Genomic DNA, 55,214 nt, shown 5'->3' on the forward strand with positions numbered 1-55,214 from the left:
CGAGGCGCTCTACGAGGCGGCGCTCGGGCCGATTGTATTCGTTGATCCGGGCCTGATATTCGGCGCGCAGGTCTTCTTCGTCCACGGCAATCGTGTCGATCAGGTCATCGGGTAGCAAAACGGTGAAGGTTATGCGCTTTGTCTCGGGCAGCTCATAGTCGCCAAGGTTCGCTTCGTAGTAGGCGCGCAATACCTCATCGGAGGAAGGTTCCAGCGGTTCCGCCAGATCAGAGGTTCCAAGACGGCTCCACGTGAAATCGCGGGTCTCGCCGAGGAAAGACACCAGCGTTTCGGCATAGGTGTCGGGCATTGTGGTGCCGGACATGATGGCCGCCTGCAAGAGAGAGCGGGCAACCTCCTCGCGCAACTGGGTTTCAAACTCGGCCTCAGATGTGCCCGCTTGATCCAGTGCAAAGCTATAGGCGTCGCGGTCGAAACTGCCATCGACACCCTGGAAAGATGGGATGTTCAATATCTCGTCACGCAAGGCTTCGTCACCGACGCTCAGGCCCATTTGTTCCGCCTCGTGATCCAAGGCGCGGGCGCGCACGATCCGCGCTAAAACCGCTTGATCAAGCCCAATGGCGCGTGCTTGGGCGAAGGTCAGCGGGTTGCCGGTTTCGGCGCTGACCGCCTGAATTTCCTGGCTAAGGGTGCGGGCATAGAGGTTGATGTCGATATATTTGTCACCGACCTGGCCCACGGTGCGCAGGGTGCCGGTGAGGCTGGTGGCCCCAAAGCCGCCCAGGCCCAGGATCAAAAGACCCATCAGAATCCACACGGCGGTTTTCGAAAGTGTATTTGAGCCCTTGGCCATGCTTGCCCTCGCTTGGGATTTCTGCGCGTTTCACGCTGTCTATCCGGGGGCTGGCCCGCCGGCAAGGGCGTTTGGGTCAGAGGTCGAAAGCTGACAGCCTTGTGTACAATTCCGCGATGCCGCCTGCGTCCAGATTGGCAAAGGCGATGCGCAATTGTGCCGCCCCGTCAGGTGCGTTTTCGGGCCAGAACATAGTACCGGGCAGGCACAGGATCCCTGCCTCTTTGACCAACAAAGGCGCCAGATCCGCCGAGGACATGGCGAATGGGTGTTGGACATAAGCGAAATAAGCGCCGAGGCCCAAAAGCTGCCAACCCTTGACCGCAAGCTTTGGGAAACCATCGGTGATGGCGGCGCGCCGTGCCAGGATTTCTTCGCGCTCTCCGGCCACCCACTGGCCAAGGTTTTCAAGACCCCACAGGGCGGCGTGTTGCCCAATCTGACCGGGGCAGATGGCAACGGTGTCGAGAAACTTTTCCGCCTCGGCAAGGCGGGCCGGGGACGCGATCAAAGCGCCCACGCGGTGGCCTGTCAGCCTATACGCTTTTGAAAAGGAATAGAGGTGAATGAACGTGTCCTGCCAATCCGGTTGCTGGAACAGCGCGTGAGGTGGGCCGGACCGGCTGTCAAAATCGCGGTAGGTTTCGTCGACGATCAGAGCAAGCCCGTGGTCGCGAGCCAGTGTGTAAAAGGCCAAGAGCAAATCGGCTGGATATTCGACACCAGCGGGGTTGTTGGGGCTGACCAGCGCGATGGCACGGGTGCGATCAGTGATCAGGGCGCGGGCCGCGTCCACACTGGGCAGCATTCCCTCGCCTACGGGCAGAGGAACAGACCGAACCCCGGCCATGTCCAACCACATTTTGTGATTGAAATACCAAGGGGTGGGCAGGATCACCTCGTCACTCTCATCACATAGCGTGGCAATGGCGGCGGCAAAGGCTTGATTGCAACCCGACGTGATGGCCACGTGTTCAGGGCCAGTGGTTGCCTTGTAATGCGTGTTGATCTGAGCGCTGAGACCTGCGCGTAGGTCTTCATTGCCCAAGACTGGGCCATAAAGATGCGCGTCATCCCGTGTCAGCGCCGCATCGGCCATGGCCTGACGCAGTGCCTGTGGCGGTGGGTCCACGGGAGCCGCTTGGCTGACATTCATCAGCGGACGATCCGCAGGGAACGTCACGCCGTCCAACCAGCGGCGCGCCTCCATAACGGGGGGGGCGAATGTGGCGGCGGTGCGAGACAGGGGCATGGCGCGGCTCCGGTGGCTGGTGTCGGAGCCTCCGGCGGGGGTATTTTGAGCCAGCAGAGCTATCGTCTCTTACTTCAATTGGTCCAAAATATCCTTGCCGAAGGCAGGAATTCTCGTGTCGTGGTTCAGTCGGTGCCGCGATAAGGCTCAACATATTGAAGCGCCATATCCCAAGGGAAAAAGATCCATGTGTCTTGGCTCACGCCAGTGATAAACGTATCCACCTGGGGCTCGCCCGAGGGTTTGGCATAGACGGTAGCGAAATGGGCGTTGGGATAAAGGCTGCGCACCAGCTCCAGGGTTTTGCCGCTGTCCACCAGATCGTCCACGATCAGGATGCCCGTGCCGTCCCCCATCATGTCGCGGTCAGGGGATTTGAGCACTTCGGCGTCGCGACGCTGATCGGCTTTGCCGCCGCCCGAATGGTAGGATTTGACGCTGATCGTGTCGACGGTGCGGATATCAAGCTCGCGGGCCACGATCATGGCAGGCGCCATGCCGCCGCGTGTAATGGCGACAACCGCGCGCCAGCTGCCGTCATCGGGGCCTTTGCCATCCAACCGCCAGGCCAGTGCGCGGCTGTCGCGGTGCATCTGATCCCAGCTGACGTGGAACCCTTTTTCATGGGGGAGGCGATCTGCCATGGTTTATTTCTCCAGGATCAGGCGCAGGCCAAGCGCGCCCAAGAGCGTCGCGGCGATGCGGTCAAAGATGGGTTTGAGGCTCAGGTAGCCACGGCGCACCTGCGGGGTGCTGAGCGCAAGCGCGAGACCGGTGTAAAAGATCAACTCGAGTGCGAGGTGGTTCAGAACGATGAAGCCGATATCGATAGCCGCGAGGCCTTTTGGAAAGATCACGACAATCACGGCGGCGGCAAAGAGCATGGATTTCGGGTTACCGAAATTCAGCAACATACCCGACAGTACGGCTCGACCTCGTGGCAGGGGCGCGTTGCCCATCGGCGCGTTGGCATGGCGCCACGTCTGGATGGCAATCCAGATCAGATAAAGCGCGCCGCCGACTTTCAGGGCCGTGTAGGCCCATGGAAAGAGAGAAAAAACCACATCAAGCCCCAGCAGCGCCGCGAGCGTCCAGACCGCCGCGGCCATTCCGAGGCCGATACCTGTTGCAATCCCGGCGGTCCGCCCACCTGTCACCGTCGCGCGCGTGATGAACAGCATCGCGGCCCCCGGCGACAGGAGTGCCGCCAAAAGCACGGTGTTGAAGGCCACAAGCTCCGCCAGGGTCAGCGTCATGGATTAGCCCTTTGAAATATCGGGGGCGTCGACGGCCTTCATCCCAACAACATGATAGCCTGCGTCGACGTGCAGGTTTTCACCCGTGGTGCCCGAACCGAGATCAGAGAGCAGGTAGAGCGCCGATTTGCCAACGTCTTCGATAGTCACGTTGCGGCGCAGGGGCGAGTTATACTCGTTCCACTTCATGATATAGCGGAAATCACCGATGCCGGATGCGGCCAGCGTCTTGATCGGACCCGCCGAGATGGCGTTGACGCGGATGTTGTCCTTGCCCAGGTCCTCGGCGAGGTATTTGACCGACGCCTCAAGAGCGGCCTTGGCCACGCCCATCACGTTGTAATGGGGCATGACCTGTTCGGCTCCGTAATAGGTGAGTGTCACGGCGCTGCCGCCGTTCTTCATCATCTTTTCGGCTCGCTGCATCACTGCGGTAAAGGAATAGACCGAGATGTCCATCGTCAGGTTGAAGTTTGGCCGGCTGGTGTCGACATAGCGACCGCGCAACTCGTTCTTGTCGGAAAAACCGATGGCGTGGACGATGAAATCCAGGTTGTCCCAACGTTCTTTGAGGTCCGAGAACAATGCATCAATCGACGCCTCGTCGCCCACATCGCAGGGCAGAACGATATCGCTACCCAATTGGGCAGCCAGCGGATCAACCCGTTTCTTCAGCGCATCACCCTGATAGGAAAAGGCCAGTTCTGCCCCTGCATCGCGCAACATCTTGGCGATGCCCCACGCAATGGATTTGTCATTGGCCAGGCCCATGATCAGACCCCGCTTGCCTGTCATAAGTTCGTTTGCCATTGCACTGCCCATCCCGTCGCCGTTTCTGGCGCTCAGCTTTAGGCTATAGACCTGAGCGCATCAAGAGAGCGAAAGCGTGGTTGATCCGGGTTGGTCGCAGCGCTAGCTCTGATGGGAGCAGGAATGGAGACGAAAATGGCAGACCGTGATGGCAAATTTGCAGGGGACGACCCGTTCGAGATTGCTCGCACTTGGTTGGCTGAGGCGCAGGCGGCCGAGGTCAACGATCCCAACGCCATTGCCCTGAGCACGGTGGATGCAGGCGGTATGCCCAATGTTCGGATGGTTCTGCTCAAGGACATCGAGGATGACGCTTTTGTCTTTTACACCAACTACACCAGCGCAAAGGCAGGGGAATTGGATCAGGCAGGCAAGGCGGCGTTCGTGATGCATTGGAAATCCCTGCACCGTCAAATAAGGGTGCGCGGTGTTGTCACCAAGGAAGACGGGCCAAAGGCGGATGCCTATTATGCGTCCCGTTCTCTGAAATCCCGGTTGGGGGCTTGGGCCTCCGATCAAAGCAAGCCGCTTGATGGGCGTGCGAGCCTCATGGCCAAGGTTGCCAAAGTGACAGCGCAACACGGAACAAACCCGTCGCGGCCACCCTTTTGGGGGGGGTACCGGATTACACCGACCGAGATTGAATTCTGGGCGGATGGGGCGTTTCGCCTACATGACAGGTTCCGCTGGCGGCGCGAAAATCCCGGCTCTGCATGGGAGATTTGCCGCCTCAACCCATGAATTTCACGTGACGTGAAATGCAAGATAATGAAAATAAAAGCTTTTTTACTGCTTGAAAAGGGAGTGCAAAATATCGCAAGTCTTGGAGGCGACACAACACTCAAGAAAGACCCCACGTGTCAGAACACTCAACAGATACCGACCTTGTCACTGGCACAGTGAAATGGTTCGACCCCGTGAAGGGCTTTGGCTTTGTCGTCGCGGATACCGGCGGCCCGGATATCCTTTTGCACGTCAATGTGTTGCGCAATTTCGGGCAGTCGTCGATCGCGGATGGCGCGGCCCTGGAGATTCGTATTCAAAAAACGGATCGTGGCGTTCAAGCCGTCGAAGTGATGCATGTCGTGCCGCCTGTGCAGGACGCCCCACACTCCTTGACGGATATCGCTGAACTGGATGACGCCGACGTCGCCCAAGCGCCGCTGCAACCGGGGCGCGTCAAGTGGTTTGACAAGGGCAAGGGTTTTGGTTTTGCCAATGTGTTCGGCCATGCAGCGGATGTGTTTTTGCATGTCGAAGTGCTGCGCCGGTCGGGCTTGTCCGATTTGCAGCCGGGCGAGGCGCTGGCGATGCGGGTGATTGATGGCAAACGGGGGCAGATGGCGGCCGAAGTGCTGGCCTGGGAGGCCGCCTTGCCTCGTGAGAATGAATAACCTACCGTACCGTATGTGCGCCCGTGGCGCTTTTGCCATGCTGCTTTGGCCGGGATTGGCGGCAGTTGCATTCGCTGCGTGTCGGGACGACACAGTTTGGATCCGCGGCGAATTTGGCCAAGCCCGTTTCGCCGTTGAAATTGCAGATGATGGTGAAGAACGGGCTCTGGGCCTGATGCACCGCACCGAGATGGCCAGCTCTGCGGGCATGCTTTTCGTCTACCCCAAACCCGGTGCGTTGTCTTTCTGGATGCGTAACACCTTGATCGAACTTGATATGCTCTTTGTCGGCCCGACGGGTGTGGTCAAACACATCCACCACCGGGCCGTTCCACTGAGCGAAGAGCCGATAAATGGCGGGGATGGTTTGACCCACGTCCTTGAGATCAACGGCGGTATGTCGCGCCTGCTCGGATTGGATGTTGGCGACCAGTTGCGACACCCGAGCTTTGACCAATCCATTGCTGCTTGGCCTTGTTGAGTGGGCGCATCGGCGCTGACCTATGCTCGAATTGGTGTATCGCTCGGTATCTGGCAGTGACAAAGCGCAATTCTGACCCATTTCTGCTCGCGATAGGGCTTTTCAATTCGTCAAAGCATGTCTAAGAGGGGCGCACGGTCGGAGCGTGGCGCAGCCTGGTAGCGCACCTGTTTTGGGTACAGGGGGTCGGAGGTTCGAATCCTCTCGCTCCGACCATTTCCCCATATAACTGTTCTTTTGGATTTGCTCAGTCGTTGGCGGCGATGCCACCGGTGGCTTGCAAAAGTTCGTCCATCAACCGATCCAGCGACCTTTGCTTGAAATAGATGCGGCGCGGGTTTCCGGATTTTTGGATAACCTCGGCAAAATAGGACATCTCGACGAGAAAACGGTCGTCAATCGCATCGGTTTCTTTTTGAACAACAAGGGCGGGTGCTTCGAGTGCGCCGTCATATTGGAGCACAAGAAACGCAGCCATATCAGGCGGTGGCAGGATCCGGCATTGCACCACGGTGCGCGAGACCTGCATGATTTGGTCACCGGGCGAGTCGCAATTTGCCCGAAACGCATCATCCAGCGGTTCCGGCATTTGCTCAAAAAACGCGCGTCTCACGGGCAGGTCTTGTTCCGAAGTCACAATTGTCTCTACATATTGTGGTGCACAACCCGACACTGCGACGGCGATAAGGGCGAAAGCGGGTCGCAAAAGGGGCCTGAAAACGGACATGTTGCAAGATCAACATATTTTCCGCAGCGCGGCAAAACCTTTCTCGGTCGGCGGGCATGTTCTGTGGATAAGTTCAGCCAAAGCTTGCAGATGAACCTCTAAGTCCCATCATTTTCAGCAAAATCCAGATCGCGGCATGGGGACGAATTTTCGGCCCCTTCGTGCGTTGCGTGCAAATGAATCGGATGGCGTTTTGCCGCCCGAAAACGGCCCAATGGGTCAAGACAAAAGTTGTCAAAAAACTTTTAAAATTCCGTTGACGCAGACCCCGCATATACGTCACCTTGTGTGGGCTAGGTCCGATGCCACAACATTTAGTGATCAACGCTAAGGGCACGGGCCAAGCACGAGGGACAGAACATTCGCATTCTGAACGGTAGTCGGACCGTCTTGGGCATCAAGCCTGTGACGGTGCAGTGCAGTTTTGTACCGACGTGCAAGCAAGACAATTTGGGCCCCCGCAACGTCGGGTCAGCCTGGCAAGGTAACATGCTGGATAACGAGGCAGCGCGATGAAAATTGAAAGACAGTTCACCAAAGCCGGTCAGGACGCATACTCTGACCTCGATTTCGTCACCACCGTGTCTGAGATCCGCAACCCGGATGGCACAATCGTGTTCCGTCTGGACGAAGTGGAAGTGCCTGCAAAGTGGAGCCAGGTCGCAAGTGATGTGATCGCCCAAAAATACTTCCGCAAAGCTGGTGTGCCGTCCAAGCTGCAAAAGATCGAAGAAGCAAACGTGCCCGAGTTCCTGTGGCGCTCTGAAGCGGCCCCCGGCGCCGAGATGGGCGGCGAGACGTCCTCCAAGCAAGTGTTTGACCGCCTGGCAGGGGCCTGGGCCTATTGGGGATGGAAAGGTGGGTACTTTACCACCGAAGAAGATGCGCGCGCCTACTATGACGAAATGCGCCACATGCTGGCGACCCAGCGTGCCGCGCCGAATTCGCCTCAGTGGTTCAACACCGGTCTGCATTGGGCGTACGGCATCGACGGTCCGGCCCAAGGGCACCACTATGTCGACTACAAGACCGGCAAGCTGACCAAGTCCAAGTCGTCTTACGAGCATCCGCAGCCCCACGCCTGCTTTATCCAGTCCGTGTCTGACGATCTGGTCAATGACGGCGGTATCATGGATTTGTGGGTGCGTGAGGCGCGCTTGTTCAAGTACGGCTCCGGCACCGGCACCAACTTTTCGTCCTTGCGCGGTGAAGGCGAAAGCCTGTCGGGTGGCGGCAAATCCTCGGGCCTCATGGGTTTTCTCAAAATCGGCGACCGCGCGGCGGGCGCAATCAAGTCGGGCGGCACAACGCGTCGTGCGGCCAAGATGGTCATCGTGGATGCCGATCATCCCGACATTGAGGACTTCATCAACTGGAAGGTCATCGAAGAGCAAAAAGTGGCGAGCATCGTCGCTGGCTCCAAGATGCACGAAGAAAAGCTGAACGGCCTTTTCGCGGCTATCAAGGCGTGGGACGGCGCCGAAGCGGACGCTTACGATCCTAAGAAAAACAACGCGTTGAAGGATGCGGTTAAAGCGGCCAAGAAAGTTGCGATCCCCGAAACCTACGTCAAGCGGGTGCTGGACTATGCCAAGCAAGGCCACACCAGCATTGAGTTTCCGACATACGACACCGACTGGGACTCTGAAGCCTACAACTCGGTTTCCGGCCAAAACTCCAACAATTCGATCCGGGTTACCAACGCGTTCTTGACGGCTGTAGAGAAAGACGCGGATTGGGAGTTGATCAACCGCGTGAACGGCAAGGTCACCAAGACCGTCAAAGCCCGTGATTTGTGGGAGCAGGTGGGCCACGCGGCTTGGGCCTGTGCCGATCCCGGCATTCAGTACCACGATACGGTCAACGACTGGCACACATGCCCTGAAGATGGCGCAATCCGCGGTTCCAACCCATGCTCTGAATACATGTTCCTGGACGACACGGCTTGTAACCTGGCGTCCATGAATCTGCTGACATTCCTCAAGGACGGCGTGTTTCAGGTCGAAGATTACATGCATGCGGCCCGCCTCTGGACCGTGACGCTGGAAGTCAGCGTTATGATGGCGCAGTTCCCCTCCAAGGAGATTGCACAGCGGTCCTATGACTTCCGCACACTGGGCCTTGGCTATGCCAATATCGGCGGTCTGCTGATGAACATGGGCTTTGGCTATGACAGTGACGAGGGGCGCGCACTTTGTGGGGCGCTGACCGCGATCATGACCGGCGTGTCCTACGCCACATCCGCCGAAATGGCGGGCGAGCTGGGGCCGTTCCCGGGCTACAAGAAGAATGCCGACCACATGCTGCGCGTGATGCGCAACCACCGGACGGCGGCCTATGGCTCCACCGAGGGGTACGAAAAGCTGGCGGTGAAACCTGTTGCCTTGGACCATGCCAACTGCCCCGACGCACGTTTGATTGATTTGGCAATGTCGACGTGGGACGAAGCGCTGAAACTGGGTGAAAAGCATGGCTACCGCAACGCGCAATCCACTGTGATCGCACCCACCGGCACGATCGGTCTGGTCATGGACTGCGACACCACCGGTATCGAGCCTGACTTTGCACTGGTGAAGTTCAAAAAGCTGGCCGGTGGCGGGTATTTCAAGATCATCAATCGCTCGGTGCCTGCGGCGCTTGAGAACCTCGGTTATGGGTCGGCCCAGATCGAGGAAATCATCAGCTATGCGGTGGGTCACGGATCAATTGGTAACAGCCCCGCGATCAACCACACGTCGCTGGCTGGCCACGGCTTTGGTACCAATGAATTGGCCAAGGTGGACGCGGCTCTGGAAAGCGCCTTTGATATCCGGTTTGTGTTCAACCAGTGGACGCTGGGCGAGGAGTTCTGCACCCAGGTTCTGGGCATCCCTGCGGACAAGCTGAACGATCCGACCTTTGACTTGCTGCGCTCGCTCGGGTTCTCCAAGGCGGATATCGACGCGGCCAACAACCATGTCTGCGGGACAATGACGCTGGAAGGTGCGCCGCACCTCAAGAAAGAGCATTACCACATCTTTGATTGTGCCAACCCATGCGGCAAAATCGGCAAGCGTTTCCTGAGTGTCGACAGCCACATCACCATGATGGCGGCGGCACAGTCCTTCATCTCGGGGGCGATTTCCAAGACGATCAACATGCCCAACGATGCGACAATCGAGGACTGCCAGAAGGCCTATGAACTCAGCTGGTCGCTCGGGGTGAAGGCCAACGCGCTTTATCGCGATGGATCGAAACTGTCGCAGCCTTTGGCCGCCTCGCTGGTCGAAGATGATGAGGAGGCCCAGGAAATTCTGGAAAGCGGCGCACCCGTCGAAAAGGCGACCGTGTTGGCCGAAAAGATCGTCGAAAAGATCATCGTCAAGGAAATCATCAAATCGCACCGCGAAAAAATGCCTCAGCGCCGCAAGGGCTACACCCAGAAAGCCATCGTTGGTGGCCACAAAGTGTACCTGCGCACCGGTGAGTACGAGGATGGCAACCTTGGCGAGATCTTCATCGACATGCACAAGGAAGGGGCGGGCTTCCGTGCCATGATGAACAACTTCGCCATCGCGGTGTCTGTTGGTCTGCAATATGGTGTGCCGCTCGAAGAGTTCGTGGATGCCTTTACCTTCACCAAATTCGAGCCTGCGGGCATGGTGCAAGGCAACGACAGCATCAAGAATGCGACCTCTATCCTCGACTATGTGTTCCGCGAACTGGCTGTGTCCTACCTCGACCGCACTGATCTGGCGCATGTAAAGCCCGAAGGGGCCACATTCGACACGTTGGGTCAGGGCGAGGAAGAGGGCGTGTCCAACGTGTCCGAGCTTTCCGACACCGCGGCGTCCAAGTCTTTGGAAGTGCTAAAGCAAATCAGTTCGACCGGTTATTTGCGCAAGCGTTTGCCGCAAGACCTTGTGGTGCTGCAAGGCGGCATGGCGGATGCAACAGCCTTGGCGTCGGATGCCGAACTCGCCTTGCAAACTCTCGTGCCTGAAGTGGCCGTAAGCGGCGGTGTTGCGGTGTCGTCCACAACGACGGCGATGGCTAGCGGCGCGGTCAGCATGGACGCACGGACCAAAGCCAAGATGCAAGGATATGAGGGCGAAGCTTGCGGCGAATGCGGCAACTATACCCTGGTGCGCAACGGCACCTGCATGAAGTGCAACACTTGCGGCGGCACGTCGGGGTGTAGCTAAAAGCTACGTGTCCCGGGGAAGGGGCGCGAGGGGGCTTTGGTCGGTTTGACCGATTGAGGCCCCCGACGAGACAGGGTGGGGCGCGACTTTAGTCCTTCCCATCCTATTACAGGGGTGGAGCAATTCACCTCTGCCACACGGGGCGGGTGCGCTCGCCCCCGAACGACGTTCAGGCCGCAGGCAGAAAAGTACCGGGCGGTTAACATATTGAGCCTGAACGGCGAAACTACAGGGGAGCGTTCGCGCTCCCCTTTTTTGTCTGAGTGTGTCTTGCGGTCGGTGGCCTGTCTGTTGTGCGCAGGGCGCAATAGGCACCCGCCCACCGACGCATCATATCATGCGCCTTTGCCCATGCCGTTATTCTTCCGCCAGCACCAGCCGCAACTTTGCTCTCGCCCGTGCCAGCCGTGACATGACGGTGCCTAGCGGCAGACCTGTGGCCAAGGCGATGGCACGGGGCGATGTTTCGCCCGCGATCACCAGTTCCAACAGCCGACGCTGCGGTTGCGGCAGGGCGGCGATGGCGGCCAACGTATCCGCGCAATCCAGGCGCACAAGTGCATCTGGTTGGGTCAGCGCATCGTCTTCTTGCAATTCCTCGGTCCCGATCCGCCGCCACCCCTTGCGCGCCTCGTTTTGAAGGGTGCGCATCGCGTAGGCGGGCAGGTCTTCAACCGCGCGGCCGCGGCGCAGACGCTGGCACAGTTTGAGCAGCGTGTCCTGGACGAGGTCTTCGGCCTCGCTTCTGTCGTGAGACAAGCGGCGCGCACGGCGTGTGAGCATCGGGATAAGGGCCACAAGGTTGTATGCGTTGGACATGGCTTAAACGTGGCGTCCGAGCGGATCGCTTACCAGCCCGGGGGTTTTCGCCGATCCTGCCACTGCCCCCTTTTTGGGCAAGCCCTTGCCCATGCTTGACCGTGCCATCGGCAGGGCCTTGCGTGTGAACCGTGGCCAAGGGATGCGCATCGCGATTGCGCACTCAAACCTTCACGAGAGGGCCACTCACGGATCCTCTGACTGGAAACATCAAATGGAGTTCCACATGACCAAATTTGCTTCACTGACCTTTGCGGTTGCCATGACACTGCCTGCGCTGGCTATGGGCCAAAGCGCGTCGGATCTGGATGTGAACGGCGATGGTGTCCTGACCATTGACGAGGTGCAGGCCAGCTTTCCTGACGTCACCACAGACAGCTTTACCGCGATGGACCTGAACGCGGATGGCGCGCTGGATGGCAATGAGATCGCCGCTGCGCAGGAAGCGGGGCTGATGCCACCCACGGACGGCTAAGGTCAGCCGTTTCCCGCATTTCTGCCCCGCCCACGTGTTTGTGTGGCGCGTCGCGGTAGAAGGGTGGGGGTGTGAGGCCCGGTTTCCCCCAGGTGCCGGGCCTCGCGTTTTTTGGGGTCATGGGGCGCTGCCCCTCTGGCCATGCGGCCTTCCCCCGGGAATCTTTGAAACGTGAATCAGGGGGCGACGATCTTCGTGATCCCCTAAAGGCGCGGTGTCCTTCGCCTCGCGCTAGAATACAGGCAGGTGGATGTTGAACTTGGCGCGTATGGCTGCGTCGAGCGTCAGGTCAAGGCTGGCCGTTGGGCGCGTGGCAAGGATTTCCTCTTTGCGCCGTGTCGCTTTTTCCACCAAATCGGGCTTGTCCAATTCGGCCCATTCCTTGGGAGAGGTCCGGTCGCCCATGCTGGGATAGACGCAGTCGGTTTGCATCCGGCTGAGCGTTTGTTCGGTGCCCAAATAGTGACCCGGCCCGTTCATGGTCACGTCGGCAATCTGATCCAATGCCAGCGTTTCGTCATTCACCTCGATCCCGCGCACGCAGCGCAGGGCCTGACCGATGATGTCATCGCCCATAATCAGAGACTCGTGACAGAAGCCGAGCAAGGACGCGTGCATGCCCGCAGCCTCATAGACCATGTTGAGCCCAGACAGCCCCGCCATCACGTTGGAACACATCTGTTCCCAACCGGCCTGCATGTCGGGCAGTTTGCTGTCGGCGATGCCTGCTGCGGCACCGCCGGGCAGATCATAAAAGCGGTGCATCTGAGCGCATCCTGCTGTCAGGAGCGCCTGTTCGCCTGACCCACCCGTCATGGCCCCGGTACGCAGATCAAGCCCAAAGGGCCAGGTGCCAAAGATGGCAGGTGCACCAGGTTTCACCGCATTCACGTAGACAAGGCCCGCCAAGCATTCCGCCACCGCCTGCACAATGGCGCCCGCAATGGTCGATGGAGCCGTCGCGCCGGACATGCCAGCCGACAACAGCAGGACAGGCATGCCGTATTTGATGCACTCCTCCATCACGAGGCAGCTTTCGGTGGCGAATTTCATTGGCGGCACGACAAAGCAGTTGGAGTTCGACACAAAGGGCCGTTCGCGCCATTTGTCTTCGCCGCCTGCAATCATGTGCAGCATTTCCATGGCCGGAGCTACGTGGTGCGGTTCGTAAAAGCTTGTGCCGACATGTTTCGTCGTGCCCGACACACAGGCATAGACTGAGTTATAGTCCATCTCGAGGTTGTCTACGATGTCGCGGCAGACCATGGGCCGTTGCACGAAGTGCAGGTTGTCCAGAACATCGCAGATGCGCGCCGCATCATGCAGGTCTTGCACGGTGCTTTCGCGGTATTCACGCCCATTGGCCTCGACCAGATGCACGGCGGCACCGGCGGTGCCGTAGTGCACGCGGCTGCCAGACAATTCCAGATCATGGGCCGGGTCACGACCGTGCAGCGTCAGCGATCGGTTGGCGCGGGCGATGGTGTCCTCGACCAGCGCACGGGGGAAGCGGATGCGCCCGTCGTCGCCCAAAATTGCACCGGCCCCAGTGAGATATGCGATGCCGCTGTCGGGGGCGTCAGCCAGACCAATGGTTTCAAGAGCTTCGAGGGCGGCCTTGTGGATGCGCAGCACGTCCGCGTCGGTTAGAGGATTATATCGTCCGCCGGACAGGCCGGGGCGTACCGGGCGTAGATGATCGGCAAGAGGAGCAGCGCGGGCCGCGCGGCGTGCGGCACGGCCGCCAGAGCGTGAGGGAGATTGGTCGTTCATGTATCGGTGTCCGGAGTAAAAAGCAGAGAAAACGCGTATCGGTTGATCACACGTTTTGCGGGCGTCCTCGCGCCGCGCGGCCTCGTTCTGCCCCGATGGTTCGGGACACCAGCACAATCTTGCAGTGGCGTACCTGCACGAAAGCCTCCCTGCTGTCGTTGAACTGCCGTTTTTTTCACAATGACGGGCAGATTTCCGCCCGTCTGTCCCAAATGCGACATGGGTAAAATCGCGAACTGGCAAGGGGTTGCTGAGCCGGTGCGGCATTTGGGCGGCGCGCTGCTCAGTCACAGGACAGTGAACCGATATGACTGGAAATGGCGGCTGGGCTTGCCCACCTTTCTGCAAACAGCGGGTGCCTGACGAACGGGTGCCTCACCAAGACCACGCCTTACCCCAAACAGAGCACGAAGGAGCAGATCGATGAAAATCAAGTTACTTGCGGCAGGTGTTTTGGCCATCGCAGCGGCGCCCGCATTCGCGGGCTCGCCCGAGGTGCCCGTAGCGGACACCCCGGTTCCGGCGCCTGCACCCGTGGCCCCGGTGCCGGTTTCAGGCGATTGGACGGGTGCCTATGGCGGTGTCCAACTGGGATACGGTGATATTGACGGCACGGGCACTGCAGACGGTGACGACCTGCTTGCCGGTGTGCATGTCGGCTATGGTTACGACTTTGGGACTTTTGTTCTGGGGGGCGAGATTGATTACGACTTTGCCGATATTGATCTGAACGGGGCTGCTTCGGTCGATGGCGTGGCCCGCCTCAAGCTGCGCGCGGGTTATGATTTTGGCCGGACGCTGGGTTATGTCACGGCGGGTGTGGCCGAAGTTGACACAAGCCTGGGCAGCGAGTCTGGTGAGTTCTACGGGATCGGTTTTGCCTACCAGATCAATGATCGCTATCTGATCGGCGCAGAGCTGCTCGATCACAGCTTTGACGATATCAACGGGTCAGGCGTTGATGCGGATGCGACCACTTTGACGGTGCGCGGATCAATCCGGTTTTGACACGGCGTGTTTAGCATAAGGGCAGGGCGGGCAACACGCCCGCCTCAAGGAGATACGGCCATTTGGCGTGCCTCTGCAAAGCGGCAAAGGGTTTTCAAGGCCGCCTCGAATACAGTGTCGTCGATGGTCATGGCTACCCGGATGTGACCGGCGGCGGACGCGCCAAAGCTTTCGCCCGGCATCACCGCGATATGCTCCGCATCCAGAAGTGCGTTGGCAAAGTCGTCGCCGCTGAGCCCGGTGGCGCGGATATCCAGCATCAAATACATCGCCCCTTGTGCAGGAATCAGGCCGACAGTGTTTTGCCCTTCGAGCACCTTTTGGGCAATTGAACGGCGGCGGCGAAAAGGCGCGCCCACCTCTTCTTCGAATGCCGGTCCCTGTTCCAGCGCAAAGACGCTTGCATCCTGGACAAAGCCTGGCACCCCATAGGTCGTGTGCGTGGCAAAGGTGATCATATGCTCGATCGCGTCCTCGGGCCCGATCACCCAACCGCAACGCGAGCCCGTCATCGCGTGACTTTTCGACATCGACCCGATCACCAGCGTCCGCTCGGCCATGCCGGACAGGCTGCGCGGGCTGATATGTGCTCCTTCCCAAATCTGACTGTCGTAGACTTCATCCGAGATTAGCCAGAGATCGTGTGCCTTGCAGACATCTGCGATCCCTTGCAGCGTCGCTTGCGAATAGACAGTGCCGGTCGGGTTGTTGGGCGAATTGATTAGCAGGCTGCGCGCCCCAGCGGCAGCCGCCTCAATATCGCGGGCGCGGGGCTGAAAGGCGTCTTCGGCGCGTGTCTGAACGGCCCTGGGGATGGCGCCTACACCACGCAATGTGCCGGGATAGGTGGCGTAATACGGGTCGAGATAAAGTGCCGTATCGCCCGGATCGCAGGCCGCGGAGTGCGCTGCAAAAAGGGCCGATTGCCCGCCCGGTGTGATCAACACGTTGTCGCGCGTCGTGCGCACGCCGGTGCGTTCCATTGTCCGCCGTGCAACGGTGTCACGCAGCGCGTCCGTGCCCGGCACCATCGCATAACCGGTGTGCCCGCCTATGGCACTTTTGTGCATTGCCTGCAAAATCGGGGCCGCCGTGCGGATGTCATGCTCGCCGATGGTCAGTTCGGTCACGGGCGTGCCTTGAGCGATCATCTTGCGGGCGCGTAGGAACACATCCCATCCGTCCGAGCCGCCCCCGGTCAGGGTCGTGATCCGCTTTGAAAGTGCCATGGTGCATCCGCCCCCGTTGAACTTGGGTCAAGGGGTCAGAGGGCCGTTGATTTGTCAATATGCGGCGTTGTTTGGCTCTGTCCCTCGGGCCATGCCGCCCTTCCCCAAGAATTTCAGGAACAGAGTAGGTTGGGGGGCGTTAGCGCCGCGGCAGTGTTGCCTGCACCTTCTTGGTCAGGCTGGCGCGGATCAGGTCGTAAGAGCTTTGGATACGTTCGGTCATTTCCTGGGGGCCTTTTCCTTCAAAGGGCACCCGCACCCAAGAGCGATGGAAATACTTGGCCTTTCGAGCGGCCCCAATCTCGATCAGGAATTGGGCTGTGTCCACATCGGCGCATTTCACCGACACACCATCGCCCGCCATCCCGATGCAGGCAAACATTTTGCCCCCCACTTTCCACGCGTCCAGCCCCCCATCGTGATGGCTGGCGAAATGGGCCCCGGGCAGGGCTGAGCAAATCTGGTCGACCTCGTCGCGTGTCATGGGGAAAACCTTGCGACAATGCCCTTTGGGAAACAAGCCTTGACCCACCCGGGCACGCCACGCTAGGCATGTGCTATGACCCGGACTACTTGCATCATTTGCTGCATTATCTGCTGATTTCGTCAGCGGGCCGGTTCTTTGTTTTCATGACAGTTCAGAATTGCTAGGCCCGCGCCAACCCCTCGCGCGAGCACATTCATGACCATCACCCTCTACAACAGCCTTCACCGCCGCAAAGAAACCTTTGTGCCGATCGATCCTTCAAACGTGCGGATGTACCTGTGTGGGCCAACTGTTTACGACCGGGCGCATCTGGGAAATGCGCGGCCGGTGCTGGTCTTTGACGTCTTGTACCGCTTGCTGCGGCACAAATATGGCGCTGATCATGTGACCTATGTGCGCAATTTTACCGACGTGGATGACAAGATCAACGCAACCGCCTTGGCGCGCCAACAGGCCGGTGCCCCTGGCACGCTCGAAGAGTTGGTGGCCGAGCGGACGAATGAGACAATCTCCTGGTACCATGCTGACATGGATGCGCTTGGCGCGCTGCGCCCGGATCACGAGCCGCGCGCGACCGAGTACATCGCGCAGATGGTGTCGATGATTTCCGGTTTGATCGCTGACGGATATGCCTATGAAAACGAGGGCCACGTGCTGTTTCGGGTGCGCAAATATGCGGACTATGGCGCTTTGTCTGGCCGCTCTGTCGATGACATGATCGCGGGTGCCCGCGTCGAGGTTGCGCCCTACAAAGAAGACCCGATGGACTTTGTGCTGTGGAAACCGTCTTCGGAAGAACTGCCCGGCTGGGACAGTCCTTGGGGGCGTGGCCGCCCGGGTTGGCACATTGAATGCTCCGCCATGGCTTATGAGCTGTTGGGGGATCGCTTTGACATTCACGGGGGTGGCAACGACTTGCAATTTCCCCACCACGAGAACGAGATCGCACAATCGAAATGTGCGGGTCACGGTTTTGCCAATCTGTGGATGCACAACGAGATGCTGCAGGTAGAAGGCAAGAAGATGTCCAAATCTTTGGGTAACTTCTTTACCGTGCGGGACTTACTGGATCAGGGTGTGCCAGGCGAAGTGATCCGCTTTGTGATGCTGTCGACGCATTACCGCAAGCCGATGGACTGGACGGAAAAGAAGCGGACTGATGCGCAGAAAACTTTGGAGGGGTTCAAGTCTTTAGTGCATGGAGTTGACGCCACTACAGTATCAGATGAGTTTCTTGGCGCGTTGTCCGACGACTTGAATACTTCTTTGGCAATCACCCATCTTCGAACTCTTGCCAAAAAGAAGGATACGGGAAGACTACGCGCATCGCTTGAGTTTCTGGGTTTTGATTTGGAAACCATCGGTGCGTGTTATGCGGAGACAGACGAGCCAACTGCGCAATTGGGTGAAGACCTTGTTGCAAAGATTGTTCTGGCGCGTCACGTGGCGAAGCAAGCTAAGGATTGGTCAACGGCTGACCAAATCCGTGCAGCACTTGATGCAGCTGGCGTTATTGTTCACGACCGAAAAGAAAAACCGTCGACTTGGGAAATCTCGTCGGACTTTGACCCTTCGAAGCTGGAGGGTCTGCTGTGACTCGCGAACGCCTCTTCCTCTTCGACACCACCCTGCGCGACGGGCAGCAAACGCAGGGCGTCCAATTCTCGGCCAATGAAAAGCACCAGATTGCCGAGGCGCTCGACGCCCTCGGCATCGACTATATCGAAGGTGGCTGGCCCGGGGCAAACCCGACCGACAGCGCTTTTTTCGAAGGGCCCCCAAAGACGCGCGCGACGTTTACCGCATTCGGTATGACGAAACGGGCCGGGATCAGCGCTGAAAATGATGACGTGTTGGCCGCCGTGCTGAATGCCAATACGCCCGCTGTCTGTCTGGTGGGTAAGACACATGATTTTCACGTCAAAACGGCTCTCGGCATCACGCTTGATGAAAACACAGCCAACATTGCGCAAAGCTTTGCCCAGCTCAAAGCCAACGGGCGCGAGGCAATCTTTGATGCCGAACACTTCTTTGATGGCTACGCCTCCAATCCCGACTATGCCCTGCAGGCTGTTCACGCCGCCTATGATGCGGGCGTGCGGTGGATCGCGCTTTGCGACACCAATGGCGGCACACTTCCCGCAGACATTCACCGGATCACATCGGCGGTGATCGCCTCGGGCATTCCAGGCGATCATCTGGCGATTCATACCCATAACGACACAGAGAACGCGGTTGCAGGTTCATTGGCGGCTGTGGACGCGGGCGCGCGGCAAATTCAGGGTACGCTGAACGGGTTGGGGGAGCGTTGTGGCAATGCCAATCTGACGGCGTTAATTCCTACTCTGTTGCTCAAGGAACCCTATGCCAGCCGCTTTGAAACAGGGGTCACGCCTGACGCTCTCAAAGGCCTCACGCGGATCAGCCGGATGCTGGACGACATCCTGAACCGCGTGCCGCAAAAACAAGCGGCCTTTGTGGGGGCTTCGGCCTTTGCGCACAAGGCGGGGCTGCATGCCAGCGCCATCCTCAAAGACCCCAGCACTTATGAACACATCCGCCCCGAAGATGTGGGCAATGCACGCGTTATCCCAATGTCGAACCAGGCGGGGCAATCTAACCTACGCCGCCGTCTGGCGGATATGGGGCTGGATGTGGCCCCCAAGGACCCGGCATTGGCCCGCATTCTGGACGCCATCAAACTGCGCGAAACCGACGGCTATAGCTATGACACCGCGCAGGCGTCTTTTGAGCTGCTGGCGCGCGAGGAACTAGGACTGTTGCCTGATTTTTTCGAGGTGAAACGCTACCGTGTGACCGTGGAGCGTCGCAAAAACAAACGGGACCGCATGGTGTCGCTGTCCGAGGCGGTTGTGGTGGTCAAGGTCAATGGTAAAAAGATGCATTCGGTGTCTGAGTCCATGGACGAAACCGGCACGGATCGGGGCCCCGTGAACGCATTGGCCAAGGCGTTGGCCAAAGATCTCGGCCCGTATCAAAAGCTGGTTGAGGACATACGGTTGGTCGACTTCAAGGTGCGTATCACCCAAGGCGGCACGGAGGCGGTTACCCGCGTCATCATTGACAGTGAAGACAGCCAAGGGCGACGGTGGTCGACCGTTGGCGTTTCGGCCAACATAGTCGACGCGTCATTTGAGGCGCTGCTGGATGCGATCCGCTGGAAACTGGTGCGTGACCATGCCGGGACGGCGCCATGACGCCTGAGGAACAGGCGGCCTTTTTCACCGTCCACAGCGATTTGCCGCGCGAGGGGCCGGGCCTGCCCGATGACGTGTATTGGGCGGTGGAACATTTGGGGCTCAGCGGCACCTTACGTGTGCTGGATGCCGGCTGTGGACCGGGTGCTGATCTTGAGGTCTTGGCGCGCGCCCTGCCTGAGGCGCGGATCGAAGGCATAGACAAGGTGCCACATTTTGTCCAGGCCGCCCAGACCCGTGTTGCCGCGTATGCTCCCCGCGTAACGGCCGAACTGCGTGATATGGCCGAACTGGACGGCACCTACGATCTGATCTGGTGCGCAGGTGCGCTGTACTTTCTTGGGGTAACTGCTGGCTTGAAAAGGTGGCGCGATGCGCTCAATCGCGGCGGTATGGTCGCCTTTTCCGAACCTGTTTTGGTCACCACTCCGGCCAGTGCCGAAGCGACCGCCTTCTGGGAGGAATATCCACAGATCACGGACCTGGAAGGCATCAAGGCACAGGTCGCGGATGCGGGCTATGAAGTGCAGGCGCATCGCATGATTGTGGGCGCGCCCTGGCGCGCTTATTTCGATCCCATGCAGGCCCGTATGGATATGCTGCGCAAGCTAGACCCGGATGCGGCCTTGGCCGTGGCGCTCGAAGAAAACCAACTGGAGATTGACCGCTGGGCAGCCGTGCCGGAACAGATCGCCTATGCTTTGTTGATCGTGACCCCGCGATGACCCTCGCCGATGATATCATCCCCTGCGCCCGCATTGTAGAACAGGGCGATCCCGATCGCTTTCGTACCGTGATGGCCGCCCCGGTGGCGGCGCGCGCATGTCTTTTTCCGCTTTACGCGTTCAATGTCGAAGTGGCCCGTGCCCCTTGGCTAACCCAAGAGCCGATGATCGCCGAGATGCGCCTGCAATGGTGGCGCGATGTGTTGGAGGAAATCAGCACGATCCAACCGGTGCGCAAGCACGAAGTGACCACGCCCTTGGCCGCATTGCTAAGCCCCGCGCAGGCCGAACGACTGGACACAAGTGTGGCCGCGCGCCGGTGGGACATCTACAAGGATCCGTTCGACGATCAGGCCCATATGGATGCCTATCTTGATCAGACGGCGGGTCATCTGATGTGGACGGCGTGCGAGTTGTTGGGGGCAGAGCCTGAGGCGGAAGAGGGCGTGCGGCATGTTGCCTATGCTGCCGCCGTCGCGGCGTTTTTGCGCGCCGTGCCTGCCTTGGTCGAAGCCAAGCGCATCCCGTTGTTGGACGGAAGCCACCAGGGCCTGGCGGAACTGGCGCGGCGGGCCAAGGATCGGCTTACGGCGCAAGCTGTTCCGTCGCGCGCAAAGCCTGCCTTATGGCCTGCGATTGGGGCTGGGAAAACCTTGGACCAGGTGATCCGCGATCCGGCTGCGGTGGGCGAGGGACGGCTTACGCCTGCGGTCCCGGCCTTTGGCCTGACTTGGGCGGCGCTGACCGGGCGTTAGGCGGCGGCCGCCTTGGGACGCATCACCAGCCAGATCAGTGATCCGCCTGCCAGCACCAGGAAGGGCACCATGGCGATGTTCACGGCCGCCCATCCCTCGACTGGATCACCACCGATACAGTTCATCAAACCGCCCGATGCAAGCGACGCCAAGGTCACGCCACCAAAGACGATCAGGTCGTTCATGCCCTGCATGCGACCCCGTTCCTGCGGCGTGTGGGCACCTGCCAGCATCGTCGTCGCCCCAATAAAGCCAAAGTTCCAACCCACACCAAGCAGGAAGAGAGCGGCATAGAAGTTCACCAAATCAACGCCTTGCAAGGCGACAACCCCTGCCACAGCCAGAATGGCAAGGCCCAGCCCCATGATTTTTTCCGTGCCAAAACGCGCAATCAGGTGCCCGGTAAAGAAGGACGGTGTGAACATGGCCAGCACATGCACGGTTACGACATTGGCGGCGTCCGGCTCCCCAAATCCGCAACCCACAACGGCGAGCGGCGTGGACGTCATAACCAGGTTCATCAGCGCATAGGACACGGCAGCACAGATCACCGCCACGAGAATACGCGGGCTGGCCAACAGCTCGCGTCGGCTGCGCCCGGGGCCATCTGCGGCAGAAACGGGTGGCGGTTTCGGGATATCGAGCAGCAAGAACAATAGCATACCCAGCACATTGAAGCCGATCGCCCAGTAATAGATCGGGATGTAGCGGGCGACGGTGGCATCGGCGCTGTTGGCGGTGACATAGCCCACCACTTGTGGGCCGATGATGGCCGACAAAAGCCCGCCTGCCATAACATATGAAATCGCCTTGGGCCGGAAAGCCTCGGATGCTGTGTCGGCGGCTGCAAAGCGGTAAAACCCCTGCGCCGACATATAGATACCGGTCATGTAGCTGCCCACCAAGAACAGCCAGAAGCTGCTGATCGACAGGGCATAGACCCCGATGGCCGCCCCGATGAGCCCACCAATGGCGCCCAGGATGAACCCTGTTTTGCGCCCGAACCGCTGCATGACGTTTGATAGCCAGGGCGCCGTTGTCATCGACCCAAAGACAATTAGCGAGATCGGCAGCGTCGCCAAACAGGCGAAGGGCGTGATCATTTGCCCAGCAAGCCCTGCCACCACGAACATCATCGTGATTTGTGAGCCGAGAAAGGCCTGTGCGGCCACCAGTACGGCCACATTGCGTTTGGCGCGGGTGTCATCAATTTGGGTCATGTGCACTGACTAAACCCGAACGCCTGCCAGCGGCAAGTGCCGTATTTCCCCTGTCTGCGCACAGATGGTTGCGCGGTTTGGATTGCAAGCTAGGGTGGCGCAATGAACAAGGGACAAATGATTGCCGTTCTGGGTGGTGCGCGTGAAACTTTACGCGCCGTGGAATGGCTGACCCGTGCGGGCGCAAACGGTGTGGTGATCTGGGGGACAGGCACCGATCCCGTGCGCACGCCATTCCGAGATGCACCGATGGTAAGCTTGGCTGAAACCGATGCAATCCTGGACGCGAGCCACAGCTTTGACGAGGTCACCCGCGCCATCGCCGTCGCCCGTGCTCCGGGCGTGCCATATGCCCACGTTGGCCGCGCACCCTGGGTGCCAGGCCCTGGCGACCTTTGGACCGAAGTGCAGACGCTGACCGAGGCCGTGGCGGCCTTGCCGTCGGGCGCGCGCGTCTTTGCCGCGACGGGGCGGGGCAGCCTGGACGTTCTGGCCGCCCATGATGGTCCAGTGTTCTTGCGCCAACTGACAAGGCACGACCTGCCAATGCCGTTGCCGAACGGGCAATTCATTTTTGGCAATGCGCCTTTTGCCGTGGCCGATGAGGTCGGCCTTTTAACAGACCTCAAAATCGACGTGGTTTTGGCGCGCAATATTGGTGGGGCAGGCAGTTTCCCAAAATTGGCGGCGGCCCGAGAATTGGGATTGCCAGCAGTCGTCTTGCGACCGCCCGCAAGACCGGATGGGCCGCATCTGGCGTCCTACGAAGATGTGCAACACTGGGTGCAAAGCCTGTGACTGGGCGGATCATCGAAACGGATGCGGATGTGGCCGAAGGTGCGGCGTGGTTGGCGGACCATCATCCGGCTTTGGCGCATGCGCTCGATGCGGCAGGCCCATTGCCATTGCGCCGCCGCCCGGATGGCTTTGCCGCCCTGTTTAACGCGATTATCGGTCAGCAGGTCAGCACGGCTTCGGCCAACGCGATCTGGTTAAGGTTGGAAGCGAACGGATTAACGTCGCCTGCACCTGTGATCGCCGCAGGCGAAGAGGGCTTGCGTGCTGCGGGTCTCAGTCGTCAGAAGATTGCCTATGCCTTGGCGCTGGCCAGGGCGGGGATTGACTATGAGGCGTTGCGCGTGGCGCCCGACACTGAGGTCATCACGACCTTGACGGCGGTGAAAGGCATTGGCCAGTGGACCGCCGAGATCTATGCGATGTTCGCCTTGGGCCGGGCCGATGTCTTTGCCCCCGGCGATCTGGCGCTGCAAGAGGCGGCCAGGTTGATCTTTGATCTGCCCGAGCGTCCGCGCGAAAAGGCGCTGCGCGCGATGGCCGAGGACTGGAGCCCATGGCGGGCGGTTGCCGCGCGTCTCTTCTTCACCTACTACCGCGTGGCCAAGGGCAGGGAAGGGATCACATGACACGGGTTTTGAATGCAGGGCGGGTCGAACCGCAATCAGGCGAGCTGCGCTCGATCGTGGTTTTTTTGCACGGGTACGGTGCCAATGGGGCTGACCTTTTAGGGCTGGCTGATCCCTTGGCCGAACATCTGCCCGATACGCTTTTCGTGGCGCCGGATGCGCCCGAGACGATCCCGGGCATGCCCACGGGTCATCAATGGTTCCCGATCCCCTGGATCGATGGGTCCAGCGAGGAAGAGGCCGAGCGCGGTTTGATCGCAGCGAGCGAAGATTTGAACGCCTTTCTCGACGCGCTGATGGTGGACGAGGATGTGCTGCCGGAACAGGTAGTTCTGTTTGGGTTTTCCCAAGGTACAATGATGGCGCTGCATGTGGCCCCTCGCCGCGAAGATGCAGTGGCCGGGATCGTTGCGTTTTCGGGGCGCTTGTTGAACCCCGAAGTGTTGGCCGACGAGGTGGTCAGCCGACCCTCCGTGCTGCTGGTACACGGTGATGCGGACGATGTGGTGCCCCCGCAATCCATGCCCCAAGCGGCAGAGGCTCTGCAAGAGGCCGGGTGGAAGGATGTGTACGGCCATGTGATGAAAGGCACCGCTCACGGCATTGCTCCGGATGGTCTGAGCGTGGCCCTTGCCTTTATGCGCGACAAGCTCGGTCTATAGGGACGGCGGGGTGAAGGAGACCTCCGCCTTACCGTGATTTGCTGCCATTCTGAGCATCGCCGACAGCTTCATACCGTCACGCGGTTGTTACGAAGTCGGCATACCCCACCTGCGACATGTTGTGGTTCGATCGGCGCTTGCCAGATTGAAAACACGATATATAGTCTTGAATATATGACTGGGGCGGGCTCCCCGCTCTGGTGCCGAGAGACGGCAGGCAGGCGAGGACGGTGTGACGGTGATAGACGGTAATTTCAGAACGGAATTTGTACGCAGCCCCACGGCGTTAAAACAGCATCCCGCGTTGGTGTTGAATGCCGATTACAGGCCGCTGAGCTATTATCCCTTGTCTCTTTGGCCCTGGCAGGAGGCGGTCAAGGCGGCCTGGCTCGACCGGGTGGATATCGTCGCCGAATATGACGAAGTTGTCCGCAGCCCAAGCACGGTGATCCGAATACCGTCTGTGGTCGTCCTCAAAGACTATGTAAAACCTCAAAAGCGCGTGGCCTTCACGCGCTTTAATTTGTTTTTGAGAGACGAATTTCGCTGTCAGTATTGCGGCGCCAAGGGCGACCTGACCTTTGACCACGTGGTGCCGCGCGCCAGTGGTGGCGTGACCAGCTGGCAGAATGTGGTGGCCGCGTGCAGCCCGTGCAACTTACGCAAAGGCTCAAAGGCGCTGCATCGGACGGGCTTGTCATTGCGCAAACCACCGCGCCAGCCTGGGGCTGAAGAATTGCGGAATATGGGCCGCAAATTTCCACCCAACCACTTGCACGAAAGTTGGATGGATTTCCTGTATTGGGACGCCGAACTCGAAGCGTGACGTTCGAGGGGGTTATCCCACAAGACCGGGCCAATTGGCGTCGCCAGCGGCGATGCGGCCCGGGATGTCGCGCTCCCATCGGCGCTGAATGCGGCGCGAAAAATTCAGGTACAGCTTCCCGTCGACGATCTTCCACGCTTCGGGGATGGTTGAGGCGGTATATCCCTCGCTCACCGCATAGGCACAGTAGCCGCCATATTGTGGGGCAAAAGCAGTCGGATCAGTGGCAAATCGGTCCCGATTTTCCAGAGTCGCAAAGTGCCAGGTCACGCCATTCCAGTCGTGGATGTAAGTATCGCTGCCTTTGACAGGTGCGCCTTGGGTAAAATAGGCAACCACATCACTGCCATCGACCGCGACGCCGTCATATGCATAAACTGGAGGAGTGCGGGCCAAGGCGTCGCGCGCAAAGACTGCGGCAAAGGGTGCGGCGGCGGCAAGGGTCAGAACGGTGCGACGTGTGGGCATGTCATGTCTCCAAAACTCAGCAGTGACACGAAGCTAAGCATAGGTTTTGCACGTCGCCAAGGTCACCCACAGCCTTGTTATCCGCTTGTCATCAAGCGGCCAGATCAACCCAGACCGGGACATGATCGGAAGGTTTGACCTCGCCGCGCACTTGTTTGTCGATTTGGCATTCGGTCATCATGTCGGCGCAAGCCGGTGACATCAAGACGTGGTCGATACGAATGCCGTCATCGCGGTTCCAGGCACCTGCCTGATAATCCCAAAAGGAATAGTGACCGGTGCCATGTGTGCGGGCGCGGAAGGATTCGGTCAGCCCAAGGTTCAACAGACGGCGATAGGCAGTGCGCGATTCCAGTCGAAACAAGGCATCCTCGCGCCACGAGTCGGGTCGCTTGGCATCTTCGGGCTGCGGGATGATGTTGTAATCGCCAGCCATCAAAAATGGCGTCTCTTCGGCCAGCAAGGCTTGGGCCCGTTGCCGCAGCCGTTCCATCCAGGCCAGTTTGTAGTCGTATTTGGGGCCAGGAACCGGGTTGCCGTTGGGCAGGTACAGCCCACATAGCCGCACGGCGTGCGCGTCACCTACAACCGTCGCCTCGATATAGCGGGCCTGTTCGTCCTCATCGTCGCCGGGCAGGCCGCGCGTCACGTCTTCAAGCGGCAGCTTGGACAGGATCGCAACGCCGTTAAAGGACTTCTGGCCGTGGGTTTCAACGTTATAGCCGCGGTCTTCAAAAATCTCGCGCGGAAAAGCCTCGTCCACCGACTTGATCTCTTGCAACAGCGCCACGTCGGGAAGGGCCTCGTCCAGCCAGCGGGGCAGCGCGTCGATCCTTGCCTTGATCCCGTTGATATTGAAGGTAGCGATCTTCATCTGGAGTCCCTTTTCACTGGTATGGGATAGATTTGACTGATCCTGCCGAGGCGGGCAAGTGAATTGCGAAAACGCCCGTCTTAACGATTTGTTAATATCTTGATTCGCCCTAAAGGTGTGCGTTTTTCCTAAATACACGAAAAAAGGTAGTAAAATCATACTTGTGGATAAGGTTTTTCGCGGGTTACTTTTTTACGCCAATTCGATTTTCTTTCGGCTATTTCCGAACAGTTTTTCATGTGGATAACTGCGGCGCAATTTGGCGACGTCGAAAATTTGCGTTGGAAAATACATCTTTAGCGGGCAACGATTCACCTACTGCAACCTTGAGATGATTAAAGGATTTCTCCCTATGACAGCCCAACGCAAAACGACCGCAATGCCCCATGCCACAGACCTGTCTGCGATGTATAGCGGCGAAGGTGTCGAGATGTTTTCTTCCGGTTCTGCTCCGATGTCGACAGATGCGATGTCTGGTGATGCGGTTCAGATGTTTTCGTCTGGCTCGGCGCCAATTGCAAGCGACGCGACCGCCGGCGATGCCACCGAGATGTTTTCGTCAGGCTCTTCTCCCACAACGGCGGTGACCTTGTCGGGCGACGTGACGGGGCTTTTCTCGTCAGGCTCCTGACCCGCGGGTGCCAGCCAGCCGGACGCGCGTAGCGCATGAAAAGACAAAGGAAAATTCGATGTCCAATATCATTGCCCTGAACGTCGCGTCCCGTAGGCAACGCTTGTCAGAGCGGACAAAACCTCTGGTCGCGGTCTTTGCACGTGACCGGCGCATTCGCGAGGACGTGTTCTGGCTCAAGGAAAACGCCGAGCTGTTGAATATACTCGAATGCACAGGGCAGGCGGTGTATCCGCAGGCCTTGTCGCCATATCTCAGCTTTTACCAAACGCTGGAAGCGCGGCTGCAATTCTTCCCGCAATACTACCGGTTCCTTTTGTCCATCGGCCTCGATCTCGAAGATCTCGGTATTCCCGGTGGTCGGATGGAACCGTTGTGTCACTGGGTCGCAACCCAGGGCCTGCCCGATGCGGAGTTGAGCGATCTTCAACGCGCAGAAGCGCGGCGGTTGTTAGCGCGGCGCGCGATCGCGACCAAGGCCGCTGATCCGGGCCTTGATGACCGGTTACGTGCCTTTATCGGGCGCTCAGCCACCTTTGCGCTGCCTAACAAGAAGGCGGCATACGAACTGACTCATACCGTGTTTTACCTCTCTGAATACGGGCGACGTGATCCGGAGTTGGATGCGGGCGCGCGTCAGAGCCTGTGTTATGCAGGCATTCTGGCATATCTGGACCAAAACCTTGATCTGCTTGCGGAAATCTGTGTCGCACTGCGCCAGGCAGGCCAAGTTCCCAGCCCAATCTGGGAGGATGCGGTACGGAATGGCCTGAGTGGCTTCGAGGTGTGCCGTGATGACACGGCAAGCCTGTCGGATGATTACCACGAATATCTGGTGTCGACCTGGGCCACACTGATGATGGGGCTTGACGACAGCGGGCAGGCGGTGCCGGGGGGGCGGTGTCTGTTTCGCAAAGTGCAAGCGCCTGATGGTGCATTGCGAGCAATGTCAGCAGTCCTGATGAGCTTTGCCGGTCAGCGCAATCGCGAGTGGTCCCGGATGCGCCCGGGGGTAACGGAAATGCTCACCCCAGAGGCGATGACAGTTTTGCTGGCAGCAGAGCGATCGACGCCCCATTTCGATGCATTTTTTGAGCAGTTCGCCCGCGCCGAGCCTGCGACCATTTAGGTCTACATCGAAAAAGATGTGCCACAGCCACAAGAGCTGCTGGCATTTGGATTGTCGATCACAAAGCGGGCACCGATCAACTCTTCGGAAAAGTCGATGACCGCGTTGGACAGAAAAGGCAACGAGATCGCGTCCACGACCACCTTTTGACCCGACCCTTCCAGCACCAGGTCGTCCTCCTTGGGGGCGTCCAGCGCAATTTCATATTGAAACCCAGAACAGCCACCGCCCTCAACGGCCACCCGCAGGGCCTGCCCCTGATCCGCAGCACCGATTTCGGCCAGACGTTCAAAGGCGCGGGGGGTCACGGTGGGGGGCAATTGCATCTTGGTCTCCTGGGGCGCACGGGCGGTTTCATTTCCGCCGCAATCGCAATATATGGACAGAAAGAACAGGCGACAAGGATAAGGCAGATGTCCGCGCCCTATGCATGCGATCCAGCCCGCGCCCGGGGTCGGCGTTGGCCAGAGCAGGAGATGTCATTTCGCTCGTGTTTTCAACGCGATCGGGACAGGATCATTCATGCCTCGGCCTTTCGGCGGCTCAAGCACAAGACACAGGTGTTTGTCGAACACGAAGGTGATTATTTTCGCACACGTCTGACGCACTCGATTGAGGTGGCGCAAGTCGCCCGCACTATTGCAGGTGCGCTGGGTCTGAACGATTGCCTGACCGAAGCTGTGGCGCTGGCCCATGACCTGGGCCATCCCCCTTTTGGACACACGGGCGAGGACGCGTTGCAGGCGCTGATGGCGCCTTATGGCGGCTTTGATCACAACGCCCAGGCAATCAAGATCGTCACCAAGCTGGAATGCCACTACGCTGATTTTGACGGGCTGAACCTGACATGGGAGTGTTTGGAAGGGATCGCCAAGCATAACGGCCCTGTCATCGGTGATTTGCCTTACGCATTGGCCGAATATGACGCGGAACACGATCTTGAGCTGTCCACCCATGCCAGCGCCGAGGCGCAGGTGGCGGCCCTGTCCGATGATATTGCCTATAACAACCACGACCTGCACGACGGATTGCGCGCAGGCCTGTTTCGTGAGGATGACATCATGGGCTTGCCGATCATCGGGCCAGCCTTTGCCGAGGTGGATGCGATGTATCCGGGGCTGGAGGCCAGCCGCCGCCGTCATGAGGCACTGCGCCGGGTTTTTGGCGCAATGGTCAGCGATGTTGTGTCCACGTCCAAGGCGCTGTTGGCGGACAGTGGTGCAACCTCTGCTCATGACATCCGCCATTTGGGTCGCCCCGTGATCCGCTTTTCCGAAACGCTCTGGGCCGATCTCCAACATATCCGCAAATTCCTGTTCCAGAACATGTACCGTGCACCTTCGGTAATGACGAAGCGCGCGGAAGTTACCGTTGTGGTCAACGACCTCTTTCCATTGTTCATGCGCCAACCTGACCTCTTGCCCCAAGACTGGTCACGGGGGATCAACACCCAAATAGAGACCGCACTGGCCCGCAGCGTGAGCGACTATATCTCTGGCATGACGGATCGCTATGCCTTGCAGGAACATGCCCGGTTGATGGGCTAGGCCGCCTGCGCGCTTGACGTTAAGGGGCCGCATGGTATTGCCGCAGATGAACGTCAGATATCAAAGAAGTCCCATGAACCTGTTTGCCGACATCCGCGCCCTTGTCCTGTCCAATCTGGACGCCATGACCAAAGATGGCGTGCTGCCCGAAGGACTGGCTACCGATAATGTCACGGTCGAGCCGCCCCGCGATGCCGCCCATGGGGATATGGCAACGAATGCGGCGATGGTTCTGGCCAAGCCCGCAAGGATGAAGCCGCGCGACATCGCCGAGGCGCTGGCTACACGGCTGGCGGACGATCCCCGGATCACATCGGCCGAAGTAGCTGGGCCCGGGTTTTTGAACCTGCGGTTGGCACCGAGCCTATGGCAGGGCGTCATTGGTGCCGTTCTGGCAGCAGGTGCGGATTACGGCCGATCGACCATGGGGCAGGGCAAAAAGGTCAACGTCGAATATGTCTCTGCCAACCCGACGGGGCCTTTGCATGTCGGCCACACCCGGGGGGCGGTGTTTGGGGATGCGCTGGCGTCCCTGCTGGATTTTGCCGGCCACGAGGTGACGCGTGAATACTATATCAATGACGGCGGCGCGCAGGTCGATGTGCTCGCCCGGTCCGTGTACCTGCGCTATCTCGAAGCGCATGGGCAGGATGTGGCTTTCCCCGATGGCACCTATCCAGGCGACTACCTGATCGAGGTGGGCGAGGCGCTCAAGGCCAAGGTGGGCGACGCCTATGTGGACAAGGGCGAGCAATATTGGCTGACGGATGTGCGCGAATACGCGACTGACGCGATGATGGACCTGATCCGCGCGGATCTCGCCGCTCTGGGCGTGAAGATGGATCGCTTCTTCTCTGAAAAGTCGCTCTATGACACCGGCCTGATCGAGGCGGCTCTTGCGGATTTGCGCGAAAAGGGCCTGATTTATGAGGGCGTGCTTGAGCCGCCAAAGGGCAAAAAGCCTGAAGACTGGGAACCGCGCGAGCAAACCCTGTTCAAATCCACCGATCACGGTGACGACGTGGACCGGCCCGTGATGAAATCCGATGGGGCCTGGACCTATTTCGCACCCGATATCGCCTACCACTTTGACAAGGTGCAGCGCGGCTATGACGCGCTGATCGACGTCTTTGGCGCGGATCACGGCGGCTATGTCAAACGGATGAAGGCGGCGGTTTCCGCGTTGTCGGGCGGTTCTGTGCCGCTCGATATCAAGCTGACGCAGTTGGTGAAGCTCTACAAAAACGGCGAACCTTTCAAAATGTCCAAGCGGGCCGGAACCTTTGTGACTCTGCGCGACGTGGTCGATCAGGTGGGCCCCGGTGTAACACGGTTCCATATGCTGACGCGCAAGAATGACGCGCCGCTCGACTTTGACTTCGACAAGGTCCTGGAACAGAGCCGCGAGAACCCGGTGTTTTATGTCCAATACGCACATGCGCGCGTGACCTCTGTTTTGAACAAGGCTCGTGAGGCTGATGTGGCTGTGGATGATGCGGTGCTGGCCGCCGCAGACCTGAGCAAGTTGGATCACGAGGCGGAACTGGCGCTGGCGGCCAAGCTGGCCGAATGGCCGCGCCTTGTGGAAACAGCGGCGCGTAGTAATGAACCGCACCGGATCGCCTTCTACCTTTATGACCTTGCGGGCACGTTCCACGGCCTCTGGAACCGGGGCAATGACGTGCCGTCCTTGCGCTTCCTTCAGGATGATGCTGCCACCTCTCAGGCAAAAATCGCCCTTGCGCGGGCCTGCGCCGTTGTAATTGCAGCGGGCCTTGGTATTCTTGGGGTTGAACCAGCCAAAGAGCTGCGTTGACCCCGTAATAGGGGCACCACAGGCGACAATCATCAAGATGACCCGCGCGGGCACGTATTCGCATGGGCAACGAGGCAGAGATGGCAAATATGCACTATACCCATGACCTGGGTCATGTGGGGTATTCCGCGCCCGAAGGCTATGACAGCCAGGATCAGGCGGCCCCGTACGCGCAATCCAACATGTTGAAAAATATGACGAATATCGCGGGCGCGGTGGTGTCTCTGGCACTGATCGCGGGCGTGTCTGTCTGGGGCTACAAACTGGTTATGCGCGATGTGTCGGGCATTCCGGTGGTGCGCGCGGCAGGCGGCGAAATGCGGGTCCGCCCGGAAGAGCCAGGCGGCCAATTGGCCCGAAACACCGGACTTTCCGTCAACGAGGTTGCTGCCGCAGGCGAGGCTGCCGCTCCTGCCGACCGCCTTGTTCTGGCCCCACGCCCCGTCGATTTGGCCGAAGAAGACGTGCCTATGGCCTCTTTGATGGTGGCACCCGTGCAACAGCCTGAACCCCTAGACGTTGGCGCAGCGCTGGAAGAAACCTCGCCCGATATAGACGTGACCGCAGCCCTGCAGGGCGGATCTGTCGAAGATCTGGTCAATCAATTGACTGCAGGGGTTGAAGCCATCGACGTGGCCCCAACGCAGGCTGCCGAACCTGCCCCGGTGGCCACGACGGTCACGGCACCGCAGACGACACCGACCGTTACGATCACCGGGCCAGGTCCTTCACAATCGCGCCGCCCGCAGTTGCGACCTGCAACAGCCCCGGCCGTAGTTGTCCCGGCCAGCGCGCCTGTGGCCGTAACGACAGCAGAGCTTGACGCCAGCAGTATCCCCGCTGGCACTCGCCTTGTTCAACTGGGTGCCTTTGCCAGCGACGAAATCGCGCGGAGCGAATGGGACAAGATGCAAGGGCGCTATGGCGAGTATCTGAATGGCAAGGACCGGATCATTCAAAGGGCTCAAAGCGGTGGGCGCATCTTTTACCGCCTGCGCGCACATGGGTTCACGGACCTGAGCGATGCGCGCCGCTTTTGCTCGGCCCTCGTGGCCGAAGGTGCAGACTGTATTCCGGTGGTCACACGATGAATTTCGGGGCGACCATCCTGGACGCGGATGGTTTGAGGCTCAGCAAGGACGAGATTGCGTTTTTCCGCGACGCCGACCCGTTTGGTTTTATCCTCTTTGCGCGCAATATCGACACGCCGGATCAGGTCTATGGCTTGTGTTCCGAGTTTCGCGATGCCGTGGGCCGCGACGCGCCCATCACCATTGATCAGGAAGGCGGGCGGGTGCAGCGGTTACGCGGACCCACATGGCGCGAATGGGCGCCGCCCTTGGATTTTGTCCGCGCCGCAGGCGATGAGGCCGAGCGGGCCATGTATATCCGTCACCGCCTGATTGCCCACGAATTGCGCGCGCTGACCATCGACAGCAACTGCGCACCGATGGTGGACATCATCGTCAAGGAAACGCATGATTTTCTGCGCAATCGCTGCTATGGTGCGTCCCCGGGTGACATTGCCCTATTGGGCCGAGCAGCCGCTGACGGGATGCTTGAAGGAGGGGTCTTGCCTGTTCTCAAACACATACCCGGCCATGGTCGCACCGATTTGGACAGCCATTTTGACCTGCCACGCGTGGATGTGAGCCTCGACACCCTTCGCGAAACGGACTTTGCGCCGTTTCGGGCCCTTAATGATCTGCCCATGGGTATGACGGCGCATGTGGTTTACGAGGCGGTAGACGAGCAGCCCGCGACGTTGTCGGCGGATATGATGAGGCTGGTGCGCGATGATATCGGCTTTGACGGGCTGATCATGACCGATGATATCGGCATGAAGGCCTTGAGCGGGACACCGGGTCAGATCGCCACGCGAGCGCTGGCCGCAGGCTGTGACGTGATCCTACATTGCAACGCGCCTTTGGCCAAACGGGTCGAAACCGCCAATGCGGCGGGCCAGATGACCGATGCCGCTCAGACCCGTGCGGAGGCAGCTCTTGCTGCCCGCCGCACCCCCGACGACATTGACATTGCCGAGCTGAACGCCGAACTTGAAGCGCTTTTGGCCTGAGGCCAAGCAATCGGGCAGGGCGCATGGCTGACGACACTTTTGAGGAAGACAAGATTTCTGTCGCCGAACGCCTCGCTGCCGAGGCGCTCATCATTGATGTTGATGGGTATGAAGGACCATTGGACCTGCTGTTGACGCTCAGTCGCACACAAAAGGTGGACTTGCGCAAGATCTCGGTCCTGCAGCTTGCGCGGCAATATCTGGCCTTTGTGGAAAAAGCCAAGGCGCTGCGGCTGGAATTGGCTGCCGATTATCTGGTGATGGCGGCCTGGCTCGCCTTTCTGAAATCTCGCTTGCTGTTGCCCCCTGACCCCACAGAAGAAGGGCCATCTGGCGAAGAATTGGCGGCGCATCTGGCGTTTCAACTCGAACGTCTGCAAGGGATGCGCGATGCCGCCGCCCGTCTCATGGCCCGCGACCAGTTGGGGCGCGATTTCTTTGCGCGCGGCCAGTCCGAAATGGTCACCCGCGTGCGCAAGGTGACTTACACTGCTACGCTTTTGGACCTGATGCAGGGCTATGCCCGCATCCGGACCCGCGACGAATTTCGCCCCTTTGTCATGGACCGTGACGCGGTGTTCACGATGGAACAGGCGCTGGACCGTATGCGTGGGCTGATCGGCTATGCAGGCGAGTGGACCGACATCCTGAGCTATCTGCCCGAAGGGTGGGAGGTGGACCCCGTGCGCCGCCGGTCCGCAACCGCCGCGACCTTTGCCGCCTCGCTTGAGCTGGTCAAGGAAGGGCATCTGGAAATTCGTCAAAACGACGCCTTCGCGCCGATCCATTTGCGCAAACGAGATGAAGACCGTGACAGAAGCACCTGAAGAAAAAGAAGAAAGCCTGTTCGAAGCGCCCCCGATGGCTGAACAAGAGCGCATGATCGAGGCGATCCTCTTTGCCACCGCAGAGCCGATCACCCTGCGCGAACTGGAAGCGCGCATGCCTCATGGTTGCGACCCTGCCGAGGCGATGGTGCACCTGCGCAAACGCTATGAAGGACGCGGCGTGCATGTGACCAAGATCGGGGACGCCTGGGCTATCAGAACTGCCGCCGACTTGGGCTTTCTCATGCAAAAGGAAACCGTCGAGACCCGCAAACTGAGCCGTGCGGCGATCGAGACGCTGGCCATCATCGCCTATCACCAACCCGTCACCCGGGCCGAAATCGAGGAAATCCGGGGCGTCAGCGTGAGTCGGGGCACGGTTGACCAGTTGCTGGAGTTGGAATGGATCCGCTTTGGCCGCCGCAAAATGACCCCTGGCCGCCCGGTGACCTTTGTGGTCACCCAATCTTTCCTTGACCACTTTGGGCTGGAAAATGCACGTGATCTACCGGGCCTCAAGGAATTGCGGGCAGCCGGCTTGTTGGAAAACCGGCCACCTCCCGGCACCTTGCCCGGGCCAGAAAGCGACGAAGACGAGGAAAGCAGCGAAGGGCAGTCCGAACTTTTCGAGGATTGAGGTGCCAAGGGGCCTGAAAATGGCCGCATTCTCTGTTATATGTTGCCCGAGGCAAAAAAGGGGCAGACCCATGAACGTCAACCAGATCATCAACATGATCATGAAGATCGTGATGCGCAAAGCGATCAGCAAGGGCATCGACGCAGGCGTGAACCGCGCGACCCGGGGCCGCAAGCAAGCGCCCCCAATGGACATGGATGAAATGGACGGCACTGGCCCCACACAGGCCGAAATTCGCCAGCAACGCCAGGCCAAACGGGCCGCCCGTCAGGCGCGCCAGGCGGCGAACCAGTCGCGTGACAGCTGAACCGGCTAACGCTCTGTCGAAAGTTTAATGATGTAGCGGACGCGCCAGTCATTAACCGGTGCGAAAGTGCTTCGACAGTTTCAGGCCTTGGCCCTGATAGTTCGACGCAATCCCCGACCCGTAAAGCTGCGCGGGCCGCTCTGCCATCCGCTCATAGATCAACCGACCGACGATCTGGCCATGTTCCAGCACAAATGGGGCCTCGTGGCAGCGGACTTCGAGCACACCGCGTGATCCCGCGCCGCCAGCGGCATTGTGACCAAAACCTGGATCGAAAAAGCCCGCATAATGAACCCGAAATTCACCAACCATCGCGAGATAGGGGGCCATTTCGGCGGCATAGTCGGGCGGGATATGCACCGCCTCGCGGCTCACCAGAATGTAAAACGCGCCCGGGTCCAGGATGATGTGACCTTGGGTGCTGTGAACCTCTTCCCAAAACTCGGCGGGTTCGTAGTGGTCCAGATTGTCCAGATCAATCACGCCCGTATGCGGTTTGGCCCGGTAGCCCACAAGCGTCGAGCCGGGTAGGCGCAGATCGACGGAAAAGCCCAGGCCGTCATCAATCACCGCTTCACCATCCACCAGCGGCGCATCGGCATGCAGTGCGGTAAGGTCGGCGTCGCTCAACATCGCGTGGCCTGATCGGAACCTGATCTGGTTCAGGCGCATACCGGGTCGAACCAGGACAGAGAAAGAGCGCGGGCAAATCTCGGCGTAAAGTGGGCCGTGATAGCCAGGCGGGATACGATCAAATTCGGTGCCACCATCGGAGATTGTGCGGGTCAGGAGGTCAAGCCGCCCCGTCGAGCTTTTGGCGTTGGCCACCGCCTGCACGTCGTTGGGCAAGGCCAGACCTTCCATCAACGGCACGACATAAACGCAGCCTTTTTCAAGCACGGCCCCCTCTGAAAGGTCCACGCGGTGCATTTCAAACTCAAGCAGACGTTCGGCGACGGTCCGCCCGTGGCCCGCCAAGAACGAGGCACGCACCCGGTAAGCGACCTGCCCAAGGCGTAGATCAAGGCTGGCGGGCTGGATCTGAGCGGGGATGATCGCCGGGTCGGCGGCAATCTCGGCGCGCGCGATCATCTGAGTCAGTTGGGTGTCGGCAAGCACACCAGTCATCGCATTCCCTCGCAGGTCGTCTCAGGTTGACTGGCTGTGGCTGATAGCCGCAAAGGGGCGACCCTGCAAAACCCCGTAGCGCTGGGGCGGGTTGAATTGGTCGGGCTAGCAGGACTCGAACCTGCGACCTTCCGTCCCCCAGACGGACGCGCTACCAGGCTGCGCCATAGCCCGACTTGGCGCTTCTCATACCCGAATTCTGGCCGGGGGCAAGGGGGAACTGTCACGGAGTTGGAACTCTTTGTCAGGGATCGCGGCGGGCACTGGCCATCTGATCACGCAGGGCAGTTAGCTGTGCCAGAAGGGGCCGCAGAGCGCTGCGCTGCGACGATGTCAGCCGTGTGACGCGTGATACGCGGCTGAGTGGTGAGGGCGCAGCCTCAAGCGTGCTGTGATCGGGATCGGCAGGCACATCGACGATACGCGCGCGCGGTGCGGCGGGTGGTGCGGGCGCGGGCTCTGGGGCGGTGTCCTGGGCGGCTGGCGCAGGATCATGGGCCGGGGCATCGGGCACCGGAAACTCGCGGGATAGAAAGGACGGCAGCGGTGTTGAGGCAGCGGCAGGCTCTTCGACATCTGGCGTGGCGGACACGTCAATTGCAGGGGGTTGTCCTTCGGGCGAGTGGGCAAAAATCGGGGAAGCGTCTTCTGGCTCGGGCTCCGACGCCGCATCTGAAATCGCAAGCGGTTCTTCTGCGAATGGTGGGGCGGCTGCTTCAGGTTCTGGGTTAACAGCAGGCTCCGGCTCGGCGACCAACGACGGTTCTGGGTCGGCGGCCTGGGCAACCTGTGCCGGCGTTTCGACCTCCATTTGAACCTCGGCGGGTTCGTCCGGGGCAGGGGTCAGTTCTGGCTCCGGCTCTGAAAAGAGCGAGGGCGCCAGGTCAGGTTCTGCGGTCACATGCTCTTGCGAAGGCGTCAGCGGCGCCTCGGCCGTCATTGGGGGCTGTTCCTCCGGCTCAGGTTCCGGGTCGGGCAAGTTATAAGTCAGCGGCGCAGGGGCCGTGACGGGCGGGAAGGGCGTCACCGTATCTTCGGCGGCACTTGCCGGTGCCAACTCCGCCTCGACGAAATCGCTTTCGGCCACCAGATCGCCGTCAATCTGCGCAGCGGTTTCGTCATCCAGCGGGCCGGACATGTCGGCCACATGGGCCATGCCTTCCTCGCGCAGAATCTTTTGCACGCCTTTGATGGTCAGGCCATCGTCATGCAACAACTTGCGAATCCCACCCAGCAAAAGCATGTCTGCCGGCCGGTAATAGCGACGCCCGCCCGCCCGTTTGACGGGCTTGATCTGGGTAAATTTACTTTCCCAAAACCGCAGCACATGGGTTTGCACACCCAGCCAGTCAGCCACTTCAGAGATGGTGCGAAAGGCGTCTGCGGATTTGGACATCAGATCAGGATTTGTTACCTGATGCGACCCGCTCTTTCATCAGATGTGATGGGCGAAAGGTCAGCACGCGGCGCGGATTGATCGGTACTTCCTGACCGGTCTTTGGATTGCGGCCGACGCGAGCCGACTTGTCGCGGACCGAAAAGGTGCCAAAGGACGAGATTTTGACCTGCTCGCCTTTTACCAAAGCATCGGACATGTGGTCCAAAACGCTTTCCACCAATTGCGCGCTTTCATTGCGCGACAAACCCACCTCACGAAACACCGCTTCGCTCAGGTCCATGCGGGTCAAAGTCTTGTCTGCCATCATGTTTCCCCTTTGGCAAAGCATAGGGCCGTCACAAAATCCGAGTCAATATCAATGGCTTGGAAGGTTGGCAAAAGGCGGCTTTGCGGTGAATTTCCCGTGAAGCGGGTGTGAATTTCGTGGTTTTCTACCAGCGCAGGACCACTGCTCCCCAGGCCAGACCACCGCCAATGGCCTCGGTGACCAGCAAATCGCCCTCTTTGATCTGGCCGCGGTCGCGTCCAACCGACAGGGCCAGGGGAATCGATGCAGCCGATGTGTTGCCGTGATCCTGGACAGTCACGACGACCCGGTCCATTGGCACGCCCATCTTTTTAGCGGTGCCCTGGATGATGCGGATGTTGGCCTGATGAGGTACGATCCAATCGACATCATCGGCGGTTACACCTGCCCGGTCCATGGCGGTGTGCGCGGTCGAGGCCAGCTTTTCCACCGCGTGGCGAAAGACCTGATTGCCCTGCATCCGCAGATATCCGCTTGTGCCCGTGCTGACGCCGCCATCCACATAAAGCAGATCGCGGTGCCGTCCGTCCGAATTCAGGTCCGTGGCCAGAATACCCCGATCCTGTGCCGTACCAGCGCCGTCTTGAGCCTCAAGCACGAGCGCACCGGCACCGTCGCCAAAGAGCACGCAAGTGCCCCGATCGGTCCAGTCCATGATCTTGCTGAAGGTTTCGGCCCCAATGACGAGGACTCGGCGCGCCTGGCCCGAGGCAATCAGCGCATTGGCGTTGGACAGCGCATAGATGAAACCGGCACAGACGGCCTGCACATCAAAGGCAAAGCCGCGGGTCATGCCCAATTGGGCCTGCACCATCGTCGCAGCAGAGGGAAAGGTCAGGTCTGCCGTAGAGGTGGCCAAAACAATCGCATCCACATCATCCGCTTCAAGGCCCGCATCGGTCAGCGCAGCCTTCGCCGCAGCGGTTGCCATGGTTGAGGTTGTGTCGTTATCGGTGGCGAAATGCCGTCGCTCAATCCCGGACCGTGAACGGATCCACTCATCCGTGGTGTCTAGCGTCGCCTCAAACTCGGCATTGTCCACGACGCGGGTCGGAAGGTAGTGCCCGACGCCCCGAACCACTGCGCGCAAAGTCATGTGTTATTCTCCTTGGCGGGCGTGTCGTCTGGCGCGGCCTCGCTGCCCGGTGTGACATGTGCGACCCGTGCGGCCAATTTGTCGTTAAAGCCCAGTTCCGCCAATTGAGCGGCCAGCTTGATCGCAGCAGATACACCCGTTGCATCCGCGCCGCCATGGGATTTCACCACCGTGCCGTTCAACCCGAGGAACACGCCGCCGTTGACGCGGCGGGGATCAATGCGGCGTTTCAAGCGCTGCAAAGAGGTAAAGGCCAGTAGCGAGGCCAGCCGTGAAAGGGGCGAATAGCGAAAGGCCTCGCGCAAGAGATCGCCGATCAACCCAGCCGTGCCTTCGCCGGTTTTGATGGCGACATTGCCGGTAAAGCCGTCTGTGACAATGACGTCGGCCACGTCACCCGGGATGTCGCCGCCTTCGACGAAACCGACAAAGTCGAATTCGGCGGCCTCTGCCTGGGCGCCGATCAACTCATAGGCTTCTTTCAACTCAGCGCGGCCCTTGTGCTCTTCGGTGCCGACATTCAGCAAGCCAATGCGCGGGCGGGGCAGATCCAGGCCGTTTCGGGCATATGAGGTGCCCATCAGGGCAAAACGCAGCAAGTCATCGGCATCGGCCCGTACATCAGCACCCACATCCAGCATCACATTGAAGCCTTGGGGGTTCCGGCTGGGCCACAAAACGGCGATGGCGGGTCGGTTCACGCCGGGCAGCTTGCGCAACCGGATCATCGACAGCGCCATCAGGGCACCGGTATTTCCGCAACTGACGGCCACGGTGGCCTCGCCTGAACGCACGGCCTCAACGGCCGACCACATGGATGTACCCTTGCCGTTGCGCACCACGTGGCTGGGTTTGTCCTGCATGGTGACGACATCGGCGGCGTCGCGAATCTCGACACGGTTGATCAGGTTCTTGCGGCGCGCGACAAGACGCTCTAGCTCGTCCTTGGGACCGTGGAGAATGAACCCCAATTTGGGGTTTTTCTTGGCGGAGATCGAACATCCAAACACAACAGAGGCGGGGCCACTGTCCCCGCCCATTGCGTCAACTGAAAGTATGATGGGAAAGGCAAGTTGCCCGTGTTGATCGGCCGGATCGGTTTTTTGGGCCGTCATCGGGGCTGTGCCTGCCTTTGCTTGCGTCGCGCCGTTCAGGCCGCGTCGTCTTCCAGATCAACCTCTTCAGTCATAGCGACAATTTCGTTGTCGTCATAGTGACCGCACGCCGCACAGATGTGGTGGGGGCGTTTCAACTCACCACAGTTGGGGCATTCGTTGGGGTTGGCGGGGGTCAAGCTGTCATGGCCACGGCGGTTGTTGCGACGCGACTTGGACACTTTATTCTGTTGCACAGCCATTGGAATGGGCCTTTGAATTTCGGGCAGCGCCGCAACGGGTGCGGATGCGTGTTTCGGGTTGCCCTGCAGCGGGCACGAATTGGATCGACCGGATGTGGGCGTGACGTGCGTTTAGGCAAAGGCCCCGGGCATGTCCAACCCAAAATGTCGTGAAAGCGCGAAAATACGCATCTTTGTCTTCGGTGCAAGCGGTTTTCTGGCTTAGCTGTCGTCGTCACCTTCCAACTTGTCCTTGAGGGCGGCCAGACCGGCAAATGGTTTCATGGCTTGCGCTGTCAAAGGGGCAGCGCCGGGTTCGGTCAACACGGTCTCTGGCAGCGGTTCGGCGTGATCGGCACGCGGATAAAGGGGCAGCGACAGGCTGAGGGCTTCGATCATGACGACTTCGGGGTCGATCCACTGCGTCAAGGGTTCCACTTCGTCGTCTTCGGGCATCTCGACCTCGGGGGCATCCACCTCCTGAAGGTCGCGCACGTAAAGGCGGCGCACAGGTACGTCGATGCGGGTTGTCACAGGCTTCAGGGTTACACCGCATGGCTGGGTTACTGTCGCGCCCAAAGTGCCGGACAATAACCAATCGGTCGCGCCATGCCCACGCACCTCGCCGCCAAAGCGCAATTTGCGCAACCCTGACAGCGCCAACTCCTCGGCGATGACAACCATGGCGGCCGCGTCCGGCTGCACCAAAAAAGGGGTCGCGGCGTTTTGTGCCAAGGCGGAAACCCGAAGTGCGGCACCCGAGGGAGGAGACTTGGACATGAGGCTGATACTTTCGTTTCTTGAACCGGAGGCCATCCTTGAGTAAGTCGAGATAAAAGCCCCGTGCCACATGAGCAAGGGGCAAGACATACCAAGGGGGGCCGGCATGCGGACCTTAGCACCGTTGATCGCACTGATGACCGCCGTGGTTCTGGCGGGGTGCTCGGCCACCTATCGCAACCACGGCTATATCCCGCCCGAGGAAGAATTGCAGGAACTTGTCGTCGGCATCGATACCCGCGCCACGATTGAGGACCTTGTTGGCCCGCCCTCGTCCGGCGGAGTACTTGAGAACGGAAATTACTTCTATGTGCGCAGCCGGACCAAGACATTGGGGCTGCGCGCACCGCAAGAGATCGAGCGTCAAGTGCTTGCCATGAGCTTTGACGGTGAAGGGGTACTGGCCAATATCGAACGCTTTGGTCTTGAGGACGGTCGCGTCGTCAGCCTGTCGCGCCGTGTCACCTCAAGCAGCGTGAACGACGTGTCCTTTATCCGACAGCTGCTGGGCAATATTGGCCAGATCGGGCCCGAGGGCGCGTTTGGCGGTTGATCACCGTCACGCTTCTGACACATCCTGTGTGCTAAGCGGCGGCCAAGCAGGGCGCCGAAAGGGCATGGCATGATCGCTTTGAAAAAGGGCCGTTACAGCACGCGCGAAGCCCAAGGGCCGGGCGACATCGCAGCGGCACAGGCGCTGCGGGCAAGGTGTTTCGAAGTGTCATCGCCGCGTGATTCAGATCCTTATGATGCAAAATGTACTCATATACTGGTCCATTCCGAGGCCGACAGTCGGCTTGTCTGTTGTTTTCGGATGTTGCCCCTGACCGGAGCGGAGATCGCCCAAAGCTATTCCGCACAGTACTATGAGTTGGATCGGCTGGCCGCCTTTGATGGCAAGATGGTTGAAATGGGTCGCTTTTGCATCGACCCCAACCTAAGTGACCCGGACATCTTGCGCGTGGCTTGGGGGGCTATGACGGCCTACGTGGATGCCAACGGGGTCGAGCTGCTCTTTGGCTGTTCCTCTTTTGCGGGTACGGATACTGCCGATTACCTGGACGCTTTTGCCATGCTCAAAGCCCGGCACCTCGCCCCCAAGCGCTGGTTGCCTCGGGTCAAGGCCCCGCACGTCTTCAAATACGCCGCCCGCTTGCGCCGCAAACCGGATATGAAAAAGGCGATGTTGCGTATGCCGCCGTTGCTGCGGACCTATCTGTTGATGGGGGCGTGGGTGAGCGATCATGTGGTGGTCGATGACCAGATGAACACGCTGCATGTCTTTACCGGGGTCGAGATCGGGGCGATTCCCCCCGCTCGCAAACGGCTGTTACGCGCCGTTGCCGGGTGACTTGCGTATATCCAGAGCGCTGAATTTGCATATTTTTGGAACAATGAAAGCATTGGCCCGTTGCGGTTGACGGCCCTGACCGGACCCTCTAGCTGGCGCGCATGGCACGTGTTCCTCTTTTGCAGCTTTCCGACATCTCCCTGACCTTTGGGGGCGATCCTGTTTTTGACGATCTGTCCCTTGTTGTCCAACCCGGCGACCGGGTGGCCTTGGTGGGGCGTAACGGGTCGGGCAAATCCACCTTGATGAAGGTCATGGCGGGCAATGTTGAAGTAGACCGTGGCGACATCGTTGCCGGGCCCGGCGTGTCTGTCGGGTATATGGAGCAGGACCCGGATCTATCGGGCTTTGCTACTCTGGGTGATTTCGCGGTGCATGGTCTGGACCCTTCGGAGATGTACAAGGTCGAGCGCGCAGGCGAGGGTTTGAAATTCGACCCGGCCCGTCCGGTCGAAACCGCCTCCGGAGGGGAGCGCCGTCGCGCGGCCCTGGCCAGGTTGATGGCCGAAGCCCCGGATCTGATGTTGCTGGACGAGCCGACCAACCACCTCGACATCGAAGCCATTGGCTGGCTCGAAGAAGAACTGAAGACGACACGGGCCGGTTTCATCCTGATCTCGCATGACCGCGCTTTCTTGCGTGAACTGACCCGCGCAACCCTCTGGATTGACAGAGGAATGGTGCGCCGTATGGAGAAAGGCTTTGACGCGTTCGAGGCCTGGCGTGACACCACCTGGGCCGAAGAAGACAGCCAGCGCCACAAATTGAACCGCAAGATCAAGGCCGAGGCCCGCTGGGCAGTGGAAGGGATTTCGGCACGCCGCAAACGCAATCAGGGTCGGGTGCGCGCCTTGCAGGATTTAAGGGCCGAGCGCGCGTCGCAGATCAAGCGGCAAGGTACGGCGGCGATGGCCTTGGACGCAGGGCCTAAGTCTGGCCGCAAGGTCTTGGAAGCCGTCGATATTTCAAAGACCTACGGTGAGAAGGTCATCCTCGAGCCGTTTTCCCTCAAGGTGCAGCGGGGTGACCGGATCGCCTTTGTTGGCCCAAATGGTGTGGGCAAGACGACGCTTCTCAACATGTTGATCGGCAAGACGGCACCCGACACGGGTACCGTGACCCATGGTACCAATCTGGAACTGGCCGTGTTCGATCAGGCCCGCGCGCAACTGGACCCCGATCAGAGCCTTTGGGACAGTCTGACCGGCGATCCTGACATGCGCGTGAGCGGCAAGGCCGATCAGGTGATGGTGCGCGGCAATCCCAAGCATGTTGTTGGATACCTCAAGGAGTTTCTCTTTGACGAGGCGCAGGCGCGCGCGCCTGTCCGCTCTTTGTCGGGGGGGGAGAAGGCGCGTTTGCTCTTGGCCAAGATCATGGCGCGCCAAAGCAACCTGTTGGTACTCGACGAGCCGACCAATGATCTGGATGTGGAAACGCTGGACCTGATGCAGGACCTGATTGGTCAGTATGACGGCACGGTTCTGCTGGTCAGCCACGACCGTGACTTCCTCGACCGCGTCGCCGTAACAACGATTGCGATGGAAGGTGATGGCAAGGCCACGGTCTATGCCGGTGGTTGGAGTGACTATCGGTCACAAAAGCGCGTAACTGAGACGATTGAAGTAAAAGCAAAAACAGGTACTTCCGGATCAAAGGTGAAGTCAAAACCTACCGAGAAAGCCGCTCTCAGCTTTACTGAAAAGCATCGCCTTGAGGCGTTGCCTGCAGAGATGGCGCGGCTTGAGGCCGAGATCGCCAAGCTGGAAGAATTGCTGAGCGATCCTGACCTCTTCACTGCGCAACCCGTCAAGTTTCAAAAAGCCACCGATGCGTTGGTCGCGCGGCACGAAAAACTGCAAGCCGCCGAAGAGGAATGGTTGGAACTGGCAGAAAAAGCGGAAGCTTAGAGGGGGCGGGCCGGATTGCCTGCCACCTTTGCGCCGGCCGCTATATCGCGTGTCACCACGCTGCCTGCGCCCACGATGGCGCCGTCACCAATGCTCACCCCGGGCAAGACGATTACATTTCCGCCGAGCCAGACGTTTTGACCGATGTGAACCGAGCGCGCGTTTTCAACGCCCGCACGCCGCTTGGAGATATTGGTATGGTGCGTTGCGCAATAAATCTGAACGCCTGGCCCGCAAAGCGTGCCAGAGCCGATATGCACAGGGGCCGAATCAAGGATAACGCAGCCGACATTCAGGAACACGTCGTCCCCGAGATGGGTGTTGAAGCCGTAGGAACAATGAAACGGCGCCTCAACTAGGCAATTCCTGCCATGGCTGCCAAAGAGGCGGGCCAAAGGCGTGCTGAGCGAACGCCGATCTGATGGGGCCAGCTGATTATGCGCATAAACGGCGTCCAGCGCCGCAACGCGCATCATTTCCAATTCGGGATCAAGGCACGTGTACCAGTCACCGGCCCGCATTTTTTCCAGCTCACTGGGCATCATCGCATCCTGAGCGCGCCGTCGAGCCGGATAACCTCACCATTGAGGTAGCCCATTTCCACGATGAAGCCGGCCAGACGGGCATATTCGTTCGGATCGCCGAGCCGCGAAGGGTTAGGGACATCTGCGGCAAGGCTCGCCTGTATATCATCGGGCAGGCCCGCCAGCATGGGCGTGCGGAAAATGCCCGGCGCAATGGCCATCACGCGAATGCCGGTGGAGGCCAGATCGCGCGCCATGGGCAATGTCATGCCGACAATGCCCCCTTTTGAGGCGGCGTAGGCCGCTTGCCCTTTTTGCCCGTCAAAGGCGGCGATGGAGGCGGTGTTGATGATGACGCCGCGTGCGCCGTCGGGCTCTGGCGCATTGTCGGCCATAGCTGCCGCGGCCAAGCGGGAGACGTTGAAGCTGCCCACCAGGTTGATGTCGATGGTTTTCTGGAAGGCTCCGAGTGGGTGGGGGCCATCGCGGCCGACCGTCTTGATCCCCAATGCGATGCCCGCGCAATTCACGGCAGCATTCAGACCACCCATGTCAGCTACGGCCTGATTGATGGCGGCTTGGACCGAGGCTTCGTCTGTCACGTCCGTCTCGGCAAAGAAGCCGCCGATCTCTTGCGCGACGATTCGGCCCCGGTCTGCATCCCGATCAAGGATCGTTACCGCGGCCCCGTGCGCTGCAAAATGCCGGGCTGTTGCCTCGCCAAGGCCGGATGCGCCGCCTGTGACTACCGCTCTGGTTGTGCTGAGTTCCATGGTCGAGACCCCTCCTTAGGATTTGAACACACGTTCAGTTATGCAAGGGATGCGTCTTCTGGCAAGCGGTCGTGATCCAAATGAGCACGCAAATGCGTGCACGACATTTTTTGTTTGGCGTCGCGCGGGGCGGCTAGCCCTTGTGAATCCAGCCACCGCCGTAGATGCGGCTGCTGTCGCGGTCGTAAAAGACGCAAGCCTGGCCCGGCGAAACGCCTGCCTCGGCCGAAACCAGTTCGACTGTTGCCTTTGTCGCGCTGATGGGGCGAATCACGGCATCTGTAGGGGGGCGCGTAGAGCGGACTTTGACTGCTACGTGCCATTCCGGCTGACTGTCAAAGGGGGCATCGCCCAGCCAATTTATCTCGCGCACCGGCACTGACCGGGTGGCCAGCATTTCCTTGGGTCCAACAATGACTTGCCGGGCGTCTGCGTCCAGTTTCACCACATAAAGCGGGTCAGCAAGCCCGCCAATCCCAAGTCCCCGGCGTTGCCCGATGGTATAGTTGATCACACCATCATGCTGCGCCAGAACCCGGCCGTTCATGTCCACAATGTCGCCAGGCGCGGCGGCCTCTGGCCGCAATTTGCGGATCACGGCGGCATAGTCGCCATTGGGCACGAAACAAATGTCCTGGCTGTCGGGTTTGTCTGCAACAGCCAGACCGTATTTGGCGGCCAAAGCGCGCGTGTCGTCCTTGGATGGCAGGTGCCCAAGCGGAAAGCGCAGGTAATCGAGTTGAGCCGCCGTGGTCGAAAACAGGAAATAGCTTTGGTCGCGGTTCGCGTCAGCGGCCGAGTGCAGTTCCGGCCCGGCATCCCCCATTTTCCTTTGAATATAATGACCTGTGGCCATGCAATCGGCCTCAAGATCCTTGGCGGTTTCCAGCAAGTCCTTGAATTTGACCCGTTCATTGCAACGGATGCAGGGTACAGGTGTCGCGCCACCCAGGTAGCTGTCGGCAAATTCGTCTATCACCGCGTCTTTAAATACATTTTCATAGTCGAGGACGTAATGGGGAAAACCCATTTCCTCGGCAACGCGGCGCGCATCATGGATGTCACGGCCGGCACAGCAGGCCCCTTTCTTGGCCAGCGCTGCCCCATGATCGTAAAGCTGCAAAGTCACGCCGACGACGTCATACCCCTGGCTTTTAAGCTCGGCCGCGACAACGGAACTGTCGACGCCGCCGGACATGGCAACAACGACGCGCGTGTCGGCGGGGGCTTTGGCAAAACCCAATGAATTGAGCGGACCGGTCTGGTCAAGCATGGCGTGTCTCCGGGGTGAGTTGAACGCATATATATGAAAATGCGAAATAGTCTCAAGGGCGCGTTTAACGGGTCATTAAAGGCGATTGCGCATGGTCGCCTCAAACAAATGACGTGAGCAGACCGATGTATTTGAAGAAAGTGGATGGGCCGCGTGCGGTCACGCTGCCGGATGGAACTGTATTGACGCAAGCCGATTTGCCGCCGGTGACGACGCGCCGTTGGGTGGCCTCGCGCAAGGCGGCTGTGGTGCGGGGCGTGATCTATGGCTTGATCAGCCAAGAGGGTGCGCAAGAGCGGTACGGGATCAGCGCGGAAGAGTTCGAGGAATGGGTGCGTGCGGTGTCCACCCATGGGGAGGATGCTCTCAAGGCAACGTCGGTTCAAAAATATAGACAACTTTAAGTTGTTATGTTACAATCCCGACAAGGGTAACGTGTGGTTAACCTTTTCGGTTCACGTTCAGTTCCAAGAATTGCCACCCCGATTGCGGAGATCGATAGAATGCGCGTGTTGCTTGTTGAAGACGACCCAACGACCTCGAAAAGCATCGAACTGATGCTGACCCATGCCAATCTGAACGTGTATGCGACGGATTTGGGAGAAGAGGGGATCGACCTTGCCAAGCTCTATGACTACGACCTGATCCTGTTGGATCTCGATTTGCCTGATATGAATGGTCACGAGGTGCTGCGCCAATTGCGGCTGGCCCGGATCGAGACGCCGATTTTGATCCTGTCCGGCGCGGATGATACTGAAAACAAGATCAAGGGCTTTGGCTTTGGTGCGGATGATTATCTGACCAAACCCTTCCATCGCGAGGAACTCGTGGCGCGCATCCACGCGATCATTCGCCGGTCCAAAGGGCACTCGCAATCGGTGATCAACACTGGCGACGTGTCGGTGAATCTGGATGCCAAGACGGTCAGCGTGGACAACAAAACCGTGCACCTGACGGGCAAGGAATACCAGATGCTCGAGCTGTTGAGCCTGCGCAAGGGCACGACATTGACCAAGGAAATGTTTTTGAACCACCTCTATGGCGGCATGGACGAACCGGAGCTGAAGATCATAGACGTGTTTATCTGCAAGCTGCGCAAGAAACTCACGACAGCAACCGGCGGCCACAACTATATCGAAACGGTATGGGGGCGCGGCTATGTCTTGCGCGACCCCGAACCTGTGGAAGCGGATGACGGCGAACGGCTTGCTATCGGAGCCTAAGGCGATCCCAACAATAACAACCGGCGTGCAGTTACTGCGTGCCGGTTTTTTTGTGCGATATGAGGCTGGTGTTTTTGAACTCCAACCCTGGAGATGACGGAAAGACTGGACCCCGGCGGGTGGCGGATTTATCTCTGTCCAAGAACCGCGCGCGAGGGATGACGTGACCGCTTTACCGGACCCCAACACTTTGTCGGAAGACGAAGCCAAAGCCGAACTGGCCCGATTGGCCGAAATCCTGAACGAAGCCAATACGGCTTACCACACGCAAGATGCGCCAGATCTTAGTGATGCAGACTACGATGCCCTGAAACGGCGCAATGCAGATATCGAGCGATTGTTTCCTGCATTGAAACGCGCGGACAGCCCTGCCGATCAAGTTGGCGCATCCCCGGCCGAAGGGTTCACCAAAGTGACCCACGCGGTTGCAATGCTTTCCCTATCCAACGTTTTTGATGATGCCGATGTAGGCGAGTTTGACGGGCGGGTGCGCAAGTATCTGGGTTTGAGTGCCAACGCGTCGCTCGCCTATACGGCCGAGCCAAAGATTGACGGGCTTTCGCTGTCCTTGCGCTATGAGAACGGCAAACTGGTCCAGGCGGCCACCCGCGGCGATGGCACTGTCGGAGAAAACGTCACCGCCAATGCACGCACGATCGATGATGTCCCGCACGAAATCGCTGACGCGCCGGAGGTTTTGGAAGTGCGGGGCGAAGTGTACATGTCACACCCGGATTTCGAGGCGCTGAATGTGCGCCAGGCCGAGGCAGGGGACAAGCAATTTGCCAATCCACGCAATGCTGCGGCGGGATCTCTACGCCAATTGGACAGCGCAATCACACGCGCGCGGCCACTTCGTTTTTTTGCCTATGCGTGGGGTGCGCTCAGTGCGCCGCTGGCCGAAACTCAGGCGGGCGCGATTGAACAGCTGGCCGCATATGGCTTCCAGACCAACCCGCTAACTGCACTGTGTGACGGTCCTGATGAAATGATCGCGCACTATCGCAAGATCGAGCAACTGCGCGCCGATCTTGGCTACGACATTGATGGCGTTGTCTACAAGGTGAACGATCTGGTGTTGCAAGGGCGGCTTGGCTTCCGCTCAACCACCCCCCGATGGGCAACAGCGCACAAGTTTCCCGCCGAATTGGCCTGGACGCACCTGGAGGCCATCGACATTCAAGTAGGCCGTACCGGCGCGCTCAGCCCGGTGGCCCGTTTGACGCCGGTGACCGTGGGGGGCGTCGTCGTATCCAACGCGACACTGCACAACGAAGACTATATTGCGGGCCGCGACAGCAAAGGCGCAGATATCCGAAACGGAAAAGACATTCGTGTCGGTGATTGGGTCCAGGTGTACCGCGCGGGCGATGTGATCCCGAAAGTGGCGGATGTCGACTTGGCCAAACGGCCCGAAACTGCCGTTCCCTTTGTCATGCCAGACCACTGCCCCGATTGCGGCAGTGCTGCCGTCCGCGAACCGGGTGATGCGGTGCGCAGATGTACAGGGGGGCTGGTTTGCCCAGCCCAAGCCGTTGAGAAAATGAAACATTTTGTTGGCCGCTCTGCCTTTGATATCGAAGGTCTCGGTGCAAAACAAGTCGAGCAGTTCTACGCCGATGGCTGGATCAAAGAACCAGCTGACATTTTCACGTTGCGCGACCGCTATGGCAGCGGGCTGCAACAGTTGAAAAATCGCGAAGGTTGGGGCGAGAGATCGGCAGCCAATCTCTTTGACGCCATTGATGAGCGTCGCGAGATCGGGCTGGGCCGGGTAGTTTTTGCCCTGGGGATCCGACATGTGGGCGAAGCTGCAGGCAATTTGTTGGCCGCACATTACCAAGACTGGCAGTCTTTCAGCACTGCAATGCGCACTGCGGCACTCGGCAATACGGCATGGGATGATCTGATATCCATCGACGGGGTCGGTGGCGTTATGGCCCAGTCTTTGGCGACCACGTTCCAGCAAGATGCGGAATGGGCCAGTATCGAACGATTGGCCGAACATCTGAGTATCCAAGAGGCCACGCGACCGGACACCAGCGACAGCCCCGTCGCGGGCAAAACCGTTGTGTTTACTGGAACACTCGAACGCATGTCGCGGGCCGAGGCAAAAGCCCGCGCCGAGGCGATGGGTGCCAAAGTGTCAGGGTCGGTCAGCGCCAAAACCGATCTGGTTGTCGCGGGCCCAGGCGCTGGTTCAAAGGGCAAAAAAGCCGCCGAATTGGGGATCGAAATGCTTGACGAAGATGGCTGGCTTGCGCTGATCGGCGCCGCATGAGCCGACCCGAGATCCTGTTTCCGCTCTTTGCCGGGCTCGAAACACTGGCCGGGGTTGGCCCGAAAACGGCCCAGAACATGGCGCATCTCGGTGTTACAGCGCCGCGTGACATCCTCTTTACCCTACCGCATTCCGGCATAGACCGGGCCCTGCGCGAGACTGTATCCGGCGCTGATCTCCCTTCAACCCTGACGGTAGAGGTGAAAGTCGGTGCACATCACGCCGCCCGCAATCGAGGAGGAGCGTACCGCATTCACGTTGAAGATGCTCAGACCAGCTTTCAATTGGTCTTTTTCCACGGGCGCAGTGACTATCTGGGCCGCGTCTTGCCTCAAGGCAGCACGCGTGTGGTGTCGGGCAAGGTCGAAATGTTCGATGGGATCGTCCAAATGGTGCATCCTGAACACATCGTATCCGTAGAAGACGTCGAAACCATCCCTGCGTTTGAACCCGTTTACCCCCTGACTGCGGGCGTTACGCAAAAAACGATGTTCAAGGCCAGCCGTGCGGCACTTGGACTGTTGCCTCAGCTCGGTGAATGGATTGATCCGACCCAGTTGGCGCAAGCGCGTTGGCCTGATTTCGCCGCAGCGATGACCTCGGCGCATACACCCGTATCGATGGGCGATCTGGCTGCGACAAGTCTGGCGCGAACCCGTTTGGCTTATGACGAATTGATGGCCCACCAGTTGACCCTCGCCCTCGCGCGCGCCTCCGAACGACGTGTACCGGGGCGAATGAGTGTTGGGGATGGGCGCCTTCAACGAAAGGTGCGCACGGCGTTGGAGTTTGCCGCAACTGGTGCCCAAGATCGCGCGATTGACGAGATTGCCCAGGACATGGCGCAAAACGTGCGCATGAACCGTTTGATGCAAGGCGACGTCGGCGCGGGCAAGACATTCGTGGCCTTCATGGCCCTCTTGGTCGCGGTCGAAGCGGGCGGGCAGGGCGTCATGATGGCGCCCACTGAAATCCTGGCGCGGCAGCACCTCGAAGGGTTACAACCCTTGGCCGAAAGCGCCGGTGTCGTGCTGGAAATCCTGACAGGACGTGACAAAGGGGTAGAACGGCGCGCCAAACTGGCAGCACTGGCCGCAGGCGACATCCATATTCTGGTTGGGACCCATGCGGTTTTTCAGGCGGATGTGTATTTTGCAGATCTGCGCCTCGCCATTGTTGATGAACAGCACCGTTTCGGCGTGCGGCAGCGGCTTGAATTGGGAAAAAAAGGGGCGGATGCGGATGTGCTGGTGATGACCGCAACGCCGATCCCGCGGTCGCTGGCACTGGCCCAATATGGCGATATGGATGTTTCTATGCTGGACGAAAAACCGCCAGGGCGCAAACCGATCAAGACAGCGCTGGTTAGTACGGGGCGCATGGATGACGTCGTGGACCGCTTGCGCGCCGTGATGGCAGAGGGGCGACAGTGCTATTGGGTCTGTCCTTTGGTTGAGGAAAGTGAAGCCGTTGATCTTACGGCTGCCGAAGAACGGTTCAAACGTTTGCGGGCGGCGTTGGGCGAAGGGGTTGTCGGACTAGTACACGGCCAGATGCCGGCCGCTGAAAAAGACGCGGCCATGGCGCGTTTTCAGGCGGGCGAAACCGGTGTTCTGGTTGCGACAACGGTGATCGAAGTTGGTGTGAACGTTCCCAACGCAACGATCATGGTAATTGAACGGGCCGAAACTTTTGGCCTCGCACAATTGCACCAGTTGCGTGGGCGGGTCGGGCGCGGCAGTGCGGCGTCAACCTGTTTGCTGATGTACCAGGCCCCACTGTCTGAGGCAGGGCAAAAGCGGCTTGAAGTTCTGCGCGAAACCGAAGACGGGTTTCGAATTGCCGAGACAGATTTGCAGATGCGTGGCCATGGCGATCTGATCGGAACCGCACAATCGGGTGTGCCCCGTTTTCGTATCGCTGACATGGAGCGGCACACCGCGTTGATGGCGATCGCCCAATCCGATGCGCGCAAACTGCTGGCCGATGATCCGACACTGGAAACACCGCGCGGGCAGGCGGCGCGCGCGTTGTTATGGCTGATGCGGCAGGATGAAGCGATCCGTTTGATTTCAGTAGGTTAGCAGTTTTGTTCTGAAAAGTTCGCAAATGTTCTTAAAAAGTTCTTTACCGATTGTTAATAATATGAGAACAAAGAGGCAACTCGAAGACGGAGACGCCAACATGATCACGCTACGCCACATCAAGGAAATCGCCACACGCGCCGAAGCAAATCTGCTTCAGGATGCAGTTGGGGCGGCGGCTTTGATGGTGATGTTGCTGGTTGGTTTGCACCTTCCGTCGTTGTTCTGAGTTCTGCCTGCGATCTTGCTTACGATCCCGCCCCGCGCCCGTCCCACATTGGCGCATCTTGGTCAGTCTCTGCCTGTCTGACCGAACCCTCGTTGCCTCGGGGTTTGCGGTATCTGTCCCAAGCAAGAATTGCTTTTCCTTGCGCCGCCATCCGCCCGGATGTGCGGCGCTTTTTTTGCCTAGAACGTGTAGGCCAGCCGCAGGCCACCCCAATGCTGTCCTCCGACCATGATCGGAGCGGACAGATCCTTCATCATCTTGAACGCGCCGCCGCCCATATCACGCCGGTAAACTTGTAGCAGAAACGGCGCAGTATTGCGCCCCGCCTTGAGGCCTACCCTGTCGTCAAAGATGCGCCTGTTGCGGCAATTGGCGGTGTTCCAGACAACGTCACTGCGCGGTGTTTGCGAAAACTTGCGGTTATGCGTCGGCAGGTAGCCGTTCACATCGACGGCGGCGCAAAACACCACCTTGGGATCAAATTCCAACGCGGGTTCAAGGATGTCCGGCAAAATCGCGTCAAAGACATCCACGTAACTCGTGCGCACCTGCTGTGGATCGGTGTTCGGAATAGGGACATACGTCCGGTCAAAAAGGGTGCTGGTCTGCAATTGGCCTGTGTCCAAGGCTTGCTCGATTGCGGCAGACACAAGATGAGCGCGGTTTTTTACGTAATCAATAAAGGGCCCGTCATCGGTCATGCCGCCCAAGGCTGCACTAGCTTGCACGATTTCCTCTGAGGTGTCGATCAACCGTTGCACGCGCCCATGGGCTTGCGTGATCCCGGTGCTGGTTGCAGTGATCCCGTTACAAATCCCGTTCATACCGGGCGCAAAGGCGTCAATCGCTGCGCGCACCGTTTCTGTCTGTGTATTGATTCGGGTTACTTGGGTGTCGGTGTCCGCCACCGATTGTTCCATCCGACCAAGAGCCAGATCGGTATCTTTGCTTTGGTCGAGAACGGCCGCGGCAGATTGCGCCACGCTATTTGCTTCCGACCCCAGGGCGGAAATCCACTGAGTAAGTGTCTCGATATTGGTGGAAATCTGGTCCGCTGCTTGTCGTGTTGCTTGTGACAATTCGTTGATGGCCTCAGCCACGACAGCAAAGCCGCGACCGCTTTCGCCCGCACGTGCCGCTTCAATCTTGGCATTGATGGCCAGGGTATTCACCTGCATTGCGATCGATGCAATTTGCGTGTTGTTGTTTTTAACCGCCTTCAACGTGTCGCTCACGTCGGCGCTGCGGTCAGACAGGTCTTGGACCCACGTGGCCACAGTGCGCGAGTTTTCCCCCAGATCACGAACCAAGGCCGCCGATTGGCTTACGTCTTGCGAAGTTTTCGTGACGGTTTGGGTCAAGTCCTGCGCGACTGCCTGCACCGCCCCATTGGCGGTCTTGATTTCGCCAGCACCATGTTCAAGCGTCGTCAGGGCGGCGCGTTGATCGCGCGCCCGCTCTTCGACCATGTCGAGAAAGCCTGCAATATCGACAATTTCATATCCCAACTCCGATGCTGCGCGGGCAAGCGCGTTCATCTGTGGAATTTCGGGAAAGTCGGGATGCGCCGTCATATGTGAACTCTTCGCTGGAGGTGCACATGCTCTAGCGCTGATTCCTTCACAATTGACTAATCTAGGATCAGGCGCAGTCTGATTGCAGGGC

The 55,214-nt window shown here is 59.4% G+C and carries 58 protein-coding genes and 2 tRNA genes (2 of these 60 running past the window's edge); 33 read left to right on the forward strand and 27 right to left on the reverse strand.

Annotated elements, in window-relative coordinates; genetic code table 11:
* The 5 genes from Q1A44_RS13455 to fabI form a co-directional block, all read right to left on the reverse strand.
* Window positions 1-817: the 5' portion of a peptidylprolyl isomerase gene (locus tag Q1A44_RS13455; RefSeq protein WP_299625906.1), read on the reverse strand. The gene continues 1,028 nt to the left of window position 1, outside the view; the window shows 817 of its 1,845 coding nt (coding positions 1-817); its start codon is at window positions 815-817; the stop codon falls past the left edge of the window.
* Between the two features lie 76 nt (window positions 818-893).
* On the reverse strand, window positions 894-2,069 hold the full coding sequence (locus Q1A44_RS13460; RefSeq protein ID WP_299625908.1) for an aminotransferase: 1,176 nt from the start codon (window positions 2,067-2,069) through the stop codon (window positions 894-896).
* Window positions 2,070-2,194: 125 nt separating this feature from the next.
* On the reverse strand, window positions 2,195-2,713 hold the full coding sequence (gene gpt, locus Q1A44_RS13465) for a xanthine phosphoribosyltransferase (RefSeq protein WP_299625911.1): 519 nt from the start codon (window positions 2,711-2,713) through the stop codon (window positions 2,195-2,197).
* Window positions 2,714-2,716: 3 nt separating this feature from the next.
* Window positions 2,717-3,325 (reverse strand): LysE family transporter, encoded by a 609-nt coding sequence (locus tag Q1A44_RS13470; protein WP_366942605.1) that lies wholly within the window; start codon window positions 3,323-3,325, stop codon window positions 2,717-2,719.
* A 3-nt stretch (window positions 3,326-3,328) separates the two neighbouring features.
* The gene (fabI, locus tag Q1A44_RS13475) at window positions 3,329-4,135 is read right to left on the reverse strand and encodes an enoyl-ACP reductase FabI (RefSeq protein ID WP_299625914.1); all 807 of its coding nucleotides are present in this window, start codon (window positions 4,133-4,135) and stop codon (window positions 3,329-3,331) included.
* Window positions 4,136-4,270: 135 nt separating this feature from the next.
* On the opposite strand from fabI, the gene pdxH reads away from it, so the two are divergent.
* The 4 genes from pdxH (at window position 4,271) to Q1A44_RS13495 (ending at window position 6,226) form a co-directional block, all read left to right on the forward strand.
* Window positions 4,271-4,876: a pyridoxamine 5'-phosphate oxidase gene (pdxH, locus tag Q1A44_RS13480; protein WP_299625917.1), complete on the forward strand. Its 606-nt coding sequence runs from the start codon at window positions 4,271-4,273 to the stop codon at window positions 4,874-4,876.
* A 116-nt stretch (window positions 4,877-4,992) separates the two neighbouring features.
* Window positions 4,993-5,529, forward strand: coding sequence for a cold-shock protein (locus Q1A44_RS13485; RefSeq protein ID WP_299625920.1), 537 nt, complete (start codon window positions 4,993-4,995; stop codon window positions 5,527-5,529).
* A 37-nt stretch (window positions 5,530-5,566) separates the two neighbouring features.
* Complete coding sequence (locus Q1A44_RS13490; RefSeq protein ID WP_299626161.1) at window positions 5,567-6,010, forward strand: DUF192 domain-containing protein; 444 nt, start codon at window positions 5,567-5,569, stop codon at window positions 6,008-6,010.
* A gap of 139 nt (window positions 6,011-6,149) precedes the next feature.
* A tRNA-Pro gene (locus tag Q1A44_RS13495) sits at window positions 6,150-6,226 on the forward strand.
* A gap of 31 nt (window positions 6,227-6,257) precedes the next feature.
* Here the strand turns inward: Q1A44_RS13495 and Q1A44_RS13500 are convergent.
* Window positions 6,258-6,737, reverse strand: coding sequence for a hypothetical protein (locus Q1A44_RS13500; RefSeq protein ID WP_299625923.1), 480 nt, complete (start codon window positions 6,735-6,737; stop codon window positions 6,258-6,260).
* A gap of 512 nt (window positions 6,738-7,249) precedes the next feature.
* Here Q1A44_RS13500 and Q1A44_RS13505 point away from each other — a divergent pair.
* Entirely contained in the window at window positions 7,250-10,921 is a 3,672-nt protein-coding gene (locus Q1A44_RS13505) for a vitamin B12-dependent ribonucleotide reductase (protein ID WP_299625926.1), read from the forward strand.
* A 357-nt stretch (window positions 10,922-11,278) separates the two neighbouring features.
* On the opposite strand, the gene Q1A44_RS13510 is transcribed toward Q1A44_RS13505, so the two are convergent.
* Entirely contained in the window at window positions 11,279-11,740 is a 462-nt protein-coding gene (locus Q1A44_RS13510; RefSeq protein ID WP_299625929.1) for a sigma-70 family RNA polymerase sigma factor, read from the reverse strand.
* 226 nt (window positions 11,741-11,966) lie between these two features.
* Between Q1A44_RS13510 and Q1A44_RS13515 the strand changes: the two genes are divergently transcribed.
* Entirely contained in the window at window positions 11,967-12,215 is a 249-nt protein-coding gene (locus tag Q1A44_RS13515; RefSeq protein WP_299625932.1) for a hypothetical protein, read from the forward strand.
* A gap of 231 nt (window positions 12,216-12,446) precedes the next feature.
* Here Q1A44_RS13515 and Q1A44_RS13520 read toward each other — a convergent pair whose 3' ends face one another.
* Window positions 12,447-13,988, reverse strand: a complete 1,542-nt coding sequence (locus tag Q1A44_RS13520; protein ID WP_299625935.1) for a trimethylamine methyltransferase family protein — start codon at window positions 13,986-13,988, stop codon at window positions 12,447-12,449.
* Window positions 13,989-14,207: 219 nt separating this feature from the next.
* Between Q1A44_RS13520 and Q1A44_RS13525 the strand changes: the two genes are divergently transcribed.
* Both Q1A44_RS13525 and Q1A44_RS13530 read left to right on the forward strand, forming a co-directional pair.
* Entirely contained in the window at window positions 14,208-14,351 is a 144-nt protein-coding gene (locus tag Q1A44_RS13525) for a hypothetical protein (RefSeq protein ID WP_299625938.1), read from the forward strand.
* A gap of 60 nt (window positions 14,352-14,411) precedes the next feature.
* On the forward strand, window positions 14,412-14,996 hold the full coding sequence (locus Q1A44_RS13530) for an outer membrane beta-barrel protein (protein ID WP_299625941.1): 585 nt from the start codon (window positions 14,412-14,414) through the stop codon (window positions 14,994-14,996).
* Between the two features lie 44 nt (window positions 14,997-15,040).
* On the opposite strand, the gene Q1A44_RS13535 is transcribed toward Q1A44_RS13530, so the two are convergent.
* Window positions 15,041-16,225, reverse strand: a complete 1,185-nt coding sequence (locus tag Q1A44_RS13535; RefSeq protein ID WP_299625944.1) for a pyridoxal phosphate-dependent aminotransferase — start codon at window positions 16,223-16,225, stop codon at window positions 15,041-15,043.
* A gap of 139 nt (window positions 16,226-16,364) precedes the next feature.
* Complete coding sequence (locus Q1A44_RS13540) at window positions 16,365-16,709, reverse strand: MmcQ/YjbR family DNA-binding protein (RefSeq protein ID WP_299625947.1); 345 nt, start codon at window positions 16,707-16,709, stop codon at window positions 16,365-16,367.
* Between the two features lie 198 nt (window positions 16,710-16,907).
* On the opposite strand from Q1A44_RS13540, the gene cysS reads away from it, so the two are divergent.
* The 4 genes from cysS to Q1A44_RS13560 are packed head-to-tail and all read left to right on the forward strand — an operon-like array spanning window position 16,908 to window position 21,410.
* Window positions 16,908-18,308 carry a cysteine--tRNA ligase gene (gene cysS, locus Q1A44_RS13545; protein WP_299625950.1) on the forward strand — a complete coding sequence of 467 codons (1,401 nt, stop codon included), beginning with the start codon at window positions 16,908-16,910 and terminating at the stop codon, window positions 18,306-18,308.
* On the forward strand, window positions 18,305-19,930 hold the full coding sequence (gene cimA / locus Q1A44_RS13550) for a citramalate synthase (RefSeq protein WP_299625953.1): 1,626 nt from the start codon (window positions 18,305-18,307) through the stop codon (window positions 19,928-19,930). Before cysS ends, cimA begins: the two co-directional genes overlap by 4 nt.
* Window positions 19,927-20,655 (forward strand): class I SAM-dependent methyltransferase, encoded by a 729-nt coding sequence (locus Q1A44_RS13555; RefSeq protein ID WP_299625956.1) that lies wholly within the window; start codon window positions 19,927-19,929, stop codon window positions 20,653-20,655. The genes cimA and Q1A44_RS13555 overlap by 4 nt, the downstream gene beginning before the upstream one ends.
* A complete protein-coding gene (locus Q1A44_RS13560; protein WP_299625959.1) occupies window positions 20,652-21,410 on the forward strand; it encodes a squalene/phytoene synthase family protein in 759 nt (252 codons plus the stop codon). The genes Q1A44_RS13555 and Q1A44_RS13560 overlap by 4 nt, the downstream gene beginning before the upstream one ends.
* On the opposite strand, the gene Q1A44_RS13565 is transcribed toward Q1A44_RS13560, so the two are convergent.
* Entirely contained in the window at window positions 21,407-22,630 is a 1,224-nt protein-coding gene (locus Q1A44_RS13565; protein WP_299625962.1) for an MFS transporter, read from the reverse strand. The two genes, Q1A44_RS13560 and Q1A44_RS13565, sit on opposite strands and share 4 nt — an antisense overlap.
* 102 nt (window positions 22,631-22,732) lie before the next feature.
* On the opposite strand from Q1A44_RS13565, the gene Q1A44_RS13570 reads away from it, so the two are divergent.
* The 4 genes from Q1A44_RS13570 to Q1A44_RS13585 all read left to right on the forward strand — a co-directional run bounded on the left by Q1A44_RS13570 (window position 22,733) and on the right by Q1A44_RS13585 (window position 25,542).
* On the forward strand, window positions 22,733-23,428 hold the full coding sequence (locus Q1A44_RS13570) for a precorrin-6A/cobalt-precorrin-6A reductase (protein WP_299625965.1): 696 nt from the start codon (window positions 22,733-22,735) through the stop codon (window positions 23,426-23,428).
* Window positions 23,425-24,054 (forward strand): DNA-3-methyladenine glycosylase 2 family protein, encoded by a 630-nt coding sequence (locus Q1A44_RS13575; RefSeq protein ID WP_299625968.1) that lies wholly within the window; start codon window positions 23,425-23,427, stop codon window positions 24,052-24,054. Before Q1A44_RS13570 ends, Q1A44_RS13575 begins: the two co-directional genes overlap by 4 nt.
* Window positions 24,051-24,716: an alpha/beta fold hydrolase gene (locus Q1A44_RS13580; RefSeq protein WP_299625970.1), complete on the forward strand. Its 666-nt coding sequence runs from the start codon at window positions 24,051-24,053 to the stop codon at window positions 24,714-24,716. Before Q1A44_RS13575 ends, Q1A44_RS13580 begins: the two co-directional genes overlap by 4 nt.
* 241 nt (window positions 24,717-24,957) lie before the next feature.
* The gene (locus Q1A44_RS13585) at window positions 24,958-25,542 is read left to right on the forward strand and encodes an HNH endonuclease (RefSeq protein ID WP_299626164.1); all 585 of its coding nucleotides are present in this window, start codon (window positions 24,958-24,960) and stop codon (window positions 25,540-25,542) included.
* 12 nt (window positions 25,543-25,554) lie between these two features.
* Here Q1A44_RS13585 and Q1A44_RS13590 read toward each other — a convergent pair whose 3' ends face one another.
* Both Q1A44_RS13590 and xth read right to left on the reverse strand, forming a co-directional pair.
* Window positions 25,555-26,010 (reverse strand): YHS domain-containing (seleno)protein, encoded by a 456-nt coding sequence (locus Q1A44_RS13590; RefSeq protein WP_299625973.1) that lies wholly within the window; start codon window positions 26,008-26,010, stop codon window positions 25,555-25,557.
* Window positions 26,011-26,101: 91 nt separating this feature from the next.
* Window positions 26,102-26,884 (reverse strand): exodeoxyribonuclease III, encoded by a 783-nt coding sequence (gene xth, locus Q1A44_RS13595; RefSeq protein WP_299625975.1) that lies wholly within the window; start codon window positions 26,882-26,884, stop codon window positions 26,102-26,104.
* Window positions 26,885-27,236: 352 nt separating this feature from the next.
* On the opposite strand from xth, the gene Q1A44_RS13600 reads away from it, so the two are divergent.
* A complete protein-coding gene (locus Q1A44_RS13600; protein ID WP_299625978.1) occupies window positions 27,237-27,515 on the forward strand; it encodes a DUF6749 domain-containing protein in 279 nt (92 codons plus the stop codon).
* Between the two features lie 58 nt (window positions 27,516-27,573).
* Entirely contained in the window at window positions 27,574-28,644 is a 1,071-nt protein-coding gene (locus tag Q1A44_RS13605; RefSeq protein WP_299625981.1) for a hypothetical protein, read from the forward strand.
* Window positions 28,645-28,646: 2 nt separating this feature from the next.
* On the opposite strand, the gene Q1A44_RS13610 is transcribed toward Q1A44_RS13605, so the two are convergent.
* The gene (locus Q1A44_RS13610; protein WP_299625984.1) at window positions 28,647-28,970 is read right to left on the reverse strand and encodes an iron-sulfur cluster assembly accessory protein; all 324 of its coding nucleotides are present in this window, start codon (window positions 28,968-28,970) and stop codon (window positions 28,647-28,649) included.
* A gap of 87 nt (window positions 28,971-29,057) precedes the next feature.
* Between Q1A44_RS13610 and Q1A44_RS13615 the strand changes: the two genes are divergently transcribed.
* From Q1A44_RS13615 to Q1A44_RS13645, 7 genes are all read left to right on the forward strand, one after another.
* Complete coding sequence (locus Q1A44_RS13615; protein ID WP_299625987.1) at window positions 29,058-30,191, forward strand: deoxyguanosinetriphosphate triphosphohydrolase; 1,134 nt, start codon at window positions 29,058-29,060, stop codon at window positions 30,189-30,191.
* Window positions 30,192-30,264: 73 nt separating this feature from the next.
* Complete coding sequence (gene argS, locus Q1A44_RS13620) at window positions 30,265-32,007, forward strand: arginine--tRNA ligase (protein WP_299625990.1); 1,743 nt, start codon at window positions 30,265-30,267, stop codon at window positions 32,005-32,007.
* A gap of 80 nt (window positions 32,008-32,087) precedes the next feature.
* The gene (locus Q1A44_RS13625) at window positions 32,088-33,098 is read left to right on the forward strand and encodes an SPOR domain-containing protein (RefSeq protein ID WP_299625993.1); all 1,011 of its coding nucleotides are present in this window, start codon (window positions 32,088-32,090) and stop codon (window positions 33,096-33,098) included.
* A complete protein-coding gene (nagZ, locus tag Q1A44_RS13630; protein ID WP_299625996.1) occupies window positions 33,095-34,084 on the forward strand; it encodes a beta-N-acetylhexosaminidase in 990 nt (329 codons plus the stop codon). Before Q1A44_RS13625 ends, nagZ begins: the two co-directional genes overlap by 4 nt.
* Before the next feature lie 23 nt (window positions 34,085-34,107).
* Window positions 34,108-34,911 (forward strand): ScpA family protein, encoded by an 804-nt coding sequence (locus Q1A44_RS13635; protein WP_299626000.1) that lies wholly within the window; start codon window positions 34,108-34,110, stop codon window positions 34,909-34,911.
* Window positions 34,895-35,548, forward strand: coding sequence for an SMC-Scp complex subunit ScpB (scpB, locus tag Q1A44_RS13640; RefSeq protein ID WP_299626003.1), 654 nt, complete (start codon window positions 34,895-34,897; stop codon window positions 35,546-35,548). The genes Q1A44_RS13635 and scpB overlap by 17 nt, the downstream gene beginning before the upstream one ends.
* Before the next feature lie 70 nt (window positions 35,549-35,618).
* Complete coding sequence (locus Q1A44_RS13645) at window positions 35,619-35,855, forward strand: hypothetical protein (protein WP_299626006.1); 237 nt, start codon at window positions 35,619-35,621, stop codon at window positions 35,853-35,855.
* Window positions 35,856-35,906: 51 nt separating this feature from the next.
* On the opposite strand, the gene Q1A44_RS13650 is transcribed toward Q1A44_RS13645, so the two are convergent.
* From Q1A44_RS13650 to Q1A44_RS13685, 8 genes are all read right to left on the reverse strand, one after another.
* Window positions 35,907-36,983, reverse strand: coding sequence for a 2'-deoxycytidine 5'-triphosphate deaminase (locus tag Q1A44_RS13650; RefSeq protein ID WP_299626009.1), 1,077 nt, complete (start codon window positions 36,981-36,983; stop codon window positions 35,907-35,909).
* A gap of 97 nt (window positions 36,984-37,080) precedes the next feature.
* Window positions 37,081-37,157, reverse strand: a tRNA-Pro gene (locus Q1A44_RS13655).
* Window positions 37,158-37,227: 70 nt separating this feature from the next.
* Complete coding sequence (locus Q1A44_RS13660; protein ID WP_299626012.1) at window positions 37,228-38,379, reverse strand: MerR family transcriptional regulator; 1,152 nt, start codon at window positions 38,377-38,379, stop codon at window positions 37,228-37,230.
* 4 nt (window positions 38,380-38,383) lie between these two features.
* Window positions 38,384-38,686 (reverse strand): integration host factor subunit alpha, encoded by a 303-nt coding sequence (gene ihfA, locus Q1A44_RS13665; RefSeq protein WP_299626167.1) that lies wholly within the window; start codon window positions 38,684-38,686, stop codon window positions 38,384-38,386.
* A 127-nt stretch (window positions 38,687-38,813) separates the two neighbouring features.
* Window positions 38,814-39,785: a beta-ketoacyl-ACP synthase III gene (locus Q1A44_RS13670; RefSeq protein WP_299626015.1), complete on the reverse strand. Its 972-nt coding sequence runs from the start codon at window positions 39,783-39,785 to the stop codon at window positions 38,814-38,816.
* Window positions 39,782-40,900 carry a phosphate acyltransferase PlsX gene (plsX, locus tag Q1A44_RS13675; RefSeq protein WP_299626018.1) on the reverse strand — a complete coding sequence of 373 codons (1,119 nt, stop codon included), beginning with the start codon at window positions 40,898-40,900 and terminating at the stop codon, window positions 39,782-39,784. Before plsX ends, Q1A44_RS13670 begins: the two co-directional genes overlap by 4 nt.
* A 35-nt stretch (window positions 40,901-40,935) precedes the next feature.
* Window positions 40,936-41,142 carry a 50S ribosomal protein L32 gene (gene rpmF / locus Q1A44_RS13680; protein ID WP_223424331.1) on the reverse strand — a complete coding sequence of 69 codons (207 nt, stop codon included), beginning with the start codon at window positions 41,140-41,142 and terminating at the stop codon, window positions 40,936-40,938.
* 201 nt (window positions 41,143-41,343) lie between these two features.
* Complete coding sequence (locus tag Q1A44_RS13685) at window positions 41,344-41,901, reverse strand: DUF177 domain-containing protein (RefSeq protein WP_299626041.1); 558 nt, start codon at window positions 41,899-41,901, stop codon at window positions 41,344-41,346.
* Between the two features lie 106 nt (window positions 41,902-42,007).
* On the opposite strand from Q1A44_RS13685, the gene bamE reads away from it, so the two are divergent.
* From bamE to Q1A44_RS13700, 3 genes are all read left to right on the forward strand, one after another.
* Window positions 42,008-42,454, forward strand: a complete 447-nt coding sequence (bamE, locus tag Q1A44_RS13690; protein WP_299626044.1) for an outer membrane protein assembly factor BamE — start codon at window positions 42,008-42,010, stop codon at window positions 42,452-42,454.
* 69 nt (window positions 42,455-42,523) lie between these two features.
* The gene (locus Q1A44_RS13695; protein ID WP_299626047.1) at window positions 42,524-43,252 is read left to right on the forward strand and encodes a GNAT family N-acyltransferase; all 729 of its coding nucleotides are present in this window, start codon (window positions 42,524-42,526) and stop codon (window positions 43,250-43,252) included.
* A gap of 101 nt (window positions 43,253-43,353) precedes the next feature.
* Window positions 43,354-45,162: an ATP-binding cassette domain-containing protein gene (locus Q1A44_RS13700; protein WP_299626050.1), complete on the forward strand. Its 1,809-nt coding sequence runs from the start codon at window positions 43,354-43,356 to the stop codon at window positions 45,160-45,162.
* Here the strand turns inward: Q1A44_RS13700 and Q1A44_RS13705 are convergent.
* The 3 genes from Q1A44_RS13705 to mnmA form a co-directional block, all read right to left on the reverse strand.
* A complete protein-coding gene (locus Q1A44_RS13705) occupies window positions 45,159-45,707 on the reverse strand; it encodes a sugar O-acetyltransferase (RefSeq protein WP_299626053.1) in 549 nt (182 codons plus the stop codon). The genes Q1A44_RS13700 and Q1A44_RS13705 overlap by 4 nt on opposite strands.
* A complete protein-coding gene (locus Q1A44_RS13710; RefSeq protein ID WP_299626056.1) occupies window positions 45,704-46,459 on the reverse strand; it encodes an SDR family NAD(P)-dependent oxidoreductase in 756 nt (251 codons plus the stop codon). The genes Q1A44_RS13705 and Q1A44_RS13710 overlap by 4 nt, the downstream gene beginning before the upstream one ends.
* A gap of 133 nt (window positions 46,460-46,592) precedes the next feature.
* Window positions 46,593-47,732, reverse strand: coding sequence for a tRNA 2-thiouridine(34) synthase MnmA (gene mnmA / locus Q1A44_RS13715; protein WP_299626059.1), 1,140 nt, complete (start codon window positions 47,730-47,732; stop codon window positions 46,593-46,595).
* A gap of 125 nt (window positions 47,733-47,857) precedes the next feature.
* Between mnmA and Q1A44_RS13720 the strand changes: the two genes are divergently transcribed.
* The 5 genes from Q1A44_RS13720 to Q1A44_RS13740 all read left to right on the forward strand — a co-directional run bounded on the left by Q1A44_RS13720 (window position 47,858) and on the right by Q1A44_RS13740 (window position 53,549).
* Window positions 47,858-48,136 carry a DUF1153 domain-containing protein gene (locus tag Q1A44_RS13720; RefSeq protein ID WP_299626063.1) on the forward strand — a complete coding sequence of 93 codons (279 nt, stop codon included), beginning with the start codon at window positions 47,858-47,860 and terminating at the stop codon, window positions 48,134-48,136.
* Window positions 48,137-48,235: 99 nt separating this feature from the next.
* A complete protein-coding gene (ctrA, locus tag Q1A44_RS13725) occupies window positions 48,236-48,955 on the forward strand; it encodes a response regulator transcription factor CtrA (protein WP_299626066.1) in 720 nt (239 codons plus the stop codon).
* Between the two features lie 163 nt (window positions 48,956-49,118).
* Entirely contained in the window at window positions 49,119-51,236 is a 2,118-nt protein-coding gene (gene ligA / locus Q1A44_RS13730; protein ID WP_299626069.1) for an NAD-dependent DNA ligase LigA, read from the forward strand.
* A complete protein-coding gene (recG, locus tag Q1A44_RS13735) occupies window positions 51,233-53,320 on the forward strand; it encodes an ATP-dependent DNA helicase RecG (protein ID WP_299626072.1) in 2,088 nt (695 codons plus the stop codon). The genes ligA and recG overlap by 4 nt, the downstream gene beginning before the upstream one ends.
* Before the next feature lie 100 nt (window positions 53,321-53,420).
* Entirely contained in the window at window positions 53,421-53,549 is a 129-nt protein-coding gene (locus Q1A44_RS13740) for a hypothetical protein (protein WP_299626075.1), read from the forward strand.
* 179 nt (window positions 53,550-53,728) lie between these two features.
* Here Q1A44_RS13740 and Q1A44_RS13745 read toward each other — a convergent pair whose 3' ends face one another.
* Both Q1A44_RS13745 and Q1A44_RS13750 read right to left on the reverse strand, forming a co-directional pair.
* Window positions 53,729-55,123 (reverse strand): methyl-accepting chemotaxis protein, encoded by a 1,395-nt coding sequence (locus Q1A44_RS13745; protein ID WP_299626078.1) that lies wholly within the window; start codon window positions 55,121-55,123, stop codon window positions 53,729-53,731.
* A gap of 67 nt (window positions 55,124-55,190) precedes the next feature.
* Window positions 55,191-55,214: the 3' end of an iron-sulfur cluster assembly scaffold protein gene (locus Q1A44_RS13750; RefSeq protein ID WP_299626081.1), read on the reverse strand. The gene runs 429 nt beyond the window's last position; 24 of the gene's 453 nt are visible here — the last part of the coding sequence; its start codon lies beyond the right edge, outside the window — the gene reads right to left on this strand; its stop codon occupies window positions 55,191-55,193.

It is taken from the genome of uncultured Tateyamaria sp., assembly GCF_947503705.1.
In the GTDB taxonomy this organism is placed as follows: Bacteria; Pseudomonadota; Alphaproteobacteria; order Rhodobacterales; family Rhodobacteraceae; genus Tateyamaria.

Excerpts from the sequence above, each read along its gene's own strand:
- Q1A44_RS13460 (WP_299625908.1), bottom strand. The coding sequence starts at position 2,069 with ATGCCCCTGTCTCGCACCGCCGCCACATTCGCCCCCCCCGTTATGGAG.
- gpt (WP_299625911.1), bottom strand. The coding sequence starts at position 2,713 with ATGGCAGATCGCCTCCCCCATGAAAAAGGGTTCCACGTCAGCTGGGAT.
- Q1A44_RS13470 (WP_366942605.1), bottom strand. The coding sequence starts at position 3,325 with ATGACGCTGACCCTGGCGGAGCTTGTGGCCTTCAACACCGTGCTTTTG.
- fabI (WP_299625914.1), bottom strand. The coding sequence starts at position 4,135 with ATGGCAAACGAACTTATGACAGGCAAGCGGGGTCTGATCATGGGCCTG.
- pdxH (WP_299625917.1), top strand. The coding sequence starts at position 4,271 with ATGGCAGACCGTGATGGCAAATTTGCAGGGGACGACCCGTTCGAGATT.
- Q1A44_RS13490 (WP_299626161.1), top strand. The coding sequence starts at position 5,567 with ATGCTGCTTTGGCCGGGATTGGCGGCAGTTGCATTCGCTGCGTGTCGG.
- Q1A44_RS13500 (WP_299625923.1), bottom strand. The coding sequence starts at position 6,737 with ATGTCCGTTTTCAGGCCCCTTTTGCGACCCGCTTTCGCCCTTATCGCC.
- Q1A44_RS13505 (WP_299625926.1), top strand. The coding sequence starts at position 7,250 with ATGAAAATTGAAAGACAGTTCACCAAAGCCGGTCAGGACGCATACTCT.
- Q1A44_RS13510 (WP_299625929.1), bottom strand. The coding sequence starts at position 11,740 with ATGTCCAACGCATACAACCTTGTGGCCCTTATCCCGATGCTCACACGC.
- Q1A44_RS13515 (WP_299625932.1), top strand. The coding sequence starts at position 11,967 with ATGACCAAATTTGCTTCACTGACCTTTGCGGTTGCCATGACACTGCCT.
- Q1A44_RS13520 (WP_299625935.1), bottom strand. The coding sequence starts at position 13,988 with ATGAACGACCAATCTCCCTCACGCTCTGGCGGCCGTGCCGCACGCCGC.
- Q1A44_RS13525 (WP_299625938.1), top strand. The coding sequence starts at position 14,208 with ATGGGTAAAATCGCGAACTGGCAAGGGGTTGCTGAGCCGGTGCGGCAT.
- Q1A44_RS13530 (WP_299625941.1), top strand. The coding sequence starts at position 14,412 with ATGAAAATCAAGTTACTTGCGGCAGGTGTTTTGGCCATCGCAGCGGCG.
- Q1A44_RS13535 (WP_299625944.1), bottom strand. The coding sequence starts at position 16,225 with ATGGCACTTTCAAAGCGGATCACGACCCTGACCGGGGGCGGCTCGGAC.
- Q1A44_RS13540 (WP_299625947.1), bottom strand. The coding sequence starts at position 16,709 with ATGACACGCGACGAGGTCGACCAGATTTGCTCAGCCCTGCCCGGGGCC.
- cysS (WP_299625950.1), top strand. The coding sequence starts at position 16,908 with ATGACCATCACCCTCTACAACAGCCTTCACCGCCGCAAAGAAACCTTT.
- Q1A44_RS13555 (WP_299625956.1), top strand. The coding sequence starts at position 19,927 with ATGACGCCTGAGGAACAGGCGGCCTTTTTCACCGTCCACAGCGATTTG.
- Q1A44_RS13560 (WP_299625959.1), top strand. The coding sequence starts at position 20,652 with ATGACCCTCGCCGATGATATCATCCCCTGCGCCCGCATTGTAGAACAG.
- Q1A44_RS13565 (WP_299625962.1), bottom strand. The coding sequence starts at position 22,630 with ATGACCCAAATTGATGACACCCGCGCCAAACGCAATGTGGCCGTACTG.
- Q1A44_RS13570 (WP_299625965.1), top strand. The coding sequence starts at position 22,733 with ATGAACAAGGGACAAATGATTGCCGTTCTGGGTGGTGCGCGTGAAACT.
- Q1A44_RS13580 (WP_299625970.1), top strand. The coding sequence starts at position 24,051 with ATGACACGGGTTTTGAATGCAGGGCGGGTCGAACCGCAATCAGGCGAG.
- Q1A44_RS13590 (WP_299625973.1), bottom strand. The coding sequence starts at position 26,010 with ATGCCCACACGTCGCACCGTTCTGACCCTTGCCGCCGCCGCACCCTTT.
- xth (WP_299625975.1), bottom strand. The coding sequence starts at position 26,884 with ATGAAGATCGCTACCTTCAATATCAACGGGATCAAGGCAAGGATCGAC.
- Q1A44_RS13600 (WP_299625978.1), top strand. The coding sequence starts at position 27,237 with ATGACAGCCCAACGCAAAACGACCGCAATGCCCCATGCCACAGACCTG.
- Q1A44_RS13605 (WP_299625981.1), top strand. The coding sequence starts at position 27,574 with ATGTCCAATATCATTGCCCTGAACGTCGCGTCCCGTAGGCAACGCTTG.
- Q1A44_RS13610 (WP_299625984.1), bottom strand. The coding sequence starts at position 28,970 with ATGCAATTGCCCCCCACCGTGACCCCCCGCGCCTTTGAACGTCTGGCC.
- Q1A44_RS13615 (WP_299625987.1), top strand. The coding sequence starts at position 29,058 with ATGTCCGCGCCCTATGCATGCGATCCAGCCCGCGCCCGGGGTCGGCGT.
- argS (WP_299625990.1), top strand. The coding sequence starts at position 30,265 with ATGAACCTGTTTGCCGACATCCGCGCCCTTGTCCTGTCCAATCTGGAC.
- Q1A44_RS13625 (WP_299625993.1), top strand. The coding sequence starts at position 32,088 with ATGGCAAATATGCACTATACCCATGACCTGGGTCATGTGGGGTATTCC.
- nagZ (WP_299625996.1), top strand. The coding sequence starts at position 33,095 with ATGAATTTCGGGGCGACCATCCTGGACGCGGATGGTTTGAGGCTCAGC.
- Q1A44_RS13635 (WP_299626000.1), top strand. The coding sequence starts at position 34,108 with ATGGCTGACGACACTTTTGAGGAAGACAAGATTTCTGTCGCCGAACGC.
- Q1A44_RS13645 (WP_299626006.1), top strand. The coding sequence starts at position 35,619 with ATGAACGTCAACCAGATCATCAACATGATCATGAAGATCGTGATGCGC.
- Q1A44_RS13650 (WP_299626009.1), bottom strand. The coding sequence starts at position 36,983 with ATGACTGGTGTGCTTGCCGACACCCAACTGACTCAGATGATCGCGCGC.
- Q1A44_RS13660 (WP_299626012.1), bottom strand. The coding sequence starts at position 38,379 with ATGTCCAAATCCGCAGACGCCTTTCGCACCATCTCTGAAGTGGCTGAC.
- ihfA (WP_299626167.1), bottom strand. The coding sequence starts at position 38,686 with ATGGCAGACAAGACTTTGACCCGCATGGACCTGAGCGAAGCGGTGTTT.
- Q1A44_RS13670 (WP_299626015.1), bottom strand. The coding sequence starts at position 39,785 with ATGACTTTGCGCGCAGTGGTTCGGGGCGTCGGGCACTACCTTCCGACC.
- plsX (WP_299626018.1), bottom strand. The coding sequence starts at position 40,900 with ATGACGGCCCAAAAAACCGATCCGGCCGATCAACACGGGCAACTTGCC.
- rpmF (WP_223424331.1), bottom strand. The coding sequence starts at position 41,142 with ATGGCTGTGCAACAGAATAAAGTGTCCAAGTCGCGTCGCAACAACCGC.
- Q1A44_RS13685 (WP_299626041.1), bottom strand. The coding sequence starts at position 41,901 with ATGTCCAAGTCTCCTCCCTCGGGTGCCGCACTTCGGGTTTCCGCCTTG.
- bamE (WP_299626044.1), top strand. The coding sequence starts at position 42,008 with ATGCGGACCTTAGCACCGTTGATCGCACTGATGACCGCCGTGGTTCTG.
- Q1A44_RS13695 (WP_299626047.1), top strand. The coding sequence starts at position 42,524 with ATGATCGCTTTGAAAAAGGGCCGTTACAGCACGCGCGAAGCCCAAGGG.
- Q1A44_RS13700 (WP_299626050.1), top strand. The coding sequence starts at position 43,354 with ATGGCACGTGTTCCTCTTTTGCAGCTTTCCGACATCTCCCTGACCTTT.
- Q1A44_RS13705 (WP_299626053.1), bottom strand. The coding sequence starts at position 45,707 with ATGATGCCCAGTGAGCTGGAAAAAATGCGGGCCGGTGACTGGTACACG.
- Q1A44_RS13710 (WP_299626056.1), bottom strand. The coding sequence starts at position 46,459 with ATGGAACTCAGCACAACCAGAGCGGTAGTCACAGGCGGCGCATCCGGC.
- mnmA (WP_299626059.1), bottom strand. The coding sequence starts at position 47,732 with ATGCTTGACCAGACCGGTCCGCTCAATTCATTGGGTTTTGCCAAAGCC.
- Q1A44_RS13720 (WP_299626063.1), top strand. The coding sequence starts at position 47,858 with ATGTATTTGAAGAAAGTGGATGGGCCGCGTGCGGTCACGCTGCCGGAT.
- ctrA (WP_299626066.1), top strand. The coding sequence starts at position 48,236 with ATGCGCGTGTTGCTTGTTGAAGACGACCCAACGACCTCGAAAAGCATC.
- recG (WP_299626072.1), top strand. The coding sequence starts at position 51,233 with ATGAGCCGACCCGAGATCCTGTTTCCGCTCTTTGCCGGGCTCGAAACA.
- Q1A44_RS13740 (WP_299626075.1), top strand. The coding sequence starts at position 53,421 with ATGATCACGCTACGCCACATCAAGGAAATCGCCACACGCGCCGAAGCA.
- Q1A44_RS13745 (WP_299626078.1), bottom strand. The coding sequence starts at position 55,123 with ATGACGGCGCATCCCGACTTTCCCGAAATTCCACAGATGAACGCGCTT.